Here is a 42500-nt window from a genome sequence, read left to right as displayed (position 1 = left end):
CGACTTGCATGTGTTAGGCCTGCCGCCAGCGTTCAATCTGAGCCATGATCAAACTCTTCAATTAAAGTTTTGGTTGAACCCGAAGGTTCTGCTCAATGAATTCTGTTCGTATGAACACTCTTCATCGAGTTAAATCGTTTTGTCGATTTCTCAATGCCTGTGAGTGTCCACACAGATTTGCTTGTTTATCTTGTTAAAGAGCAATCCCTTAGGCGCCGCGGCCATCGGGTCAGGGCTGCGTATTCTACGCTTTCCTGCTGCGGCGTCAAGAGGTATTTACCATCTTTTTTCGCCTGTCGTTGAAAGGACTCGAGAGCCGTTTTTCTTCGACCCTGTCACGTCTTTCGCGTTGCCGCTGCGCCGTGTCAGTGGGAGCGCATTATAGGGAGCCAAAACTTTTGTGCAAGGGCTTTTTATAAGAAAACTGCTGTTTTTGGCTTATTTGCCGAGAATTTGTCCTGACCTGCCACTTTTTAATCTTTATAATGGCGAAAACCAATCATATAAGGACTTTTTATGGCCAATTCTCTCAGATCTTACCAAGGTACCAAGCCAAAGTTGGCCGAAGGCGTCTATGTTGATGAAGCTGCGGTTCTGGTAGGTGACATCTTTTTGGATCAGGACGCCAGCGTTTGGCCCATGGTGGCTGCCCGGGGTGACGTCAATCATATTCGCATCGGCAAACGCAGTAGTGTTCAGGATGGCACTGTCTTGCATGTTACCCGTAAGTCGCCGGCCAACCCAGAGGGACACCCATTGCTCATCGGCGATGATGTCACCATAGGCCACAAAGCCATGCTTCATGGTTGCAAGGTAGGTAATCGTGTATTGGTTGGCATGGGAGCCATTATTTTGGATGGCGTCATCATCGAAGACGATGTGATTTTAGGTGCTGGTTCCTTGGTGCCTCCCGGCAAGGTGCTAAAGAGTGGCTTTCTCTATATAGGCAGCCCGGCCAAGCAGGCTCGCCCCTTGACCGAAGCCGAACGCCAATTTCTGCCACAATCGGCAGACAACTATGTCCGCCTTAAAGATGAGTACCTGGCCGAGCAAAGTAGTACTGACTAAGAAAGTTATACTGACTCAGGTAACTCTATCTCACCTGAGTCATTGAAGCATTCCTGCTCAATCAGCGCCTCGGCTTCATCTTCGAAGTCGAAGCGCCACTGTTCAAACAGGCTCAGGATCTCTTGCTCTTCGAGAAAAACCTTGCCACTTAGTTGCTGCATACGTTGTAAGCCAACATAGCAAGGAATATTGACCCCTTGCTGCTGGGCCATAAACTTGAGCCTGTTTGATTCGGCTTGCCACTGACACAAGTCGCTGAAGATGATCCCCTGATTCATGAGGCCTCTCCTTTTAATTCTTGCCGCAGACTCTCGAGTACAGGCTCAACTTTGGGCATGACACCTCGCCATAAATAGAAACTTCTAGCCGCCTGCCCCACCAACATTCCTAAGCCATCCAGTGTTTTTGCCGCCCCTTGCTCGGCAGCCCAGCGATTGAACGTAGTTGTTTGTGCCGAATACATCATGTCGTAGCAATAGCTATGATTGGCAACCACGGTTACGGGAATATCCGGTAGCTCACCATGCAAACTGGCTGAGGTGGAATTGATAATGAGATCATAACCCTCATAGAGTTCATTTCGCCTCAACGCCTGCAATTGCTGTGGCGCAATAGCCGCCAGCACCTCGGCCTTACTGTATGTTCTATTATAGATATCAATATGGCCGACACCGGCCGCCAACAGAGAAAGCAGACAACCTCTGGCAGCCCCACCAGCGCCGAGCAGCAAGACCTTTTTATCTTGCAGCGTCAGGTAACGACTGAGATCGGCCACCAAGCCGTAGCCATCGGTATTATCGCCCCGAATTCTGCCATCATCCAGTTTAATCAGGGTGTTCACTGCGGCGGCGGTTTCGGCTTCCTGGCTCAACTCATCACAGAGTTGAAAGGCTTGTTCCTTGAAAGGCACAGTGACATTAGCGCCCTTCCCCCCGGCAGCAAAAAAAGCCATGACACTGCCGCTGAAGTCATCGATTGGTGGCAGAATCGCTTGATAGCTTAGGGCTTGCCCGGTCTGAGCGGCAAAGGCTGCATGGATAGCCGGTGATTTACTGTGATGAATGGGATTGCCAAAGACGGCATAGCTGTCGGTCATCTGTGCTCCAGAGCAATGGAAGATATATCAGTCTACTCAGCGGCCCTAGGTCAGGCAAGGCTGCCGACCTATGGGGTTTTCATTGTATACTGGCGCCAAAATCGACAACAAGATTCAACACGAAAATGAACTGGCTAAAGAAAATTATCAATCGCAAACCCGAGGCCGAGCGGGACCCCACCCAGTCCAACGCCTATGATCTGATTGGTGGCGACGAGACGATACGCGCCATAGCCAAGAGCTTTTATCAGCAAATGCAAACGCGGCCGGATACTCAGGAACTCCTGTCCATACATCAGGCTCCGCTGGCACAATCGGAACAGAAACTATATGAATTTCTCAGCGGTTGGTTGGGAGGGCCTCAGCTGTATCAAGCCAAATATGGCCACCCGGCGCTGAGAGCCAGACACATGCCGTTTGCCGTTGATGAAAGAATGCGCGATCAGTGGCTGTTATGCATGAGGGCCTCGCTGGAGGCCAATCTGAAGGATCCTGAACACAGGAAAGTGATTTTCAATGCTATCGCTCAGTTAGCTGACCATATGCGTAACCAATAAGCCAAAGAAAGGCTTATTGGTTACGCTCACTAACTATTCGGTGAGCCAATCCCTGGGGTGCAAAAAGTCACTGTATAGCTTGGCTTCGGCAGAGCCGGCTTCAGGTTCATAGGCGTATTGCCAGCGAACCAAGGGCGGCATCGACATGAGTATTGACTCGGTTCGGCCGCCGGTTTGCAGCCCAAACAGCGTTCCTCTGTCATAGACCAGGTTGAACTCTACATAGCGACCTCGGCGATACAGTTGGAACTCACGCTCACGCTCGCCATATTCGGTATCCTTACGCAGCTCAACAATGGGGGCATAGGCAGGTAAGAAGCCTTTTCCGACAGCTTGCATGAAAGCAAAGCAGTGCTCAAAGCCACCTTCATTGAGGTCATCGAAGAAAAGGCCGCCGACACCGCGGGTTTCGTTTCTGTGTGGCAGGAAGAAATACTCATCGCACCATTTTTTGTACTCGGGATAAACCGCTTCGCCGAAGGGCTCACAAATCGCTTTGGCTTGCTGATGCCATTCGCGCACATCCTCGAGGAAAGGATAATAGGGGGTCAGGTCGAAGCCACCACCAAACCACCAGACAGGATCGGCACCTTCTTTACAGGCGATAAAGAAGCGCACATTGGCATGGGTGGTTGGGATATAGGGATTAAGCGGATGGATAACCAGTGAAACCCCCATAGCTTCAAAGCTTCGTCCGGCCAGCTCAGGCCTGTGTGCCGTAGCCGAAGCCGGCATGGCCGCGCCTTCTACATGGGAGAAGTTCACCCCGGCCTGTTCAAACACGCCACCGCCGTTAAGTACCTTACTGATCCCGCCACCGCCCTCGGCCCGTTTCCAGGAATCGGTAGCAAACTCAGCTTTGCCATCCAGTCGTTCCAGTCCTTCACAAATCTGTTGTTGTAGTTGCATCAAGAATGCTTTTACCTGGTGGGAATCAGGTGCCGTCATGCTCGCTCCTTCTTGCTTGGAATTGTTAGCCATTACGCAGGATCTGGCCGCTGCGAATATCTATGATGGTGGAAGGCTGGCGCTGCTGCCCCAACTCCCCTTCGATAAGGGCATCTATCTGCCCGGCAAAAGCTGTTTCAATATCATTCACAGTCAGTGCCGGCGGCTCACCCGCCAAGTTGGCACTGGTGGATACCAGCGGCTTACCCAAGGTATCACACAACTCCCTGACAACCGGATGGGCCGACACCCTGACGGCTATAGAGTCAAAATGGCCACAAAGCAGTTGGCTCATTCCCTGACGCACCGGCATGACAAAGGTAAAAGGTCCGGGCCATTTGGCAAAAGCCTGCTGCAGTTGCTCATCACTCAGTTGAGACTCGTCCAGATAGGGTTGCAACTGCCGATAGTCACTGGCGACCATGATAAGCCCCTTGTGCCAGGGGCGCTGTTTGATGTCGAGAATTCGGGAAACGGCGGCTTCATTATCGGGATCGCATCCCAAACCATAAACAGCTTCGGTGGGATACGCTATGACCCCTCCATCCAGAAGCAGTTGCTTACTCCTGGCGGCGAGCAAGTGCAGCATTGAGAGTACCTTTTATAGAGACAAAGACGGCTGAGCGCCCTCGGCGACAGCGGAGGTGATTATAGTCACATATTGAGCCGGATCACAGAGTTCGCTTGTACTTACATTCCTTACGGGGACATTCCAGTCTGTCGCCTGCAGCTCCCTTACGTTCTACCAGAATACCGAAACCGCATTCAGGACAAGCTTCTGCCCGAGGAGGAAAATTCACCAAAAACTTGCACTTGGGGTAGTTGCTGCAAGCATAAAAGCTCTTGCCGAACTTGCTGGTCCTATGCTCAAGCACTCCGCTATTACACTGAGGACAAGCCACTTTTTCAGCCTCTTCCTGCTGATCGTGTCGCTCGATATGAGTGCATTGTGGATACTGGGTACAACCAATAAAAATACCAAAGCGCCCCGACTTGACCGCTAACTCGTGGCCACACTGGGGACACTCGGAGCCGGGAATAGGCTGGGAGTCGATGGATTCGTGCTGCACCAAAGGCCGGGTGTAATCGCACGCTGGATAATTGTTACAGCCAATGAAGCCACCATGCTTACTGTGGCGCACGGAGAGCTCACTGCCGCACTTGGGACAAAGTTCATATTCTTTCTCGAGCGCGTGCGCCCGAGCATTGAACAACTGCTGGTCTATCTTGGCCATGACACATCTCGCTGTTAAAAGAGTTAGGCGAACATTTTACCAGCGCCACACGGATAAAGGGAGCCTGCAACAGGAGTCATCAAACAGCAAAGACAAATGGGGCTGGGATCTCAGTGCGGATGAAGATATATTGTATCCAAAATAACAAAAAGGACCCTCTCTATGCCTCTGCTCACAACTCCAGGAAAATCTCTCGCTTCCATACTGATGACGCTAATGATCAGCGCCTGCGCCGGCCACACGCAGACCACGAATCTGTCCCCCGCCATAGCGACAGCTTCCCATGAACAATTACTGCAACACTCGGATGCCCTCTATAACCCAGTGCAATTGCAGCATATGCTCGCGTCACTACAAAACACAACGGATATGACACAGTGGCAGCAAGGGCTGTTTTATTTGAGGGGATACAGTTATTTCGGTCCCTTCGATAAATTGACCGACACAGATTTTCAGGCCATAGCCGACGCGTTGGCAAGGTTGCCGCAACAGGCAAACTTTTCTATGGATGAGCAGTTTGCCGTAACCCTCTATCTCTATTTCACCAGCGACCAGCAAGCCGGAAAACTTGCACCACTACTGCCGAGGCTCGCCCGCCAGCTGTCTCGATTGGGTAAACAAACTGCCAGTGAAGCCAGAGATTATGCATTATGGGAGACAATTCGAGCCTATGGATTTCTACTTAATCAGAGCCGACAGCGGCTAGATGGCCAGTTGAATAAGCTGCTGTTGCAACAGCGCCTCGACGCAGATCTTTTGGGTTTTGTAGCTGGCGACAGATCACCATGGGAGCGGGAAAACGCATATTGGGCCCTGGCCATGTATCGCCTGGCACTGCCCCCCAGCAAAGGCAAACAAGCTGACGATGCCCCGACTCCAGAACAACTGGCTCTGGATACACAGCTCGAAGTCCTGGCACTCAAAGATATTGCCACCAGAGGTGATGCCGGTAAAGACAGCTACACCTTGGGATACCATGTAAACCACTTTGGTGGTCAACTGAGTTGCCAAGAGAAGACTCAGCTTTGCCGCATACCGGACTTACTCTCTGTACTACCGCAAAGACATAAATGTTCAGAGTCTCTATTTATCGTCGCCCAGGATCTCAGCACCGCTGAATTTACCGAGAGCTGCCAGCGACTAACGTCCCAGGAAAGCCATTTCCACTCTTTGCTCAAAACTGAGCAACAACCTACAACCAACGATCACAACCAGGCGCTGCAAGTCGTAGCTTTCAAAAACTGGAGCCAGTACAACGCCTATGGGCAGTTGCTGTTTGATATAGGTACAGACAACGGCGGCATGTATATAGAAGGTACACCACAGCAACCGGGCAACCAAGCCAGCTTCTTTGCCTTTCGCCAATTCTGGATCGCTCCCGAGTTCGCCATTTGGAACCTGAACCATGAGTACGTCCACTATCTGGACGGACGTTTCGTCAAATATGGTGGCTTTGGCCATTTTCCAGGCAAAATGGTGTGGTGGGCCGAAGGCTTGGCGGAATATATCTCCAAGGGAGAAACTAATCCTAAGGCTATTGATTTGGCAACTGAAGCCCTGGAACAGAAAAAGACTTTGGACTTGGAGAGTATTTTTGCCACCGAGTACCAGGACGGCCAAGATCGTACTTACCGCTGGAGCTACTTGGCTATCCGCTTCCTGGCAGAGCAAGAACCTCAGGCACTCGTTCGCCTGAGCCAAGCCTTGAAAATGGATTATTTTGCCGGTTATGAGCAGGAATTGACGGCCTTAACATCAAAGGAGCCAGCTTTCCAGCAATGGCTGCAACAACTGGCCCAAACAGCCAAAAGCAGTGACGCGGATACCGCTCCATCAATACGCAAGCTCAATAGGTACAGCTATCGTGACTACCTGCGGCCGGCACACTTGCGCAGTAGCGGCCGTCATCAACACTACTGACAATGTCGTAATCGGATGCTTGATTCAGATAAGAAAGAGTTTAGTAAGGTGCCGGCAAGTCTGGCACCTGTATTGCCAAAACATAAGAATATGAACAAAAACCGGCTTAGTTGGGGAATGGTAGAAATAAAAGGGGTCGCTTAATGAAAGCCAAACCGGGCAGCTAAATCCGGAAATTAAGCTGCTGCGGCATAGCTAAAACAGATCAGGAGTGTAATCGACCTTCTTCGGGTTGCTCGAAGATAAGATCTTCCATCTGCTCATAGGCGGACTCATTACCGGGAGCATTGAACAATACCATCAGAATCACCCACTTGAGGTCTTCCAACACCATGGCTGACTCGTCCAATTCCATCACCCTATCAATAACCATCTCCCTGGTTTGCACATTCAGCACCCGAATCTGCTCCAGGAACAACAGGAAACCACGGCACTCGACGTCCAGTTTCTCCATTTCATCTTTGGTATAGATGCGGAAGGAATGTTGAGTATGCCCTCTAAGGTAGGGAGTATCACTCTCCTGCAGTTCGGCCAACCGCTCAAGCCAGGAAAGCGCCTTGATGATTTCGGACTGATGGAAACCGGCACGGGTGAGTTCTTTGGTCAACTCATCTTCGTCGACCAACATTTCAACTTCACTATGAACATAGTTTTCAAACAGATACATGAGGATATCAAACATGGCTATTTCCTCTTAAGTCTAACGTAACCACCGGGTACTGCGGCAACCCAACCTTGCAACTCAAGTTCAAGCAATTGTTCCAACACCAGATCCAACGTTATTCCACTATGCTCAACCACAATATCCAAAGGTGTGGTCTCATAATCTACACTAGCTAACAGCGTTTTAAATGGCAACTCAGAGTTATCACTTGGTTTTATATGGTGACTCTTGTGCAAATCTTCAAGGTGGCAGCTACATAAAGGCGCCAACTCTTCCACTATATCGGCCACAGACTCCACAAGTTTTGCCCCATTGCGAATTAAATCGTGGCATCCCTGGTGTTCATCGCCCATAACGGAACCCGGAACCGCAAAGACTTCTCTGCCTTGTTCTGCCGCCAAACGGGCGCTGATCAGTGAACCACTGCGCCGACGGGCTTCTACCACCAAGGTTCCCATTGCAAGGCCGCTGATTATACGGTTTCGTTTGGGGAAATTCCCGGAAAATACACCGACAGAAGGCCAAAGTTCACTGATAACAGCGCCATGTACTTGAATATCATCATAAAGGGCTCTATGCCTTCGAGGGTAAATTTCGTCAATTCCGGTTCCCAGTACTGCGATAGTCTTGCCGGTTGACGATAAGGCTCCCCGGTGAGCAGCGCCATCTATGCCGGCAGCCATACCACTGCATACGCTGATGTTCAAGGCATCCAGTTCGGCGCCCCACTGCCAGGCGAGCGACAAACCGGCGCGGCTGGCATCGCGGCTGCCGACCATGGCCAGCGCGGGTTGCAGCAGGGTTTCAACCTGTCCTTTGACGAACAAAATCGGAGGAAAATCTGGGATATGTTTCAACAATGGCGGGTAAAAGGGATCATCGGGGCAGATTAGATATCTGCCCTCTGCACCCTGCTGCCATTGCAAGGCTTGGTCAACTTTTTCAGGAGCCAACTCCAAGCGTTGGAGCTGTGTCTGGTTTATTGGCAAAGACTGGGGTTCATGTTCCAGCCTCTGTCTCAACTCAGCCACATCCATGTGCAAGAGTAATTGTCTTATCCGGAGGGGTCCCAGTCCAGATACCGCAGCGACAACCAGCCAATCAACCAGACTATTATGCGTCATTCACCTTTCAGTAATATGTCAGGCTTGACCAAAAGGTCATCAACCCTGACAGGGCTCTCGTTCACCATGATGAGCCCGAGAGCTGTCTTGTCGAATACCTTGAACACCATTACCTGACCGCGATAGAGGTCGGGCAGTTTAACGGCATTGTCTGAGCCCATCTTGGCCATCAGGTTGTCGTAAGCAGAGCGTTCGGTCGGCGGTACGGGGATACCATCGCCGTTGATCACCACTTCGGCACCGTCCTTGTAGATAGAGAACACATCGCCGGGCTCTACGCCCTCACGGCTGCCCCGATCCAGATAAAACACATCCAGTTTCCCCATGGCGCGAATTTTACGTTCAGATGCCAACACCTTGGCGCCCTCGGTATCGCTGGCCTTGGGAATAAAGTAGGCAGACAACAAGGAGTCGTCTTCTATCGCCAACACTCTGAAACCGGCTTTGGTTTCGCGGAAATTGTTGAGCAGCTTCACCTTGGAAACCTCACCCGACTCCACCACTCGGCCGCTGGCACTGAGGATCACTTCCTGACCCAGCAACTCACCGGTTTCCTTATTGGTAAATTCGCGCCCGGGCTGATACATCCCGACCTTATCGCCTTGTGGCAGATTGGCCTGGATATAGATGATGTCGTCCATCACATGGTGACGGGAATCTCTTTCTCCCCCCAGCACCATAGGTTGTTCCTTGAACCACTCGGGGTCGACCACCCGGTTTTGCACCAGGTAGGGTTGAATCAAGGCCAAATCGACCGCGGGAATGGCACCGCCTTTGGGTTGAACCCTTCCGGCCGGGCTCTTGCGAACATGAGGTTTATTGACCAGCCTGGGTTCACCGTCGATAAACACCAGTGTTAATCGATCACCGGGATAAATAAGGTGTGGATTGGCTATCTGGGGATTGGCGCCCCAGAGTTTGGGCCAACGCCATGGGTCTTTGAGGAACAATGCCGATATATCCCAAAGGGTATCGCCTTTCTTGACCACATAAGTATCAGGATGACCGGGTTTTAATGTCAGGGTATCTGCTGCAACGAAGGCGCAATTAAATGTCAGTAACGCGAGTAAAATTAACCGTTTCATGGGGGCTTCCATGTTGTCTGGCTCATTAGTGAGAGCTTTTGCTGTTATTGATAGCCGCTAAGGATTAAAATTAACGCAATAGCACAAGTCAGTATAACCAACTGGCACGGATTTGACAGACTTGTTAAGAGTTTATCTATGGCCCTGTTAAAAGTATTACGATTCCCAGACGAGAGATTACGCACGATTGCCCAGCCCGTGACAGAATTTGATTCTGCACTGCAGACGCAAATCGATAATATGTTCGAGACCATGTACGAAGAAAAGGGTATTGGTCTGGCTGCAACTCAAGTCGATTTTCATAAGCAATTGATTGTGATGGACTTGCAGGACGATGTCGAACGTCCAAAAGTCTTTATCAACCCCCAAATTATCAGCGCAAGTGGCGACTTCTGTAATGAAGAGGGTTGTCTGTCTGTACCCGGTATTTATGCCAAGGTGGATAGAGCCGAATTTATTACCGTGACGGCGCTCGACCGTGATGGCAATGAATTTACTATTGAAGCAGACGGTTTATTTGCCATCTGTATTCAGCACGAGATGGATCATCTAAAGGGCAAGCTTTTCGTTGATTATCTGTCACCACTGAAACGTCAGCGGATCAGACAAAAGCTGGAAAAAGCGGCACGTCAGGAAGCTAAAGCCTGAATTAATCCCGAATAATTAGGATCTATTTTGAAACCACTGAAGATCATTTTTGCCGGTACTCCGGACTTTGCAGCGCGCCACCTGCAGGCGCTGCTGGACTCAGAGCATCAAGTCATTGCCGTCTATACCCGAGTGGACAAACCCGCCGGACGAGGCCACAAACTAACCCCAAGCCCGGTCAAGGCGCTGGCGTTGGAACACGATATTCCCGTCTATCAACCCAAGTCGCTGCGCCACGAAGAAGCCCAGCAGGAGCTGGCAGCTCTTGGAGCCGATATCATGGTGGTGGTCGCCTATGGCCTGATCCTGCCATTGGCAGTGTTGCAGGCTCCCCGCCTGGGATGCATCAATGTTCACGGCTCTATTCTGCCGCGCTGGCGCGGTGCGGCGCCTATCCAAAGGGCATTGTGGGCCGGGGACAAAGAAACCGGGGTCACTATAATGCAGATGGATGTCGGTTTGGATACCGGAGACATGCTGCTCAAGACCTCGCTGCCGATAGCCGATGACGACACTTCAGCAACCCTGTATGAAAAACTGGCCCAACAGGGACCAGTGGCACTGATCCAAGCTCTGCAAGGTCTGGCCGAAGGCAAACTCACCGCCGAGCCGCAGGATGAATCACTGGCCAACTACGCCGAAAAACTCAGTAAAGAGGAAGCCCGTATCGACTGGCATAAGGCTGCCCGCAATCTGTGGCAGGAGATCCGCGCCTTTAACCCATGGCCGGTGAGCTACTTTGAATGCCAAGGGCAAAATATCAAGGTCTGGCAGGCTGAAGTGGAAGAGTCAGCCGAGCAGTTTGAGCCGGGCACAGTGGTGCGCGCCGACAAGCGAGGATTAGCCATTGCCACTGCCGATGGCCTATTGGTGTTGAAAAAGGCACAACTGCCAGGGAAAAAACCGCTGGATATCGCCGATATTCTCAACGCCAGGGGCGAATGGTTCCAGCCCGGTAATAATTTGGCTCAAGCATCATGAGGCAGAATCTCAGAGCTCTTGCCGCCAAGGCCATCTTTCAGGTACTGGAACGGGGCATGTCCCTCTCGGTTGCCCTGCCCGAACAACAGCAGCAGCTTCACAGCGGCAAAGACAAGGCGCTTTTGGCCGAACTTTGCTACGGCGTAATGCGCACCCTGCCACAACTGGACAAGAGAGTCAGCGACTGCCTCAGTAAACAGTTCAAAGGGAAACAGCGTATCGTCCACCAGCTGCTTCTTGTGGGTTGTTACCAATTGTATTTCACCCGGATACCGGCCCATGCAGCCATTTCGGAAACTGCCGAAGCTTGTCGTCAGCTGAAGTTTGAAAACCTGGTCAAGGTAGTCAACGGCGTTTTACGCAATATCCAGCGAGACAATAGCCCACTGGCCACAGATAACCCTGTGCTGGAACACAATACGCCCAACTGGATCCTCAAGGCGCTCACTGCTGCCTATCCGGAAAACTGGCAACAAGTGGTGCAACAGAGTCACCAGCGGCCGCCACTGTGGCTGCGCAACAACCGTTTATCCCAAAGCCGTGAGCAATATCTGCAACACTTGGCTGAAGCCGAAATTGCCGCCACTCCAGGTCAGGGGGAAGACAGTATATTGCTCGAGCAAGCCTGCGATGTCACCACTCTGCCCGGCTTTGGCGAAGGCTCAGTGTCTGTGCAGGATGGTGCTGCTCAATGGGCCGCCACCCTGCTGGCACCTCAAGCGGGCGAAACCATTCTCGATGCCTGCGCCGCTCCGGGAGGCAAGAGTTGCCATCTGCTGGAGCTGTGTCCTGACATAGAACTGGTGGCGGTCGACAACGACAACAAACGGCTGCAGAGAGTTGCCGAGAACCTGCAAAGGTTGCAACTGAATGCCAAGTTGGTGCACGGCGATGCCGCAAATATTGCTTCATGGTGGCAGGGTAGCAAGTTTGATCGCATATTACTGGATGCCCCCTGCTCGGCTACCGGCGTTATTCGGCGCCATCCGGATATCATGTGGCTGCGTAAGCCACAGGATATTGAGGAGTTGGCCAAGGTGCAGCAACAGATATTGGATCACTGCTGGCAATGGTTGAAGCCAGGCGGTGTACTGTTATACGCCACCTGCTCTATCCTGCCACAGGAAAACCGCGATCAAGTTGTCGCCTTCCTGGAGCGTACGCCGGATGCCCGGCTGGAAGCTATCACTCAGGCAGACCAGCCAGATGCGATAGGCTGGCAAATCTTGCCCGGACAGGACAATATGGACGGGTTTTATTACGCGCGAATCGTTAAGTCGAAACTTCAGGGATAAGACGAGGCCATGAAAATAATCATCTTGGGCGCAGGTCAGGTCGGTGGCACCCTTGCAGAAAACCTGGTGGGTGAAAACAACGATATCACCATAGTCGACAGTGACAGAAATCGCCTTAGGGCACTGCAAGACAAATATGACTTGCGGGTGGTTGTCGGTCACGGAGCCCACCCCGGCGTCTTAAAAGAAGCCGGCGCCGAAGATGCCGATATGCTGATCGCTGTAACCAACAGCGACGAATGCAACATGGCCGCCTGTCAAATTGCCTATACCCTGTTTGGCACACCAACCAAGATAGCCCGTATTCGCTCAGAGCAGTATTTGGGGATGCAGGATAAGCTGTTTATCGACAGTGAAACCAAGAGTAATGAACCTCGGACACGGGGTGGTTTCATCATAGATGAGCTGATTGCCCCCGAACAGTTAGTAACCGCTTACATACAACGCCTGGTAGATTATCCAGGGGCTTTACAGGTTCTTGAGTTCGCTGAAGGAAAGCTGAGTCTGGTGGCTGTTCGCGCCTATTATGGCGGCCCATTGGTGGGCAACGCGCTGGCTGCACTGCGCGAACACATGCCGAATATTGATACCCGGGTAGCGGCGATTTTCCGTCAGGGACGGCCGATTATGCCCAGGGGAACCACTATCATAGAAGCCGATGATGAAGTGTTCTTTGTCGCCGACAGTCGCCATGTGCGGGCAGTAATGAGTGAGATGCAGAAGCTGGATAACAGTTACCGCAATATCATGATCGCCGGTGGCGGTAACATAGGTTTGGGACTGGCCAAGAAGCTACAGCGTAATCACTCGGTCAAGTTGATAGAACATCGTCAGGACAGAGCCGAGGCGCTGTCGGAAAAGCTGGAAAATACCACGGTATTCTGCGGTGATGCTTCCGATCAGGAACTCCTGATGGAAGAGCACATAGATCAAACCGATGTGTTTATCGCCGTCACCAACGACGACGAGGCCAATATCATGTCGGCACTGTTGGCCAAACGTATGGGTGCCAAGAAAGTGATGGTGCTTATTCAGCGTGAAGCCTATGTCGATATTGTTCAGGAAGCCAATATAGATATCGCCATTTCACCGCAGCAAGCCACCATCTCGGCCTTGTTGACCCATATCCGCCAGGGGGATATCTGCAACGTATATTCACTGCGCCGAGGCGCTGCCGAGGCGATTGAAGCCATTGCCCACGGTGATTCCAGCACCAGCAAAGTCGTGGGTAAACAGATAGGCGAAATCAAGCTGCCACCGGGTACCACCATAGGCGCCATAGTCCGCGACGATGAAGTCTTGATGGCCCACGATAAGACAGTTATCGAACAGGGAGACCATGTCATTCTCTTCCTGGTGAACAAGAAGTTTATCGGCGAAGTGGAAAAACTGTTCCAGCCGAGCGCTTTCTTCTTCTAAGGCTCTGGCCATGCTGAATTTTCGCCCACTACTATTCATCCTAGGCCTGTTTTTGTCCATGCTGACGGCCTTTATGTTTATTCCACTCTTCTTCGCCCTGTTTTACGGCGAAGAAACAGTGGCAGCCTTCATGGCATCGGCGCTGGTCACAGGTACTGTCTCCAGTATCTGTATGCACAGGGGCCAGGGGCAGCAACTTAATCTGAATATCCGCGACATGTTCCTGCTGACAAGTCTAACCTGGTTTATTGTCAGCTTGTTCGCCGCCATGCCCTTTACCCTGTATCACGGTATTGGCTATACCGATGCCTTCTTTGAAACCATGTCGGGGATCACCACCACAGGCTCCACTGTACTATCCGGGCTGGACAGCATGGATCACAGCATTCTTGTCTGGCGTTCGCTGTTGCAGTGGCTCGGTGGCATAGGCTTTATTGTGATGGCGGTGGCCATTCTGCCGTTTCTCAACGTAGGGGGGATGCGGCTGTTCAGAACCGAATCCTCAGATTGGTCCGACAAGGCCATCCCCCGCACCCAGAGTCTGGCCAAATACCTGTTTCTGGTGTATTTGGGGCTGACAGTATGCTGCGGTTTAGCATATCACTTGGCGGGGATGAACTGGTTTCAAGCGCTCAACCATGCCATGACCACGCTCTCCACTGGGGGCTACTCGACTTCGGACAGTTCCATGGCAGCCTTTCCTAAGGCGGCGCACTGGGTCGGGGTGGTATTTATGGCGGCCGGTGGCCTGCCGCTGCTGATGTTTGTTCAGAGTCTGCAGCAACGTAGTATCAAGGTCTGGAATGATGCCCAAGTGAAAGGCTTTATTCTTTTTCTGCTGCTGGTGTCTTTCTCTCTGGCTTATTGGCTCTACAGTTCGCGTGAAATAGCCTTTATTGACGCCCTGCGGCTCTCGAGTTTCAACGTGGTTTCCGTGGTCACTACCACAGGCTATGGCCTGACCGACTATGGCAGTTGGGGGGCGCTGGCAAATATCGCTTTTCTGTTCCTGATGTTTGTCGGCAGCTGTTCAGGTTCAACCTCCGGCGGCATCAAGATATTCCGCTTCCAGATCGCCGGCGCCATCATGCGCGAACAATTGAAGCAGCAGTTTCATCCCAACGGCATTTTCCGCGAGCGCTACAACAACCGACCTATCAATGAAGAGATTGTGCGCTCCTTGGTGACCTTCGCACTGCTGTTTATGCTGGTTATCGTGATGCTGGCGCTGGTGTTGGTGCTTTGTGGTCTTGACCCTGTCACCAGCCTGTCCGGCGCAGTAACGGCAGTGACCAACGTCGGCCCAGGGCTTGGCCCTGTTATCGGCCCAGCAGGCAACTTTTCCAGCCTGCCGGACTTGGCCAAATGGGCACTGTCGATAGGCATGTTACTGGGCCGCTTGGAGATCCTGACTGTCGCCGTCTTGTTCCATCCCAGCTTCTGGAAATACTGATATTATCTATGGGTGAATTTTATTCAGCTGTAGATAATCGGTCTGCAGGACATACATGCGTTTGACATCCGAGTATTGGCCGTTGATAAAGATCTCCTGCACCAGATGGCCTTCCTCTTTAAAGCCGCACTTCTGATAGAGTTGTAACGCCTTGTCATTCTCCAAGGCCACATGCAGATAAACCTTGTATAGGTTCAGTATGGTAAAGGCGTAGTTGAGCGCCTTGTTAACCATGGCCCTGGCGTAGCCTCGCCCCTGAAACTCAGGCGCTATGATTATCTGAAACTCGGCATTGCGATGAATGTCATTGATCTCCACCAGCTCAACCAGACCTATGGTCTGCTGCTGAGCATTTTCTGCGATAAAGCGCCGCTCTGTCTTGTCGTGGATATGCTTGTTGTAGAGCTCTTCAAGCTCATCGAACGATTCATAGGGCTCTTCAAACCAGTAAGCCATAATGATGCGGTTGTTATTCAGCTGATGAATAAACCTCAGGTCTGTTCTTTCCAGCGCCCGTAGGCGAATCTCACCGTCATTCATGACACCTCCTAAAGTCGTGCCAATAAAGCCAGCCATATTAAGCGGACAACAGGCACACAGATAGTGAAAGTTAATTTACCTTGCCACCCTTTTCCACACATACAAAAAAGCGCAGTACCAGGACTGCGCTTTGAAAACATTGCCTCTATCAGGAAGCCAAGTCACTCAGGTACTCGGCATAGTGCTTTACGTCTTCCCAGTCCGTGTAGTCGATAACCGTCTTGGGATCGGTTGGCCCCCCCGTCATCTTCATGATCAGCCGGATCATAAAGCTGTCCAGCCAGCCCCAAGAGGGGTAATCCACCTTACCGGCGATAATCTTCACATCCTTGGGCTTCCAATCCGACAGGGCTATGAACTTCTGCAGATACTTGTTGTTTTCCGGGATCCGTTTCTCCGGCTTGCGAGCCACCACATTGACGGAAAAGAAACTGAGTCCTTTCTCTGTCAGCACCTGTTGGTGTTTGCTGCAAAAAGCGAACACACTCTTGTCGTAGGTACCATAAAGCACACAAGCACCGAGGACCACGGCATCATATTTTTGCCAGTCGATGTTTTCCGCCTCCGCCGCAGCCAAATCCATGCTGTCACACTCATGGCCCAACTGCTGTAGCCTTTCGGCAATACAGCGACTGATCTTGGCAGTGTGGCCACCACGGGAGAAGTAGAGCACAAGAATGGATTTCATAAGTTCGCCTATTGAGTGTCTGTAACTTAAATTGTGTGGCTTATCGCCCGGATTGAACAAGTTGAAAGATCACATAATCGGCTTCAACCCGTGAGAATATTGCCGCAAATTGCGCTGTATCGGTATTTTTCAGGCTAGAATTGCGATCCAGATAAAAGACTGATGATTGTGCTCATCTCCCCATTCAATTAGAATAACCTAATCAAAAGGCGAAGAGGTTCCAAGCTGATGCAAAAAGATATTGATGTCGCAGCCATGCTTTCCAATGCGGAAAACGCTGCCAAATGGCTCAAGGCCATCGCCAACCCTTACCGCCTGATGATCCTCTGCCTTCTGCTGGATCAAGAGTTGAGCGTCACTCAGTTGAATGAAACCGTGCCCCTGAGCCAGTCCGCTCTGTCACAACATCTGGCGGTACTGCGTGCTGAAGATCTGGTGGCGACCCGCAAGAGTTCGCAGGTTGTTTACTACTCGCTCAAGAACCAGCAGGTCACAGAGGTCATCTCTATCCTGCACCGCAAGTACTGCGCTTAGGGAAGGTGCGAACAAGTCCCATGTGTGCTCTGCGTCGGCTTACGGGCCTGGATGCAAGGCGTGGTTCGCAGCAAATGGCCTAGTCCTTTGCAAGAAGCACAACGCAGCAGGCAGGCCTGTAAGCCACGCCCTTAGGGGCTTTCACAGCAACCGGCTTTCTGCGTTATCCAACCTCGACAGGCCCCGGCATGCCTTCAGTCAGATGCCTTGAACGCCAATTGCTGTGCAAGCCAGAGTGCCACGAGGACTTATTCGCACCTTCCTTATTAAAGCTCGGCAAACTCGGCAGCAAATGTCTTCACCCGCTGCCAATCGGTGAATTCATAAGTACCGCTGGTATCTGTTGGCCCCTTGGTTATCCACATAATCAGCCGAATCATGCTACGGTCAAATAAACCGTAGTTGGGATAGGCTATCTTGCCGGCAAACACGCCTTGCAACTGTGGCTGCCACAGGGATAACTGCAAAAACTTCTGCATATAAGGGTTGGTTTCCGGCGTATTCTTTTCCGGCTTGCGGGCCACAACATTCACGGTAAAGAAGGCGTTCTTCTTGGCGTTCAGCAGCGCATGATGGTTATTGACGAAACGATACAGCTCAGGCCTATGCTTACCATAACGTATGCTGGCACCCACCAAGATTTTATCGAATGTCGGTAACGTATCGGTTTCCACCTCAGCCAGCGATACCATAGAGACTATCTCACCCGCTTGGCTCAATTCATCGGCCATGGTCTGGCATATTGCCTTGGTCTGGCCATCAACGGTCGAGTAAATAATCAGAGTCTTGCTCATCAGTTCTTCCAGAAAGTCGGGGTAAACAACACCAATAAGGTAAAGATTTCCAAGCGCCCAAACAACATGGCAACCACAAGCACGTATTTGGCTCCGTCACCTATGCTGGCGTAGTTGCTGGCAACTTCGCCAAGGCCTGGCCCCAGGTTGTTGAGGCAAGCTGCGGTGGCACTGAAGGCCGTAATCGCATCCATCCCCATGGCCATCAGGACCAGCATACAGATGACAAACACCAGAGCATAAGCGGAGAAGAAGCCCCAAACAGCGTCTATCACCCTATCCGGCAACGCCTTGGAACCGATACGAATGGAGAACATGGCCCTGGGATGAATTAGACGCTTAAGCTCGCGCGAGCCCTGCAGTAACAGTAGCACCACGCGGATAACCTTGATCCCGCCGGCAGTAGAACCACCGCTGCCGCCGATAAAGCTGGAAAACATCAACAGAATAGGCAGAAACAGCGGCCAAACATGAAAGCTCTCGGTACCAAAACCGGCTGTGGTGGAAATGGATACCGCCTGAAACAGCGCATGATCCAGAGTTTGTTCCGGTGAGTCGTAGATACCCGAGTGATACAAGGTGGCGAAACAGATAGCGGTCAGCAGTAACTGAATACCGATAAGCGCCTTGAATTCGGCATCACGAAAGTAAACCTTGAAGTTGATCCCCCGGCGGGAAAATGCCGCAAAGTGCAGGCTGAAGTTCACGGCCGCAATCAGTAGAAATACCACACAAATTAAATTGATGGTCGGGCTTTGAAAGTAGCCCATGCTGGCATCATGGGTGGAGAAGCCGCCGATGGCGATAGTAGAAAATGAATGGCTGATGGCATCGAAGGCACTCATACCTGCGAGCCAGTAAGCGCCGGCACAGGCCAGGGTCAACATCAGATAGATATACCAGAGCGTCTTGGCCGTTTCGGCAATCCTGGGGGTCATCTTGGAATCTTTTACGGGCCCGGGGATCTCAGCCCGGTAAAGCTGCATCCCCCCAATCCCCAACACCGGCAGAATAGCCACCGCCAGCACAATAATTCCCATACCACCTAGCCATTGCAGCAAGTGACGATAAAAGAGTATCGCCTTTGGCAGGTTATCCAGGCCGACAATCACAGTGGCCCCTGTGGTTGTCAGTGCCGAAAAAGATTCAAAAATACTGTCGGCCAGCGACAAGTCCGGCTGTTTCGATAGCAAAAAGGGCAAGGTACCTATGGCACCAAGTACGGTCCAGAACAGCACAACAATCAAAAAACCCTCTCGGGTCTTGAGTTCTGCCTTATGGTGGCGATTGGGATACCAGAGCCAGAAGCCGATAAATAGACTGATAAAGAAGGCCTTGATAAAGGCTGTACCACCGCCGTCTTCATAGATAAGGGCCACCAATGCCGGAGGCAGCATAGTGATGGAGAAGAGCCCTATCAGTAACCCGGTAATACGGGTAATTGTTCGGTAATGCATGCCGTTTTTCAATCAGTCCATTGGCCAATAAAACCCAGCATTGTCGCACAAGTTATCAGAGTGTTCACTGTGAAAAATCTATCTTTAACTGGCCTTGGCTCATGGGAGCCAGCTCCTTATTGATGCTTCCGGTAACAGATAAGGGCACAGCCAGTGTCAGCCGAATCAGCTCTGAAAACTCCCGCCCCTCTATCAACACATCGAGCCTCTGCAGCAGATGTTCGACATCGGCCAATTGGTCGTAACGGCAAACCAGACTGCCTTTTTCCCTAAGCATTTTGGTCTTGGTCGCCAGCCTGGGCAACATCTGCTTGAGCCCACTACTGTAGGCACGAACCAGCCCACCCACACCCAACTTGGTGCCACCATAGTAACGCACTACAACCGCGCCAATCTCGCCTATGCCAGCCCCCAGCAATACCGCCAACATGGGGCGACCGGCACTACCGCCCGGCTCGCCATCATCACTCGAACCCATGGCCGACTGCCCCATGGGTGCACCACAAATAAATGCCTGGCAATAATGACTGGCACCAGGATAACGCTGCTTTATCTGTTGTAGTTGCTGTTTAAACTCTTCCGGCGAATGACAGGGAAATACGAGAGAGATAAAGCGGCTGTGCTTTATCTCCTCTTCATATTCCTGTTCTTCGGCCGCAATGGGATAACTTTCAATCAATGAGACCGGACTCTCGAGTCATGTTTTCGTTGCCATGGGCGTGGATTATGACATTGTCTTCGATACGGATCCCACCAAACGGGCGCAAACTGGCGATCAGGTCCCAATCCACTAACGCCTTGCGGCCATCTTGTTTGAGTGGCGCCAACAGGCTGTCGATGAAGTAGAGCCCGGGTTCTATGGTTACTACATGCCCGGGCGCCATAGTCCTGGTGCAGCGCAGAAACGGGTGCTCTTCCGGAGGGGCCACATGAGTGCCGCGTTCGTCATTGAAGAAACCACCTACATCATGCACCTGCAATCCCAACATATGCCCCAGCCCGTGAGGGAAAAACGCCCGGGTAATGCCCTGCTCCAACAGCGTCTCTTGTGAGCCTTTGGCCAGGCCGGCTTCAAGTAACAGAGTCGCCAGCTGTTGATGAGCCAGCAGATGCAGCTCGGTATAACGTTTGCCGGGTCGCAAGTGCTCAATCAGTTGAAGCTGCAGTTGATTCATCGCCTGGATAAGATCGTGGAACCGATTTTTTTCAAAAGCATGGGTACGGCTGATATCGGCGGCATAGCCGTGGAAAGAAGCACCTGCATCGATCAGAAAAGACAACCTCTGCTGTGGGCTTTCATGCTCCAACGCAGTGTAATGCAAAATAGCCGCATTTTGGTTGAGGGCTATGATGTTGCCATAAGGAACCTGATTCTCCCCTTGTGCTATGGCACTTAGATATTGCTGCTGGATTTCAAACTCACTGGCACCACTGTAGAAGGCGTTCTTGGCCGCGCGATGGCCCTTGACCGCAATGCGGTTAGCCTGACGCATACATTCCAACTCGTAATCTGTCTTACAGGCACGATAAAAGTGCATGTAACTCATTACGGCTTCGGGATTACAGTTGTTAAACCCGAGCACAGAAGCCACTTCCAGGTGTTCACCTACATAGGCCCAGCGACCTTCGGCCACAGGCAGGAGGTCCGCCACCTTATCGGCCTTGGTCAAAATACGGATATCAAAACTGTCACACCAAAAACTTTGCGGCAGATCTGTCACCTTATGCCAGAAGTCTTCGGGACGGTAGAAGATCAGTACAGGCTTGTCACGACCATTGACCAGCAGCCAACAGTGAGGTGTTTCCAGTAAAGGCACCCAGGCCTTGAAATGGGGATTCACCTTGAAGGGGTAATCGATATCGTCCAGAAACTGCCTGTGTGGTTGACCCGAATGAATTGCCAATCCAGACAGTCCCTCACGGGCACAAATCTCGGCAACCCTTTGATTAAGAGTGTTTATATGTGATTGATAATGCTGAGCCAGTTGCATAATAAGCCGTTCCTGTTATCTGAAATCAAGGTTCCCCTTGCTATTGGAAGCTGTTCACAGTTACAACAAAAGCCAGTGTGCAGTGTATCACAAAGCTGAAATTTGCAGCTAACCGGTAAGCAATTAAACGATCGTTTAAATTGGGTGTTGTATTTTTCCTTTTTTCGAAGCACACTGAGCAACAACTGGTCAAATGATGGCCTGAGCTGCCCTACTCCTAAGCAATAAGGATGCAAGCAATGATCTACCAAAATTCGATGATTCAGGTTGAGTTACTCGAGAATAATATCGCCCGCCTTTGCTTCAATGCCGAAGGATCGGTAAACAAATTCGACCGCGCCACCCTGACCTCTCTGGATGAGGCACTGGACGCCATCAAAGCAGAATCCAGCGTTAAGGCACTGCTGCTGACATCGGCCAAAGATGCCTTTATTGTCGGTGCCGACATTACTGAGTTCCTTGGGTTGTTCGCTCAGGAAGATGAAGTACTCTTGTCATGGTTGCAGCAAGCCAATGCGGTATTCAACAAGCTGGAAGACATGCCTTTCCCAACCGCTTCTGCCATCAATGGTTTTGCCTTGGGCGGTGGTTGCGAAACCATTTTGGCCACAGACTTCCGCATTGCCGACACCAGTGCCCGAATCGGCCTGCCGGAAACCAAGCTGGGGATCATCCCAGGATTCGGTGGCACAGTGCGCCTACCCAGAGTGATAGGTGCAGATAATGCACTGGAGTGGATCACCACAGGCAAAGACCAACGCCCGGAAGCCGCTCTCAAAGTCGGCGCAGTAGATGCAGTAGTGGCTCCAGAGCAGCTCCAGGCCGCAGCACTACAGATGCTACAGGACGCGCTGGCTGGCAAACTTGACTGGCAGAGCCGCCGTCAACGTAAACAGTCGCCACTGACACTGCCCAAGCTGGAAGCCATGATGTCGTTCACCACAGCCAAGGGCATGGTGTTTTCCGTTGCCGGCAAGCACTATCCGGCGCCCATGGCGGCGGTTAACGTTGTGGAAAAGGCTGCCGGTCTGGGGCGCGAAGAAGCCTTATTGGTAGAACATCAAGCCTTTATTCAACTGGCCAAAACAGATGTGGCCAAGGCGCTGATCGGCATCTTCCTCAATGACCAACAGGTCAAAGGCAAAGCCAAGAAGGCCGCCAAACAAGCCAAGAACATTGAACAAGCCGCGGTATTGGGCGCAGGCATTATGGGCGGCGGTATCGCCTACCAAAGTGCCAGCAAGGGTACGCCGATTGTGATGAAGGACATAGCGCAGAAGGCGCTGGATCTCGGCCTTAACGAGGCGGCCAAGCTACTGACGGCCCAGGTAGAGCGTGGTCGCTCCACCCCGGCCAAGATGGCCAAAGTGCTCAATAACATCACCCCATCGCTCGATTACAGCGCCGTCAAAGACGCCAATATAGTAGTAGAAGCGGTAGTAGAACATCCCAAGGTTAAGGCGACTGTGCTGGCCGAAGTCGAACAGCAGCTAGCTGCCGATGCCATCATAGCATCCAACACCTCAACCATCTCGATTAACCTGCTTGCCAAGAGTCTGAAAGACCCTTCCCGCTTCTGCGGTATGCACTTCTTCAACCCAGTGCACAAGATGCCTCTGGTGGAAGTGATCCGTGGTGAACACAGCTCGGAAGAAACCATCTCCTCTGTAGTGGCCTATGCCAGCAAGATGGGTAAGACGCCGATAGTGGTCAACGACTGCCCCGGCTTCTTCGTTAACCGGGTACTCTTCCCCTATTTCGCCGGTTTTAACGGCCTGCTGGCCGATGGTGCAGACTTTATCGCCGTCGACAAGGTGATGGAGAAACAGTTTGGTTGGCCTATGGGCCCGGCTTATCTGTTGGATGTAGTCGGTTTGGATACCGGCCATCACGCCCAGGCCGTCATGGCCGAAGGCTTCCCGGACCGTATGGGAAAAACAGGCAAAGACGCCATAGATATCATGTTTGGCCATGAACGCCTGGGGCAGAAGAACGGTAAAGGTTTCTACCAGTATTCTGTGGATAAGCGTGGTAAGCCGAAGAAAGACAAGGATCCTGTCAGCTACGAATTACTGCAGGCCGAATTCGGTGAACTCAAAGAGTTCAGCAGCGATGAAGTCATCGCCCGCACCATGATCCCCATGATTATTGAAACCGTACGCTGCCTGGAAGAAGGCATAGTAGCCACCCCGGCCGAAGCCGACATGGGTCTAGTATATGGTCTTGGCTTCCCACCATTCAGAGGCGGTGTGTTCCGCTATCTGGATACCATGGGCGTTGCCAACTTTGTCGCCCTGGCTGACAAATACGCCCACCTGGGGGGACTCTACCAGGTGACCGATGGCATGCGTGAACTGGCAGCCAACAACGGTTCTTACTATCAGGCCTAATTTGCGGAAAGGATTTTAACCATGAAACAAGCAGTTATCGTAGATTGCATTCGTACACCCATGGGCCGTTCCAAGGCCGGTGTTTTTAGAAATGTTCGTGCAGAGACACTCTCTGCCGAGTTGATGAAAGCCCTGCTGGTACGTAATCCCCAGTTAGATCCCGGCACCATAGAAGACGTTATCTGGGGCTGTGTGCAGCAGACTCTGGAGCAAGGTTTCAATATCGCCCGTAATGCCTCTCTGCTCGCGGGTATCCCCAAGCAGGTTGGCGCAGTTACCGTAAACCGTCTCTGTGGCTCATCCATGGAAGCCATTCACCAGGCAGCCAGGGCCATCATGACTGGCATGGGTGATACCTTCATCATTGGTGGTGTTGAACATATGGGTCATGTTCCCATGAGTCATGGGGTCGACTTCCACCCTGGCCTGGCTACCCGGGTTGCCAAGGCAGCCGGCATGATGGGACTGACGGCGGAAATGCTCGGTCGCATGCACGGTATCAGCCGTGAAATGCAGGATGAGTTTGCCGTGCGCTCGCACAAACGTGCGCATGCAGCCACAGTTGAAGGCCGTTTTGCCAGAGAAATCCAGGCTATCGAAGGCCATGATGCCAATGGTGCCTTGATCAAAATCGATTATGACGAAGTGATCCGCCCTGAAACCAGTATGGAATCGCTGGCGGGCCTGCGTCCCGTGTTTGACCCGGCCAACGGCACTGTTACCGCTGGTACCTCTTCGGCCCTGTCCGATGGCGCATCTGCCATGCTGGTGATGGAAGAAGAGAAAGCCAAGGCGCTGGGACTGCCTATCCGAGCTCGTATCAAGTCGATGGCGGTTGCCGGTTGTGACCCATCAATCATGGGCTATGGCCCGGTTCCTGCCACACAAAAGGCGTTGACTCGCGCAGGCCTCAGCATAGCGGATATCGATCTGGTTGAGCTGAATGAAGCCTTTGCCGCGCAGTCTCTGCCTTGCGTGAAAGACCTGGGTCTTATGGAGTTGGTCGATGAGAAGGTTAACCTCAATGGTGGTGCCATCGCTTTGGGTCACCCTCTGGGTTGCTCGGGAGCCCGTATCTCCACCACTTTGATCAATCTGATGGAGAGTAAGGACGCGACCTTGGGTCTGGCAACCATGTGTATTGGTCTCGGCCAAGGTATTGCCACTGTGTTTGAGCGTGTCTGAGTAAATATCAGCCAAGGCTGAGGGCGTATAAAAAGCAGCCCCTTTCAAGCGAACTCAAACGAAAACCGCTGCCTGGTCAGTTAAAGCCAAGCGGCGGTTTTTTATTGCCGTCAAATACTCAAGATTCCCCATCGTAATAGTTTGCTCTTAGTCCATTCTTCATCTTTACTTTCAGTAACTAATAACGGTGAAGAGAACATCATGCTCCAGACTGAACAGACACTGTTCGAGCAGATGCGGATCACTGAGCTGGAAATTGACTTCCGCAAATCCCTTTTTAATCTCGGCAGTCAGGACATCAAGGCTCTGCTTTCCTGCAAACCCATTATCGAACACAACATAGACAGGGTCGTAGACAGTTTTTATCAATTACAGACCAGTGTTTCCGAAATAGCCCTTCTAATTGGCGACTCAGACACTCTCGCTCGGTTGCGTACGGCACAAAGAAGGTATGTTATTGATTTATTTAGTGGTGTTTATGACCTTGAGTATGTTAACAACCGTCTGCGTATCGGTTTGGTACATAAACGTATCGGTGTGGAGCCCAAACTCTACTTGTCGGCGGTTCATACTCTAAAGTCGCTGCTCTACGAAGTATTGGCTACATCCATGACTAAGGAGCAAGAGTTTCAGGAAGCGAGAGTCGCCCTGGACAAGTTAATGTTGTTTGATGTGACCCTGGTATTCGATACCTACATTCGCAGCCTGGTTTCCGAAATAGAGAATGCCAAGTACAAGGCGGAGCAATACGCTCTCAGCATGGAGACCAAGGTAAAGCAGAGAACACAACAGTTGGAGGAGCTTTCGCGAACCGATCCCCTAACTGGGCTACTGAACGTGCGCCATCTGCAGGAAATAGCCACCAGAATCCTCCGAGCGGCACAAAGGAGAGCCGAGCCGGTCTCCGCCATCTATATGGATATAGATGACTTCAAAAACTTCAATGACACCCAAGGCCATAGACTAGGGGATGAAGTTCTCTGCACTGTCGCCAATGCGATAAAAAATACAGCCAGATTGGAGGACTGCTGCTTCCGTTATGGCGGAGATGAGTTCTGTATCATACTGCCCAACTGCCGCGAAGATCAGGCCAGAGAAGTATTTATCGACCGACTCAGGCAGTATCTACAACAATCACTCAAAGAGGTTTCTCTTAGTGTCGGTATTGCCGAAACCGGTCCCTATGAATATATGGAGCCCATGGCATTAATCCATCTGGCCGACGAGCGCATGTATGCCTATAAACGTTCCCGTAAGCAGAATACGACAGCAGAAACCGGCGGAGATCCGGAGACCGAAGATACAGTTAAGAGCTCAGAGTTGGATTAAGCACAGAACTATGTTCCACGTGGAACAATGCGGTGGAGCACAAAAAATAGCTGCCAACTTGGTTTGACCGCTGCCTTGGAGTAATATTAGCCACTTCTGTTGTTCTCGTTGTAAGAGGTTATATGAGTCAGGTCTTCGCCAGTGCCCAACATCAACTGGATGCTTTAGGTTTGAGGTGTCCGGAACCTGTCATGATGGTTCGTAAAAAGGTCCGTCACATGGCCGAAGGAGAAACGCTACTCATCATCGCCGATGATCCGGCTACCACCAGAGATATTCCCAGCTTTTGCCAGTTTATGGACCACACCTTGGTGGCCAGTCAAACGGATAACCTGCCTTATCAATATTTGATTAAGAAGGGTCTCTAATTAACTCCATCAGGAAGGAACCTATGATTACCCTGCTCGCTATCGCCCATAAAAAGCAAAGAAACGCCCCGATGGATTTATTGCCTTATGCCGAAGTCAGTTTGGCCCAGGGTGTAGAGGGCGACGTTTTCGGTAAACCGGGGAAGCGTCAGGTGACGCTGTTGTCTCAACAACAGTGGCAACAAGCCTGTGCTCAATTGCAGACAGAGCTTCCCTGGACGAGCCGCAGAGCCAACTTGCTGCTGGATGGTCTGGAGTTTGCACCTGAGTTGGTGGGTAAATACCTGAAGATTGGTGAGCAACTGGTACTTGAACTTACCGGAGAAACTGACCCCTGCGGCAAAATGGAGCGAGCATACCCAGGGTTGGAAGCAGCATTAACGCCTGCTTGGCGTGGTGGCTGTACCGCCAAAGTGATCAATCCAGGGAAAATCAGGCCTCAGGACCCGGTTCAGTTACTCGATAGCTGGCCAAATCGCAACTTAGACTTATAAAAAATGGAAAACCAATTGATACAGTATTGAGGTTTTACTGTTAACAAATTTGTGAGATAACAGACAGTCGGTAACCGATAACTAAAATAAGGCCGCTGTCATGTTGAGACCTAAACTAACCCCTCTGTACACAGCTGTTTCATTGCTCTTTTCAGCTTCGGCATTCAGTGACGATCAAGCCCCCAAGTGGGATGTCAATGCCCCGCTGAATGCTCCTCTTGAACAAGCCAAAATTCAGGTATCTGAAGGTACCTGGATGAATCTGAGCCTGAGCCCGGATGGCAAATATCTGGTTTTTGATCTGCTGGGTGACATCTACAGAATTCCCGCTCAGGGCGGTGAAGCCAAACCTCTGGCACAAGGTATAGCCTGGCAGATGCAACCTGTCTATAGCCCAGATGGCAAATACATTGCCTTTACGTCAGATCAGGATGGAGGCGACAACATCTGGGTAATGAATGCTGACGGCAGTAATCCGCGTCCGGTAACCAATGAAACATTCCGCCTGCTCAACAGCCCGGCCTGGAGCCCAGATTCCCAGTATCTGGTGGCGCGAAAGCACTTCACAGCCAGCCGCAGTCTAGGAGCCGGGGAAGTCTGGCTTTATCATATTGCCGGTGGCGAAGGAGTTAAACTCACCGACCGGCCAAATGATCAGAAAGACTTGGGTGAACCCGCCTATTCCCCTGACGGCCGATATATCTACTTCAGCCAAGATGCCACCCCAGGCAAGACCTTTCACTACTCCAAAGACTCGGTCAAAGGCATATACAAGATAAAACGCTACGATACCCAAACCGGGGATATCGAAGTGCTTATCGAAGGCACAGGTGGTGCTATCAGGCCTACTCCGAGCCCTGATGGTAAACAGTTGGCCTATATCAAACGCGACGGTTTTCAGTCAACCTTATACCTGTTGGATCTTGTTTCCGGTAAAGAGCAAAAGCTCTATGGTAACCTTGACAGAGACATGCAGGAAACCTGGGCGATACACGGTGTCTATCCCACTATGGCCTGGAGCCCAGATAGTGCAGAGATCTATTTCTGGGCAAAAGGCAAAATCCACAAACTCGAATTGGCTTCCAAGCAAGCGGCAGAGATCCCATTCAATGTCACCACAGAACTTGCTGTGCAACCGGCGGTGCGCTTTAAGCAGGATATAGATCAGCAACAACTGGATGTCAAAATGCTGCGCATGGCTCAGGTGTCGCCAGATGGAACCAAAGTCATCTACGAAGCTCTGGGAAAAATCTGGGTAAAGCAACTTCCGGACGGCAAACCGAAACGCCTGACCCGTTTGGATGAACAGTTGGAAGAGTTATTCCCTCAATGGTCCCGTGACGGTAAGCGAGTGGTGTTTACCACATGGAATGATCAGCAACAAGGCAGCGTTAGAACCATCAGTGCCCGAGGAGGAAAAACCACAACACTTACACAAGAGCCGGGGAAATATATCGAGCCCACCTTCTCTCCCGATGGCAAACAAGTTGTGTTTCGTAAAATTGCCGGTGGCTATATTACCCCCAAAACTTGGAGTCAGGATCCCGGGCTCTACCTGGTTGACAGCAATGGTAAAGGACTAAAGAAACTCTCAGCTCAGGGCTTCCAACCACAGTTTGGTGCCGACAACGACAGAGTCTACTTTATGGAGAATGGTGAAACGCCGCAGCTAGCCTCTATATCGCTTAGTGGTTTCGATAAGCGGGTACACTACACCAGCAAACACGCCACAGAATTCAGGGTATCTCCCGATGGTAAGCAACTCGCATTTGCCGAACGTTTCCGTGTTTGGGTCACCCCATTCGCCAAGCATGGTGAAACCGTTGATATCGGGCCTAAGGCGACTAATTTACCAGTAACACAGCTCAGTACCCGCGCCGGTGAGAGTATCAGTTGGGGCGCCAACAGCGATCAACTCTATTGGACCCTTGGCCCAGAACTCTATCAAGTGAGCCTGAATAACGACTATCGAGAGAAGAATGCTAAGGACAAGGTCCAAGTTACTGAGATTGGTTTTCAGACAGAGATAGATGTTCCACGTGGAACAATCGCTTTCGTCGGCGGTAAGATCATCACAATGGAGAATGATAGGGTAATAGATAAGGGAGTGGTGTTGGTGAAAGATAACCATATCCTAGCCGTGGGTGAAGCCGACATGGAAATTCCGGATGATGCCATGCTAGTGGATATTTCAGGTAAGACACTGATGCCAGGTCTGTTTGACGCCCATGCCCATGGCGCTCAAGGTGAAAGCGAAATCATCCCCCAGCAGAACTGGCAGCTATATGCCGGCTTGGCCTTGGGGGTTACCAGCATCCATGACCCCTCCAATGACACTACCGAAATTTTTGCTGCCAGCGAGCAACAAAAAGCCGGAAAGATTGTTGGCCCGCGAATCTTCTCAACCGGCACCATACTCTATGGTGCCAACTTACCTGGCTACACCAGCCACATAGACTCATTGGATGATGCCAAATTCCACCTCGAACGACTTAAAAAAGTCGGTGCTTTCAGCGTCAAGAGCTATAACCAACCCAGACGCAATCAGCGTCAACAAGTCATAGCCGCAGCCAGAGAACTGGAGATGATGGTGGTTCCAGAAGGAGGAAGCCTGCTGCAACATAATCTCACCATGATTGCCGATGGTCACACCACAGTGGAACACTCCCTGCCGGCTGCAGCAATCTACGACGACATTAAGCAGTTCTGGAGCCAAACCCAAGTGGGTTACACCCCCACCTTGGTAGTGGCCTATGGCGGCATTTCGGGCGAAAACTATTGGTACGACAAGACTGATGTCTGGGCTCATCCACGATTGTCAAAATATGTTCCAGCCGATCTGTTGCGGGCTCGCTCCATGAGAAGGCCTACCGCACCGGATGAACATTATAACCACTTCAATGTGGCCAGAGTCGCCAATGAGGTGAATCAATTGGGGATTCATCCCAACATTGGTGCCCATGGTCAGCGCGAAGGCTTGGCAGCTCATTGGGAGATGTGGATGTTTGCCCAGGGCGGTATGAGCAATATGGAAGTGCTGAAGACAGCAACGCTTTATCCCGCCAAGACCTTCGCTATGGACCATCAGCTTGGTTCAATTAAGCCGGGCAAATTAGCCGACCTTATTGTTATCGACGGTAACCCACTAGAAGATATTAGGGTCACAGACAGAGTCACTCATACTATGGTCAATGGCAAACTCTATGATGCCGAAACCATGAATCAACTCAATGGTGATAAGAAGCAGCGTCAGCCCTTCTTCTTTGAAGAGATTTAAAAAAAGATTAAGCCCGACGTAAAACGGAAGGATGTTCCACGTGGAACATCCTTTTATTTTATAAGCAGTAGCAGTACCAAAGATAACAGTAGGTAGCTAACAAGCGCCGGCAACAGGAAGCGGATGAGTGTAGGCATGATGGCTTGTTTGCCAAAGCTGAGTCGTAGTAAAGTATCACCCACCCGAACGGCCCACAAGTTCACCAGCGCCAGAGTAGGCAATGTAAATAGCGCTCCAATAAACACACTAACGCCATCACTAAGCGTCAATAATCGACCCAAGGCAAATGCGATAAACATCCAGAATAGCATGCACAATGGCAGATAGATTATCGTCGCAAAGGGCCCTGGCCCCGGACCAGAACTGAACAGTAGCAGCAAAAAACGGCGACGCCGGGAAAATTTAATCATGGGGATAACAACAGCAATCCAACAGATGATCGTTGACCATGCCTACAGCCTGCATAAAGGCATAGCAAATTGTCGGGCCACAGAAGTTAAACCCGAGTTTTTTCAGCGCCTTGGACATAGCCTCCGACTCTGGTGTTTGAGCCGGAACCTGAGTCAGGGTTTCAAAGCGATTCACTTTGGGTACCCCGCCGACAAAACCCCAAAGAAATTCTGAAAAATCATTACCTTGTTCCACAAATGCCAGATATGCCTTGGCGTTTCGAACTATGGAATTCACCTTGGCTCGATTGCGCACTATCCCTGGGTCTTGTAGCAATTCCTCTATCTTGGCTTGGTCGAACCCGGCAATGACTTGGGGATCAAACCCGGCAAAAGCGCGTTCATAGTTGGCCTGCTTTTTGAGAATGGTCAGCCACGACAAACCAGCCTGCTGACCATCGAGACAGAGCTTGGCAAACAGTTCTTTGGCATCGTAAACCGGCCTTCCCCATACCTTGTCGTGATATTCCTGATAGAGAGGATCATCAGTCACCCAGCCACAACGAACTATATCCATTACTCAAAATCCCTTAAATCGTTAAATCCGATAAAAAATAACCTACATAAGCCTATATCGACAAGGTATAATCGAAACCATTTTCTATTAATAGCTGACAGCAGTAGATATGACGACGAAACACGACGTGAAGACATTCCAGGGTTTTATCTTAACCCTGCAAGAATACTGGGCGCAGCAAGGTTGCGCCATAGTTCAACCCCTGGACATGGAGGTCGGTGCCGGCACCTTCCATCCACAAACCTTTTTGCGTTCATTGGGCCCAGAGCCGATGAGCAGCGCGTATGTCCAACCATCGCGCCGCCCTACCGACGGCCGCTATGGTGAAAACCCCAACCGTCTTCAGCACTACTATCAGTTTCAGGTCGTATTGAAACCTTCACCGGATAATATTCAGGAGCTGTACCTGGGCTCACTGCAGGCCCTGGGTGTAGACCCAAGTATCCATGATATCCGTTTCGTTGAAGACAACTGGGAATCACCTACCCTGGGTGCTTGGGGCCTGGGCTGGGAAGTTTGGCTCAACGGTATGGAAGTCAGCCAGTTCACCTATTTCCAACAGGTTGGTGGCCTCGAATGTAGCCCGGTAACCGGCGAAATCACCTATGGTCTAGAACGTCTTGCCATGTATATTCAAGGCGTAGACAGCGTCTATGATCTGGTGTGGACCGACGGCCCAATGGGAAGGATCACCTATGGTGACGTGTTCCACCAAAACGAAGTGGAGCAGTCGACCTACAACTTTGAACATGCCGATGTCGACTTCCTGTTCGGTCTGTTCGATCAGTGCGAAAAAACCTGTCAGCACCTGCTTTCACTGGAAAAACCTCTGCCTCTGCCCGCTTATGAGCAAGTGATGAAGGCCTCACATGCCTTCAACCTGCTCGATGCCCGTCACGCCATCTCTGTGACCGAGCGTCAGCGCTACATCCTGCGGGTGCGCACCATGGCCAAGGCGGTAGCCGAAGCTTATTACCAGGCGCGTGAAGCCCTGGGCTTCCCAATGTGCAAGTGAGGTAGAACTAATGAATTTTGACAACTTACTCATAGAGATAGGTACCGAAGAACTGCCACCAAAAGCTTTGCGCACTCTGGCAGAGTCTTTTGTAAACAACTTCTGCGAAGAGCTGGACAAGGCCGAACTCAGCTATAGCAAGGCACACTGGTATGCCGCTCCGCGCCGTTTGGCGCTCTACGTAGAGCAACTGGCCCTGGCACAACAGGATAAAGTGGTTGAGAAAAGAGGCCCAGCGGTCAGTTCAGCCTTTGATGCCGAAGGCAAGCCAACCAAGGCCGCCGAAGGCTGGGCCCGCGGCAATGGTATCAGCGTTGCCGAAGCCGAGCGTCTGGTTACAGACAAGGGGGAATGGCTGCTGCACCGCGCCAAGGTTGAAGGTGTGACCACTGAAAGCCTGATCCCGGCCATGGCCCAGCGCGCCCTGGACAAGCTGCCTATCCCCAAGCCTATGCGCTGGGGCAGCAACAAGACTCAATTTATCCGCCCCGTGCATACAGTTACCATGTTGTTGGGTGACAAGCTGGTTGCCGGTGAGCTGTTGGGTATCACCTCGGCGCGTACCGTTCGTGGTCACCGCTTTATGGGTGAAGCCAGCTTCGAGCTGGATCATGCCGACAACTACCTCAGCAGCTTGAAAGAGCGCGGCAAGGTGATTGCCGACTATCAGGCCAGAATGGATATAATCAAGACAGACGCCGAAAAAGCCGCTGCCGAGTTGGGTGGCCGTGCCGATATCGCCGACGAACTGCTTGAAGAAGTCGCCTCCTTGGTTGAATGGCCTGTGGTACTGACAGCGGCTTTCGAAGAGAAGTTTTTGCAGGTGCCCGCCGAAGCACTGGTCTACACAATGAAAGGCGATCAGAAATACTTCCCGGTATTTGATGGCAACAATAAGCTGATGCCCAACTTCATCTTTGTGACCAATATTGAGTCCAAAGATCCGGCGCAAATCATTGCCGGAAATGAGAAAGTTGTCCGCCCTCGCCTGGCCGATGCCGAATTCTTCTTTAACACAGATAAAAAGCAATCACTCGAGTCCCGCATTGCCAGCCTGGAAACCGTGGTATTCCAGAAGCAATTGGGCACCCTTAAAGACAGAGTGGAGCGCATCTCCTGTGTGGCCGAAGCCATTGCGGCCAAAATCGATGCCAACCAAGCCGATGCCAAGCGGGCCGGTCTGTTGTCCAAGGCCGATTTGATGACCAATATGGTTATGGAATTTACCGACACCCAAGGCACCATGGGTATGCATTACGCGCGCCTCGAAGGGGAAACCGAAGCCGTTGCACTGGCATTGGAAGAACAGTACAAGCCCAAGTTCTCCGGTGATACTGTGCCTACAGCGCCGGTATCCTGCGCCGTTGCACTGGCAGAGAAGCTGGATACCCTGAGCGGGATATTCGGTATCGGCCAGGCTCCTAAAGGCGCTGCCGACCCCTTTGCCCTGCGCCGCGCGGCCATAGGTGTACTGAGGATCATTGTTGAGAACAAACTGCCACTGGATCTGGTCGAGCTGATAGCCAGCGCCATCAAGGCCCACGGCAGCAACCTCAGCAATCAGAACTGCGCCGAAGAGGTGCTGGAATTCCTGATGGGCCGTTTCCGCGCCTGGTATCAGGATAAAGGCATCAGTACCGATGTAATTCTGGCGGTTCTGGCCCGTCGTCCGACTCGTCCGGCCGACTTTGACAGCCGTATCCAGGCCGTCAGCCATTTCCGCAGCCTGGAGCAAGCCGCCTCTCTGGCCGCAGCCAACAAGCGGGTTTCCAATATTCTCGCCAAGGTTGAAGGTGAATTACCAAGCGAAGTCGATACTGCCCTGCTGCAGGAAGATGCCGAGAAGGCCCTGAATCAAGTTCTGAGCTCACTTCAGCCACAACTTGAGCCCTTGTTTGCCAAAGGGGAATATCAACAAGGATTGACCCTGCTATCGACGCTGAAAGAGCCGGTAGATACCTTCTTTGAAGATGTGATGGTAATGGCCGACGATGAGGCGCTGCGCCGCAATCGTCTGGCACTGCTGAACCAGCTGCGGAATCAGTTCCTGCGAGTGGCCGATATATCACTGTTGCAGTGATGGCAGTTGCAGTGATGCCAAACAGCTAAAAAACGCGCCGAAAGGCGCGTTTTTTCATTTTATTTCAAGCAGTTTCTGATGCCACTGTTCAAACATTTCCCGGCTGATATTGGCTTCCTTCAACAAGGCATCCAGCAATTCCGGGGGCAACTTATCCTCTTCCACCAGCATAGAGCATTCACTGATCAGATTGGCTTGCCAAATCAGCTGGCTTAAACGGTTTTCCGGCTTGGCACCGACATTGGCCAGAGGTTGCAGTACAATCTCAAATGCCTTGGGTAACTGCCAGCAACTCACCAGCAGGCTACTCAATGACAAGGAGCGCGCCGTCATCACCTGACGGAACAGCCAGGACTTGGGCTGCTCGCCAGGGTCGGCCTGATTGAAAGCATCGAGCAACAGCTTGAAGATGGCTATCTTGCCAACATCGTGCAGCAGCCCCACCATAAAAGCTGTATCCGGTTCTTCGGTTTCCAGCTCTCCGGCCAGGAAAGCCACCTGTAGTGAATGGCGCCACAAATGGGCCCCAAAACGGCGAAAGTAGATGGGTTTGATATCTATCATCTCTTTCATCATGCAGGTAGTCACTATCCGTCTCAGTCTGTTGCTGCCCAGTTGAACCAGAGCCTGCTGGAGACTGGTTATCTGCCGCTCGCTGCGGCGAAAAGCCGCCGAGTTACAGATGCGGATCACCTCGGCACTCAATACGGGATCTTGCTGAATCAGTACCACTATATCCTGACTATCAAATTCTGGATCGCTGAGTTTGTTGTCCAGCTCCAGTATACGACCAGGGATCTGCAGTACAGAATCGGCAATCTGCTGCGGTGAGGCCAGTGCCTGCTCAATATCGCTCATGACTCGCTTTTCGAGTTTATTGGCAACGCCACCGCTATTCTGGCTGCTGACGGAGAACAGTAAACTGTAAAACAGTGCAGTAGCATCGACGGCAGCCACCAGCTCGTCAGCCTCAGTCTCCCGCGAGCGGCTCAATGCTTGCTGCTCATGCTGGATATTGGGCGGGGCTTCGTTGAAGCTTTTTGGTCGCTCTACTTCAACGTTTTCCCTGACATTAAACAGTTTCCTGAAGATTCCTATCACTTGATTTCCTGCGCAATTATTCCACCCCAGATGGTTCAGTATAATCGCTATTTCCTAAAGTTAACGCGGTAAACACCCAGTAAAAAATCCACCTGCATAGCAGGTGGCTTTGAACAGCCCCCTAGAAGGGGGCTAAAAGAATTACCCATCCAAACCAAGCTTGATCTGGCCGTTTGATTCCTCTGCCTCTACTTTCTGTTGATACCTTACATATCTACGAATGATCTCTTCGTTTGCTCCCACTGAATCTACAAAGTAGCCTCTTTGCCAAAAGTGGTTACCCCATAATTTATGCTTTCGTAAGTAAGGGAATTTGTTAAACAGTCTTATCGCAGTTCTTCCCTTTAAAAAACCTACGTACTCCGAGACACTCAAGCTTGGCGGAAGTCTCACCAGTAAGTGAACATGGTCTATCTGGACATTTAGCTCTACTATCCGGCACTTCTTCATGCCGCTATAGATATAAATACTGCGACAAACCTCCTGTCCAACTCGGCCCTTCAAGATCCTGTGTCTATACTTTGGCGTCCATACAATGTGATACTGACAGCGATAGAAGACGTGCGATGCACTTTCATATCGGCTCATACTGCTTACTCCTTGATTTGCTGGTAACAAACCGAGTCAGTATGCAGTATGGGCACTCTTCGGGCTGAGCCCCGACTTGACGATCACCACCTCCATAGGAGGTGGTTTTAGGGTGACAATAAAAAAGGAAGGCCTGAGGCCTTCCTTTTAAAGATAACAAGCTGTTTGATTAAACGTCGAGGTTAGCCACGTTGAGGGCGTTGGCTTCGATAAAGTCGCGTCTTGGCTCAACCTGATCGCCCATCAGAGTGGTAAACAGCTGATCGGCCGCTATCGCATCTTCAATGGTGACCTGCAACATGCGGCGGCTCTCGGGATCCATGGTGGTTTCCCATAGCTGCTCTGGGTTCATTTCACCCAGTCCTTTATAGCGCTGGATATAGAGACCGCGCTTGGACTCAGCAATCAGCCAGTCAAGTGCTTCAACAAAACTGCTGACCTCTTTGACCCGCTCACCGCGTTTAACATAGCCGCCGTCTTCAATCAGATCACAGATCTGCTCACCCAGCTTGGCGATACGCTCATAATCGCTGGAATGGAAGAAGTCATAACCAAACAGATAATGGGTATCTATACCGTGTTTGCGCACAATGAGCTGCGGCAGATACACCTTACGCTCTGGATCCAGCACAGTTTCCATCTTGTAGATAACGCCGCCATTCTCTTCATCTTCAAGATCCTGCAGCAGGCCTTTGCACCAAGTGGTCATAGCGGCCTCGTCGGCCAGCATTTCGGCGGTCACCCGTGGACGATACAGCATGCGGTTGGTCACATTGGTTGGATAACGCTTTTCCAAGCGCTCGATGATGGCTTCCACTTCGCGATACTGATTAACCAGACGCTCCAGGCCTTCACCTGACATGGCCGGTGCATCCTTGGATGGATAGATGCAGCCGCCATCAAGAGCCTGAGTGGTCAAGTATTCAGTCAATGCCGGTTCATCTTTCAGATACTGCTCCTGCTTGCCTTTCTTCACTTTGAACAAAGGAGGCTGGGCAATATAAACAAAGCCACGCTCGATCAGCTCAGGCATCTGACGGAAGAAGAAGGTCAACAGCAGCGTACGAATGTGCGAGCCGTCGACGTCAGCATCCGTCATGATGATGATGTAGTGGTAACGGGTTTTTTCCGGATCATATTCATCACGGCCGATACCGCAGCCAAGGGCAGTGATAAGAGTCGCCACTTCCTGAGAAGACAGCATCTTGTCGAAGCGAGCCTTCTCTACGTTAAGAATTTTACCCTTGAGTGGCAAAATAGCCTGGTTCTTTCTGTTTCGGCCCTGTTTGGCACTACCGCCGGCCGAATCACCCTCCACTATGTAGATTTCAGAAAGACCTGGGTCTTTTTCCTGACAGTCAGCCAATTTACCCGGCAAACCACCCAAATCCAGGGCTCCTTTACGACGGGTCATCTCGCGGGCCTTACGGGCCGCTTCACGGGCGCGGGCAGCGTCAATAATCTTGCCAACAATCATCTTGGCATCGGCTGGGTTTTCCAGCAGATAGTCATTCAGCTTCTCACCCATGGTCTGTTCCACGGCGCCTTTGACCTCACTGGAAACCAGCTTGTCTTTGGTTTGGGAGCTGAACTTGGGGTCAGGAACCTTCACAGAAACCACTGCGGTCAGGCCTTCACGGGCATCATCACCTGTGGCGTTGGTCTTGCCCTTCTTGTTGAAACCCTCATTCTCCATGTAGTTGTTCAGGTTACGGGTCAATGCCGCCCGGAAACCTGCCAGGTGAGTACCACCATCACGCTGGGGAATGTTGTTGGTAAAACAGAAAATGCTTTCCTGGAAACCGTCGTTCCACTGCATGGCCACTTCAACAGTGATGCCATCATCCCGCTCTTGGGAGAAGTGGAATACATCCTTATTCACCGGAGTCTTGTTACGGTTCAGGTACTCTACGAAGGCCTTGATACCGCCCTCATAGTGGAAAAACTCATCTTTGTTGTCGCGCTCGTCAATAAGACGGATACCCACGCCTGAGTTCAGGAATGAAAGCTCGCGAATACGTTTGGCCAACAGCTCATAATGAAACTCGGTATCAGTAAAGGTTTCATGGCTGGGCCAGAAACGAATTTCAGTACCTGTCTTGGTTGCTTCACCGATTTCCTTGATAGGCTCTTGCGGCTCACCGTGCTTGTAGAACTGCTCATAAACCTTGCCATCGCGGCGAATGGTCAACTGCAGCTTTTCCGACAAGGCGTTAACCACTGACACACCCACACCGTGCAAACCACCGGAAACTTTATAGGAGTTGTCGTCGAACTTACCGCCGGCGTGCAGCACTGTCATAATAACCTGGGCAGCCGATACCCCTTCTTCAGGGTGAATGGCAACCGGAATACCACGACCATCATCTTTGACAGATACAGAGCCATCAACATGGATGGTGATCACTATGTCACTGCAGTGGCCCGCCAAAGCTTCATCGATAGAGTTATCGACGACTTCGAATACCATGTGATGCAGACCCGTGCCATCGTCGGTATCACCAATATACATCCCAGGTCTTTTACGTACCGCATCAAGGCCCTTAAGGACCTTGATACTCGAAGAATCGTAACTGTTCTCTGACATATTATTCTCTCATCGGTTATTCAATGACCGTTACCCGCCCCTGTTCCACCTGAAAAATCCGGCTTGGGGGCGTGCTTAATGAATCTGATATTGCTGCCGGGTCAATCGCAGTGACAAACACTTGCGCCCCGGTTTCGCTCAACTGCCGCAGCAATAACTTCCTGTGTTTCGCATCCAACTCTGACGGCAGATCGTCGACCAGATAGATACTATTCTTATCTATTTGTTGTTTAAGCAACTTTCCTTGTGCTATTCGCAGTGCACACACCAACAACTTCAGCTGACCACGGGACAAAGCATCCTGAGCGGGTAGATTACCCACTCTGAGTCTCAAGTCGGCTTTATGGGGGCCACTGACGGTGTGCCCCATGGATAGATCCCGGGAATAAGACGCCTGTAACAGGGTCGAAAACTCAGTTTTACTATCCCAACCACGGGTAAAGGAAACCTTGATATCAACCTGTGGTAAAAACTCCCCGATTATACCCTTAAGTAGCTCATTTAACGAGTCTACATATGCCTTTCGTATCTCGGTGACCAACTCGGTATAACGGATAAAATCCCGGTCCCAGTATGCGATTTGCTGGTAGGCTGCACCGTCCTTAAGTAATTGATTACGTTGCTTGAGGATCCGCCTTACATTGACCCAGGCCTGATAAAACTGGGGATCGCAATGAAACGCGCCCCAATCGATAAACTGGCGCCTGGCCTTGGGGCCTTCAAACAACAGTGAAAAGCTCTCTGGGGTGATTACCTGAATAGGCAGGGTGTCGGCCAGCACAGACAGGCGCTTTATCTTCTCGCCATCCATTCTGACCTCGGTTTCGCCGCTGCGAAACCGCCGCAGCCCCAACTTACTGTCACCGGAGGGCAGGCTCAAATTGGCAAACAGGGTCAACTGATCCTGTTGGTTATTGATCACCCTCTGAGACAGATGACTGCGAAACGAGCGCCCCATCCCCAGAAAGTAAATCGCCTCCAGGACACTGGTTTTGCCACTGCCATTTTGGCCGTAAATAAGATTCAGCCCAGTGCCGGGGAGCAGTTGGGCTGAATCGATATTACGAAAAGCTTGAATATTGAGACGAGTTAGACTCATTTATGGCCCAAAGTCGCCCCTAGAGGCGCATCGGCATCACCACGTACATGGAGTCTTCCTCGACGTGGTTTTCAATCAAGGCACTGGAGTTACCATCACTGAGGGTAATCCTGACTTCATCGGCCTTGAGACCATTGAGCACATCCAGCAGATAAGAGACGTTGAAGCCGATTTCGAGCGGCTGACCGGCGTAATCCACATCGATTATCTCTTCGGCTTCTTCCTGCTCCGGGTTATTGGCGGTGATCTTGAGCAGCGCATTTTCCAGCTGCACCCTGACACCACGGAATTTCTCATTGGACAGGATAGAAGCCCGCAATAGTGCTTGCTTAAGCTGATTGCGACTGGCCAGCACTATCTTGTCGCCGCCTTTGGGCAATACCCGGCGATAATCCGGGAAGCGGCCATCCACCAGCTTACTGGTGAACACGGCGCTGGCGGTGGTAGCACGAATGGCGTTATCACCAATGGCAATATGGATATCCTGATCTTCACTGTCCAGTAGGCGAGCCAGCTCCATCACCCCTTTACGAGGCACGATCACCTGATTTTCCGGCAAAGAGGCTGCTATTTCTCTGTGACTCAGAGCCAAGCGGTGGCCGTCTGTTGCAATGGCGCGCAGTACATTACCCTCGGTTTCCAGCAGCAAACCGTTGAGATAGTAACGCACATCCTGGTTGGCCATGGAAAACTGAGTGGCGTCTATCAGTGACTTGAGTGTGCCCTGCTTGAGGTTAAATTCGATGGCGGGCTGGAAACTCTCGACATTGGGGTATTCTTCCGCCGGTAGCGTCGCCAACGAGAAACGGCTGCGACCGCTGCGAAGCAGCCACTTGTTTTCCTGCTGTTCGATTTTGATTTCGCTCTGCTCAGGCAGTGACTTGACGATATCGAGCAGTTTCTTGGCCGGCACTGTGGTGCGACCTTCCTGCACTTCGCCACTGACCTCGGCACTGCCGACCAGTTCCACCTCAAGATCTGTACCCGTCATCTTGAGTGAGTGATTACTTACTTCCACCAGGAGGTTTGCCAGAATAGGCAAGTTATGGCGTCTTTCCACCGCGCCACTGACCAACTGGAGCGGCTTTAATAGGGCATCCCTATCGATCGAAAATTTCATGGTCCTGTTCCCTGATTAAGAAGATAAGGTTCTAATCAAGTTGGCATAATCTTCTTTAATGTCGTGACTCTCTTCCCGCAGCTGTGCAATCTTGCGGCAGGCATGCAACACAGTTGTATGGTCACGACCACCAAAAGCATCCCCTATCTCAGGTAAGCTCTGATTGGTTAATTCTTTAGATAACGCCATGGCCATCTGCCTCGGTCTCGCCACACTGCGGGAACGGCGCTTGGACAGCATATCGGCCATCTTGATCTTGTAGTATTCAGCCACTGTTTTCTGAATGTTGTCTATAGTGACTAATTTTTCCTGCAGAGCCAAGAGGTCACGCAAGGCTTCGCGCACAAAATCAATGGTTATTGGCCGACCGGTAAAGTTGGCATTGGCGATAACCCGGTTCAATGCCCCTTCCAGTTCACGCACGTTGGAGCGTAAGCGCTTGGCGATGAAGAAGGCCACTTCATCCGGCAAGTTGATCCCACTCTCCTGCGCCTTGCGCATCAAAATGGCGACCCGGGTTTCCAGCTCAGGCGGCTCGATGGCCACGGTAAGACCCCAGCCAAAGCGCGACTTGAGCCGATCTTCCACACCGTCGATCTCTTTCGGATAACGATCCGATGTCAAAATGATCTGGTGATTGCCTTCAAGCAAGGCATTAAAGGTGTGGAAAAACTCTTCCTGGGATCTGTCTTTATTGGCAAAAAACTGAATGTCATCGATAAACAGAGCATCAACACTGCGATAGTAACGCTTGAAGTCTTCGATGGCATTGTTTTGCAACGCCTTGACCATGTCCTGCACAAAACGCTCTGAGTGCATATAAACCACTTTGGCGTTAGGATTATTCTTGATAATGCCGTTGCCTACGGCGTGCAGTAGGTGAGTCTTACCCAAACCGGTACCGCCATATAGAAACAGAGGGTTATAGGCACCACCCGGGTTTTCAGCCACCTGCAATGCGGCCGCCTTACCCAGTTGGTTGGACTTACCTTCAACAAAGTTGTCGAATTGGTAAGTGGGGTTAATATTGCTGCGATAGCTGTGGTTTACGGCTGGTTCTGCGGCAGTATTAAAGGTTGCACCTTTACCGGCCGCACTCTTGGGAGCACTGACAGAGGCCTTGGTCGCAGTTGGGGTCTGAACCTGGGGCTTGGCCGACGGACGACTACCTATATCAAACCTGAGTTTTGGCGCATCATTGCCCAAATGCTCAGTAAAAAACTGATTGATAATGTTGAGATATTTATCCCGAACCCAATCAAGCACGAACCGGTTTGGTGCATAGATCACCAGGGTATCCCCATCCATTTCGGCCTGTAACGGTCTGATCCACATACTGAATTGTTGAGCAGAAAGCTCATCTTGCAGTCGTCCGATACATTGTTGCCAAAGTGAAACCGCCAC

At 51.4% G+C, this 42500-nt stretch carries 38 protein-coding genes and 1 rRNA gene (1 of these 39 running past the window's edge); 17 read left to right on the top strand and 22 right to left on the bottom strand.

Going from position 1 to position 42500, the window contains the following annotated elements; translation table 11 throughout:
• Nucleotides 1–64 (bottom strand): 16S ribosomal RNA (locus E1N14_RS00195); it reaches 1481 nt to the left of the window's first position.
• A 452-nt stretch (nt 65–516) separates the two neighbouring features.
• Here E1N14_RS00195 and E1N14_RS00190 point away from each other — a divergent pair.
• Nucleotides 517–1068, top strand: a complete 552-nt coding sequence (locus E1N14_RS00190; RefSeq protein WP_025011812.1) for a gamma carbonic anhydrase family protein — start codon at nt 517–519, stop codon at nt 1066–1068.
• A gap of 5 nt (nt 1069–1073) precedes the next feature.
• Here the strand turns inward: E1N14_RS00190 and E1N14_RS00185 are convergent, their stop codons facing one another.
• Nucleotides 1074–1346 carry a DUF1488 family protein gene (locus E1N14_RS00185; protein WP_062793974.1) on the bottom strand — a complete coding sequence of 91 codons (273 nt, stop codon included), beginning with the start codon at nt 1344–1346 and terminating at the stop codon, nt 1074–1076.
• Complete coding sequence (gene aroE, locus E1N14_RS00180; protein WP_025011813.1) at nt 1343–2164, bottom strand: shikimate dehydrogenase; 822 nt, start codon at nt 2162–2164, stop codon at nt 1343–1345. Before aroE ends, E1N14_RS00185 begins: the two co-directional genes overlap by 4 nt.
• Before the next feature lie 125 nt (nt 2165–2289).
• Here aroE and E1N14_RS00175 point away from each other — a divergent pair, with 125 nt between their 5' ends.
• Nucleotides 2290–2721 (top strand): group II truncated hemoglobin, encoded by a 432-nt coding sequence (locus E1N14_RS00175; RefSeq protein ID WP_025011814.1) that lies wholly within the window; start codon nt 2290–2292, stop codon nt 2719–2721.
• A gap of 33 nt (nt 2722–2754) precedes the next feature.
• On the opposite strand, the gene hemF is transcribed toward E1N14_RS00175, so the two are convergent.
• From hemF to E1N14_RS00160, 3 genes are all read right to left on the bottom strand, one after another.
• Nucleotides 2755–3669, bottom strand: coding sequence for an oxygen-dependent coproporphyrinogen oxidase (gene hemF, locus E1N14_RS00170; RefSeq protein WP_025011815.1), 915 nt, complete (start codon nt 3667–3669; stop codon nt 2755–2757).
• A gap of 25 nt (nt 3670–3694) precedes the next feature.
• Nucleotides 3695–4258, bottom strand: a complete 564-nt coding sequence (gene tsaC, locus E1N14_RS00165) for an L-threonylcarbamoyladenylate synthase type 1 TsaC (RefSeq protein WP_025011816.1) — start codon at nt 4256–4258, stop codon at nt 3695–3697.
• Between the two features lie 82 nt (nt 4259–4340).
• Complete coding sequence (locus E1N14_RS00160; protein ID WP_025011817.1) at nt 4341–4904, bottom strand: DNA topoisomerase family protein; 564 nt, start codon at nt 4902–4904, stop codon at nt 4341–4343.
• 162 nt (nt 4905–5066) lie between these two features.
• On the opposite strand from E1N14_RS00160, the gene E1N14_RS00155 reads away from it, so the two are divergent.
• Entirely contained in the window at nt 5067–6824 is a 1758-nt protein-coding gene (locus E1N14_RS00155; RefSeq protein WP_037437507.1) for a collagenase, read from the top strand.
• A 205-nt stretch (nt 6825–7029) separates the two neighbouring features.
• On the opposite strand, the gene E1N14_RS00150 is transcribed toward E1N14_RS00155, so the two are convergent.
• The 3 genes from E1N14_RS00150 to E1N14_RS00140 all read right to left on the bottom strand — a co-directional run bounded on the left by E1N14_RS00150 (nt 7030) and on the right by E1N14_RS00140 (nt 9709).
• Nucleotides 7030–7506 (bottom strand): DUF494 family protein, encoded by a 477-nt coding sequence (locus E1N14_RS00150; protein ID WP_025011819.1) that lies wholly within the window; start codon nt 7504–7506, stop codon nt 7030–7032.
• Nucleotides 7507–7508: 2 nt separating this feature from the next.
• Nucleotides 7509–8525 (bottom strand): DNA-processing protein DprA, encoded by a 1017-nt coding sequence (gene dprA / locus E1N14_RS00145; RefSeq protein ID WP_044735615.1) that lies wholly within the window; start codon nt 8523–8525, stop codon nt 7509–7511.
• A gap of 83 nt (nt 8526–8608) precedes the next feature.
• A complete protein-coding gene (locus E1N14_RS00140) occupies nt 8609–9709 on the bottom strand; it encodes a LysM peptidoglycan-binding domain-containing protein (RefSeq protein WP_025889800.1) in 1101 nt (366 codons plus the stop codon).
• A gap of 126 nt (nt 9710–9835) precedes the next feature.
• Between E1N14_RS00140 and def the strand changes: the two genes are divergently transcribed.
• The 5 genes from def to E1N14_RS00115 are packed head-to-tail and all read left to right on the top strand — an operon-like array spanning nt 9836 to nt 15493.
• On the top strand, nt 9836–10345 hold the full coding sequence (def, locus tag E1N14_RS00135) for a peptide deformylase (RefSeq protein WP_025011820.1): 510 nt from the start codon (nt 9836–9838) through the stop codon (nt 10343–10345).
• Nucleotides 10346–10372: 27 nt separating this feature from the next.
• The gene (gene fmt / locus E1N14_RS00130) at nt 10373–11326 is read left to right on the top strand and encodes a methionyl-tRNA formyltransferase (RefSeq protein ID WP_025011821.1); all 954 of its coding nucleotides are present in this window, start codon (nt 10373–10375) and stop codon (nt 11324–11326) included.
• Complete coding sequence (gene rsmB / locus E1N14_RS00125) at nt 11323–12621, top strand: 16S rRNA (cytosine(967)-C(5))-methyltransferase RsmB (RefSeq protein ID WP_025011822.1); 1299 nt, start codon at nt 11323–11325, stop codon at nt 12619–12621. Before fmt ends, rsmB begins: the two co-directional genes overlap by 4 nt.
• A 9-nt stretch (nt 12622–12630) precedes the next feature.
• Entirely contained in the window at nt 12631–14040 is a 1410-nt protein-coding gene (gene trkA / locus E1N14_RS00120) for a Trk system potassium transporter TrkA (RefSeq protein ID WP_025011823.1), read from the top strand.
• A 10-nt stretch (nt 14041–14050) separates the two neighbouring features.
• Nucleotides 14051–15493, top strand: a complete 1443-nt coding sequence (locus E1N14_RS00115; RefSeq protein ID WP_025011824.1) for a TrkH family potassium uptake protein — start codon at nt 14051–14053, stop codon at nt 15491–15493.
• A gap of 6 nt (nt 15494–15499) precedes the next feature.
• On the opposite strand, the gene speG is transcribed toward E1N14_RS00115, so the two are convergent.
• Both speG and hemG (E1N14_RS00105) read right to left on the bottom strand, forming a co-directional pair.
• Nucleotides 15500–16033, bottom strand: coding sequence for a spermidine N1-acetyltransferase (gene speG / locus E1N14_RS00110; RefSeq protein WP_025011825.1), 534 nt, complete (start codon nt 16031–16033; stop codon nt 15500–15502).
• Between the two features lie 148 nt (nt 16034–16181).
• Nucleotides 16182–16721 carry a menaquinone-dependent protoporphyrinogen IX dehydrogenase gene (hemG, locus tag E1N14_RS00105; protein WP_025011826.1) on the bottom strand — a complete coding sequence of 180 codons (540 nt, stop codon included), beginning with the start codon at nt 16719–16721 and terminating at the stop codon, nt 16182–16184.
• A gap of 228 nt (nt 16722–16949) precedes the next feature.
• Between hemG (E1N14_RS00105) and E1N14_RS00100 the strand changes: the two genes are divergently transcribed.
• Entirely contained in the window at nt 16950–17255 is a 306-nt protein-coding gene (locus E1N14_RS00100) for an ArsR/SmtB family transcription factor (RefSeq protein ID WP_025011827.1), read from the top strand.
• 266 nt (nt 17256–17521) lie between these two features.
• On the opposite strand, the gene hemG (E1N14_RS00095) is transcribed toward E1N14_RS00100, so the two are convergent.
• The 4 genes from hemG (E1N14_RS00095) to pepQ form a co-directional block, all read right to left on the bottom strand.
• Nucleotides 17522–18049 (bottom strand): menaquinone-dependent protoporphyrinogen IX dehydrogenase, encoded by a 528-nt coding sequence (gene hemG, locus E1N14_RS00095; RefSeq protein ID WP_025011828.1) that lies wholly within the window; start codon nt 18047–18049, stop codon nt 17522–17524.
• Complete coding sequence (locus E1N14_RS00090) at nt 18049–19506, bottom strand: TrkH family potassium uptake protein (protein ID WP_025011829.1); 1458 nt, start codon at nt 19504–19506, stop codon at nt 18049–18051. The genes hemG (E1N14_RS00095) and E1N14_RS00090 overlap by 1 nt, the downstream gene beginning before the upstream one ends.
• A 64-nt stretch (nt 19507–19570) precedes the next feature.
• Nucleotides 19571–20185 (bottom strand): YigZ family protein, encoded by a 615-nt coding sequence (locus E1N14_RS00085; protein WP_025011830.1) that lies wholly within the window; start codon nt 20183–20185, stop codon nt 19571–19573.
• The gene (pepQ, locus tag E1N14_RS00080; protein WP_062793967.1) at nt 20178–21500 is read right to left on the bottom strand and encodes a Xaa-Pro dipeptidase; all 1323 of its coding nucleotides are present in this window, start codon (nt 21498–21500) and stop codon (nt 20178–20180) included. The genes E1N14_RS00085 and pepQ overlap by 8 nt, the downstream gene beginning before the upstream one ends.
• Nucleotides 21501–21736: 236 nt before the next feature.
• On the opposite strand from pepQ, the gene fadB reads away from it, so the two are divergent.
• From fadB to E1N14_RS00050, 6 genes are all read left to right on the top strand, one after another.
• The gene (fadB, locus tag E1N14_RS00075) at nt 21737–23887 is read left to right on the top strand and encodes a fatty acid oxidation complex subunit alpha FadB (protein WP_062793968.1); all 2151 of its coding nucleotides are present in this window, start codon (nt 21737–21739) and stop codon (nt 23885–23887) included.
• Between the two features lie 21 nt (nt 23888–23908).
• Nucleotides 23909–25072, top strand: coding sequence for an acetyl-CoA C-acyltransferase FadA (gene fadA / locus E1N14_RS00070; RefSeq protein ID WP_044735608.1), 1164 nt, complete (start codon nt 23909–23911; stop codon nt 25070–25072).
• A 201-nt stretch (nt 25073–25273) separates the two neighbouring features.
• On the top strand, nt 25274–26401 hold the full coding sequence (locus E1N14_RS00065) for a diguanylate cyclase domain-containing protein (RefSeq protein ID WP_025011831.1): 1128 nt from the start codon (nt 25274–25276) through the stop codon (nt 26399–26401).
• A gap of 122 nt (nt 26402–26523) precedes the next feature.
• A complete protein-coding gene (gene tusA, locus E1N14_RS00060) occupies nt 26524–26769 on the top strand; it encodes a sulfurtransferase TusA (protein WP_025011832.1) in 246 nt (81 codons plus the stop codon).
• 23 nt (nt 26770–26792) lie between these two features.
• The gene (locus tag E1N14_RS00055) at nt 26793–27263 is read left to right on the top strand and encodes an MOSC domain-containing protein (protein WP_025011833.1); all 471 of its coding nucleotides are present in this window, start codon (nt 26793–26795) and stop codon (nt 27261–27263) included.
• A 100-nt stretch (nt 27264–27363) separates the two neighbouring features.
• Nucleotides 27364–30540 (top strand): amidohydrolase family protein, encoded by a 3177-nt coding sequence (locus E1N14_RS00050; protein ID WP_062793969.1) that lies wholly within the window; start codon nt 27364–27366, stop codon nt 30538–30540.
• Between the two features lie 402 nt (nt 30541–30942).
• Here the strand turns inward: E1N14_RS00050 and E1N14_RS00045 are convergent, their stop codons facing one another.
• Nucleotides 30943–31506, bottom strand: a complete 564-nt coding sequence (locus tag E1N14_RS00045) for a DNA-3-methyladenine glycosylase I (RefSeq protein WP_025011835.1) — start codon at nt 31504–31506, stop codon at nt 30943–30945.
• A 109-nt stretch (nt 31507–31615) separates the two neighbouring features.
• On the opposite strand from E1N14_RS00045, the gene glyQ reads away from it, so the two are divergent.
• A complete protein-coding gene (gene glyQ / locus E1N14_RS00040; RefSeq protein ID WP_028780936.1) occupies nt 31616–32521 on the top strand; it encodes a glycine--tRNA ligase subunit alpha in 906 nt (301 codons plus the stop codon).
• A gap of 10 nt (nt 32522–32531) precedes the next feature.
• Nucleotides 32532–34601 carry a glycine--tRNA ligase subunit beta gene (gene glyS, locus E1N14_RS00035; protein WP_062793970.1) on the top strand — a complete coding sequence of 690 codons (2070 nt, stop codon included), beginning with the start codon at nt 32532–32534 and terminating at the stop codon, nt 34599–34601.
• A gap of 54 nt (nt 34602–34655) precedes the next feature.
• Here the strand turns inward: glyS and E1N14_RS00030 are convergent, their stop codons facing one another.
• The 6 genes from E1N14_RS00030 to dnaA form a co-directional block, all read right to left on the bottom strand.
• Entirely contained in the window at nt 34656–35702 is a 1047-nt protein-coding gene (locus E1N14_RS00030; protein WP_025011836.1) for an HDOD domain-containing protein, read from the bottom strand.
• 141 nt (nt 35703–35843) lie between these two features.
• On the bottom strand, nt 35844–36290 hold the full coding sequence (tnpA, locus tag E1N14_RS00025; RefSeq protein ID WP_025012174.1) for an IS200/IS605 family transposase: 447 nt from the start codon (nt 36288–36290) through the stop codon (nt 35844–35846).
• 169 nt (nt 36291–36459) lie between these two features.
• Complete coding sequence (gene gyrB / locus E1N14_RS00020) at nt 36460–38877, bottom strand: DNA topoisomerase (ATP-hydrolyzing) subunit B (protein ID WP_025011716.1); 2418 nt, start codon at nt 38875–38877, stop codon at nt 36460–36462.
• Nucleotides 38878–38893: 16 nt separating this feature from the next.
• Nucleotides 38894–39976 (bottom strand): DNA replication/repair protein RecF, encoded by a 1083-nt coding sequence (gene recF, locus E1N14_RS00015; RefSeq protein ID WP_062793861.1) that lies wholly within the window; start codon nt 39974–39976, stop codon nt 38894–38896.
• Between the two features lie 19 nt (nt 39977–39995).
• A complete protein-coding gene (gene dnaN / locus E1N14_RS00010) occupies nt 39996–41096 on the bottom strand; it encodes a DNA polymerase III subunit beta (RefSeq protein ID WP_025011717.1) in 1101 nt (366 codons plus the stop codon).
• A gap of 15 nt (nt 41097–41111) precedes the next feature.
• On the bottom strand, nt 41112–42500 hold the full coding sequence (gene dnaA, locus E1N14_RS00005; RefSeq protein ID WP_025011718.1) for a chromosomal replication initiator protein DnaA: 1389 nt from the start codon (nt 42498–42500) through the stop codon (nt 41112–41114).

The sequence above is a fragment of the Shewanella algae genome (assembly GCF_009183365.2).
GTDB lineage: Bacteria > Pseudomonadota > Gammaproteobacteria > Enterobacterales > Shewanellaceae > Shewanella > Shewanella algae.
The sequence above is the reverse complement of the archived record's forward strand: the minus strand, read 5'-3'. Positions and strand labels throughout refer to the sequence as shown.

Coding starts and splice junctions, on each gene's coding strand:
- E1N14_RS00190 (WP_025011812.1), top strand. CDS start 517: ATGGCCAATTCTCTCAGATCTTACCAAGGTACCAAGCCAAAGTTGGCC.
- E1N14_RS00185 (WP_062793974.1), bottom strand. CDS start 1,346: ATGAATCAGGGGATCATCTTCAGCGACTTGTGTCAGTGGCAAGCCGAA.
- aroE (WP_025011813.1), bottom strand. CDS start 2,164: ATGACCGACAGCTATGCCGTCTTTGGCAATCCCATTCATCACAGTAAA.
- E1N14_RS00175 (WP_025011814.1), top strand. CDS start 2,290: ATGAACTGGCTAAAGAAAATTATCAATCGCAAACCCGAGGCCGAGCGG.
- hemF (WP_025011815.1), bottom strand. CDS start 3,669: ATGACGGCACCTGATTCCCACCAGGTAAAAGCATTCTTGATGCAACTA.
- tsaC (WP_025011816.1), bottom strand. CDS start 4,258: ATGCTGCACTTGCTCGCCGCCAGGAGTAAGCAACTGCTTCTGGATGGA.
- E1N14_RS00160 (WP_025011817.1), bottom strand. CDS start 4,904: ATGGCCAAGATAGACCAGCAGTTGTTCAATGCTCGGGCGCACGCGCTC.
- E1N14_RS00155 (WP_037437507.1), top strand. CDS start 5,067: ATGCCTCTGCTCACAACTCCAGGAAAATCTCTCGCTTCCATACTGATG.
- E1N14_RS00150 (WP_025011819.1), bottom strand. CDS start 7,506: ATGTTTGATATCCTCATGTATCTGTTTGAAAACTATGTTCATAGTGAA.
- dprA (WP_044735615.1), bottom strand. CDS start 8,525: ATGGATGTGGCTGAGTTGAGACAGAGGCTGGAACATGAACCCCAGTCT.
- E1N14_RS00140 (WP_025889800.1), bottom strand. CDS start 9,709: ATGGAAGCCCCCATGAAACGGTTAATTTTACTCGCGTTACTGACATTT.
- def (WP_025011820.1), top strand. CDS start 9,836: ATGGCCCTGTTAAAAGTATTACGATTCCCAGACGAGAGATTACGCACG.
- rsmB (WP_025011822.1), top strand. CDS start 11,323: ATGAGGCAGAATCTCAGAGCTCTTGCCGCCAAGGCCATCTTTCAGGTA.
- trkA (WP_025011823.1), top strand. CDS start 12,631: ATGAAAATAATCATCTTGGGCGCAGGTCAGGTCGGTGGCACCCTTGCA.
- E1N14_RS00115 (WP_025011824.1), top strand. CDS start 14,051: ATGCTGAATTTTCGCCCACTACTATTCATCCTAGGCCTGTTTTTGTCC.
- speG (WP_025011825.1), bottom strand. CDS start 16,033: ATGAATGACGGTGAGATTCGCCTACGGGCGCTGGAAAGAACAGACCTG.
- hemG (WP_025011826.1), bottom strand. CDS start 16,721: ATGAAATCCATTCTTGTGCTCTACTTCTCCCGTGGTGGCCACACTGCC.
- E1N14_RS00100 (WP_025011827.1), top strand. CDS start 16,950: ATGCAAAAAGATATTGATGTCGCAGCCATGCTTTCCAATGCGGAAAAC.
- hemG (WP_025011828.1), bottom strand. CDS start 18,049: ATGAGCAAGACTCTGATTATTTACTCGACCGTTGATGGCCAGACCAAG.
- E1N14_RS00090 (WP_025011829.1), bottom strand. CDS start 19,506: ATGCATTACCGAACAATTACCCGTATTACCGGGTTACTGATAGGGCTC.
- fadB (WP_062793968.1), top strand. CDS start 21,737: ATGATCTACCAAAATTCGATGATTCAGGTTGAGTTACTCGAGAATAAT.
- fadA (WP_044735608.1), top strand. CDS start 23,909: ATGAAACAAGCAGTTATCGTAGATTGCATTCGTACACCCATGGGCCGT.
- E1N14_RS00065 (WP_025011831.1), top strand. CDS start 25,274: ATGCTCCAGACTGAACAGACACTGTTCGAGCAGATGCGGATCACTGAG.
- tusA (WP_025011832.1), top strand. CDS start 26,524: ATGAGTCAGGTCTTCGCCAGTGCCCAACATCAACTGGATGCTTTAGGT.
- E1N14_RS00055 (WP_025011833.1), top strand. CDS start 26,793: ATGATTACCCTGCTCGCTATCGCCCATAAAAAGCAAAGAAACGCCCCG.
- E1N14_RS00050 (WP_062793969.1), top strand. CDS start 27,364: ATGTTGAGACCTAAACTAACCCCTCTGTACACAGCTGTTTCATTGCTC.
- E1N14_RS00045 (WP_025011835.1), bottom strand. CDS start 31,506: ATGGATATAGTTCGTTGTGGCTGGGTGACTGATGATCCTCTCTATCAG.
- glyQ (WP_028780936.1), top strand. CDS start 31,616: ATGACGACGAAACACGACGTGAAGACATTCCAGGGTTTTATCTTAACC.
- glyS (WP_062793970.1), top strand. CDS start 32,532: ATGAATTTTGACAACTTACTCATAGAGATAGGTACCGAAGAACTGCCA.
- tnpA (WP_025012174.1), bottom strand. CDS start 36,290: ATGAGCCGATATGAAAGTGCATCGCACGTCTTCTATCGCTGTCAGTAT.
- gyrB (WP_025011716.1), bottom strand. CDS start 38,877: ATGTCAGAGAACAGTTACGATTCTTCGAGTATCAAGGTCCTTAAGGGC.
- recF (WP_062793861.1), bottom strand. CDS start 39,976: ATGAGTCTAACTCGTCTCAATATTCAAGCTTTTCGTAATATCGATTCA.
- dnaN (WP_025011717.1), bottom strand. CDS start 41,096: ATGAAATTTTCGATCGATAGGGATGCCCTATTAAAGCCGCTCCAGTTG.